Consider the following 57,671-nt stretch of genomic DNA (forward strand, 5'->3'; position numbering starts at 1 on the left):
CAGCTCCTCGGCGTGCTTCTCGTCGTCCGTCCAGCGCGAGTTGCCGCCGTCGACGACGATGTCGCCCGCGGAGAGCAGCTCGCCGAGCTCGTCGATCGTGGACTGGGTCGCGGCGCCGGCCGGGACCATCACCCACACCACACGCGGGCCCTTGAGCTTGCCCACAAGCTCTTCGAGGCTGTGGACATCCGCGAGGTCCGGATTGCGGTCGTAGCCGAAGACGGTGTGGCCTGCGCGGCGGATGCGCTCGCGCATGTTGCCGCCCATCTTGCCGAGGCCGACGAGACCGAGCTCCATCAGTGGTTCCTTACGTTGCGACGAGCGTGAGGTGGTGCGGGGGCGGTACGAGAGCACGCGCGCGTGGCCTCCCGTACCTGCATCCGAGCCTAAACCCGGACGCTCCCGCACACCTGTGGGCATAGCCGCTCAGGCGAACCCGAGCGACCTGCCCTCAGAGACCTCAGCCGGAGAGCCGCACCGGCATGATCAGGTACTTGTACGCGTCGTCCGCCTCGGCGTCCACGGCCGGCTTGCCGGAGAGCAGCGCGGGCTTGGTGGACGTCGTGAACGACAGCTGGGCGACCGGGGAGTCGATCGCGCTCAGGCCGTCGAGCAGGAAGGTCGGGTTGAAGGCGATCGAGATGTCGTCGCCGTCCAGCTGGGCGTCGACCCTCTCCACAGCCTGTGCGTCGTCGCTGGAGCCGGCCTCCAGGATGAGCACGCCCTGCTCGAAGCTGAGCCGCACCGGGGTGTTGCGCTCGGCGACGAGGGCCACGCGCTTGACGGCCTCCACGAAGGGGGCGGTCTCGATCACGGCCACGGAGTTGAACTCCGTCGGGAACAGCGTGCGGTACTTCGGCAGGTCGCCCTCGAGGAGGCGGGTGGTGGTGCGGCGGCCCGCGCCCTCGAAGCCGATGAGGCCCTCGCCCGCACCGGAGCCGGCGAGCGCCAGCGTGACCGTGTCACCGCTCGTGAGCGCCTTGGCGGTGTCCAGGAGCGTCTTGGCGGGCACCAGGGCGACCGCGGAGGCCTCCGGGTCCTCCGGCTTCCAGAGGAACTCGCGGACGGCGAAGCGGTAGCGGTCGGTCGACGCCAGCGTCACCGTGTCGCCCTCGATCTCGATACGCACACCGGTGAGGACGGGCAGCGTGTCGTCACGGCCGGCGGCGATGGCCACCTGGGAGGCGGCGGCCGCGAAGACCTCACCGGGGACGGTGCCCGTGGCGGTCGGCATCTGCGGCAGCGCCGGGTACTCCTCCACAGGAAGCGTGTGGAGTGTGAATCGCGAGGAGCCGCAGACAACGGTCGCTCGTACACCGTCTGTGGAGATCTCCACCGGCCGGTTGGGCAGAGCGCGGCAGATGTCGGCGAGCAGGCGACCGGAGACAAGCACCGTGCCTTCCTCGTCGACCTCCGCGTCCACCGATACGCGTGCCGAGACCTCGTAGTCGAAGCTCGACAGGCTGAGTGCGCCTTCCTCGGCCTTCAGCAGAAGGCCCGCGAGGACGGGCGCAGGCGGTCGTGCCGGAAGGCTGCGCGCCGCCCAGGCCACCGCCTCCGCGAGTACGTCGCGTTCCACCCGGATCTTCACTTAAGCCGCCTCCTGCAGTTGCTGGCTGCTCTCGCCCTGCTTGGTCTTCGGTCTGCCGTCTGCATCGGCAGACGTGGTGTCGCTCGGCCCACAGATGGGGAGAACACCGGGGAACAGTCTGACGCACGGCACTGACAGTCGTTGCCTGCCTCGGTCAAGTCGCGCCGAACCGAGGTCGAGGTGCCGGGAGCGAGTTGTGCACAGACCCCACTTCGAAACGAATTCCCAGCTCTTACTAGTTGGAGGTAGTAGTAGGGGCTGTGGAAAGCGTGGATAACCGCTAAATCGCAGGTCAGAGGCGGTTTTTTGTCCACTGCGGCTGTGGGCCGAGACGGTGGACAACCGGCGTTCGCTGTGGACGGCCGAAAGTTCTGCACACCCGATGCACAGGCTTGGGTGACTTCTCCCCAGCGCCGTCCCCAGCTTTACCCCGGTTCTCCCCAGCCCAACCGACCACCTTGGTGTGACGCCTTTCACTCTCGGAGGTGAGGAGGCGCGTCGCGTTGCCGAACAGTGGACAGCCGTGTGGAGAAGCTCTTGATCGCTGTGCACAACGGCCCCGAGCCTGTGGGTTGCCGGTGGACAACGTCATGCACAGCCTGTGGAGGAAGATTCTTTCCACAGTCTGTGGAGATCACTTTTCCACGAATCCACAGCCTTCTGACCTGCTCTGATGCCCTGTCACCGGGGACCGCTGTGGATGCTGTCTGGACAACTCTGCAGTCCCCGGGGTGTGGACCGCAGAAACCCGGTGGATCTGTGGAGAACACCCGTAACTCGCCTTGGAATCGAACACCGGCGGGTGGACAGGCCCGCGGCAGACACGCGGCAGACGTGCGGCGGACACGTGACAGACCCGCGGCAGACCCGCGGCAGACTCGCATCGGGCCCCCATCAGGGGCCGCCTCAGGCAGCAAGAAGGGCGCTCCGGGAGTCGTTCCCGAAGCGCCCTGAAGGCCGTAACCGGGCTGCTGTCAGCCGTTCTTGATGCGGTTGGTGAGCTCGGTGACCTGGTTGTAGATGGAGCGCCGCTCGGCCATCAGCGCGCGAATCTTGCGGTCCGCGTGCATCACGGTCGTGTGGTCGCGCCCGCCGAACTGGGCGCCGATCTTCGGCAGCGAGAGGTCGGTCAGCTCACGGCACAGGTACATCGCGATCTGCCGGGCCGTCACGAGGACGCGGCTGCGCGAGGATCCGCAGAGATCCTCCACGGTGAGCCCGAAGTAGTCCGCGGTCGCCGCCATGATCGCCGACGCCGTGATCTCGGGGGCCGCGTCCTCGCCACCCGGAATCAGGTCCTTGAGGACGATCTCCGTCAGACCCAGGTCCACAGGCTGTCGATTGAGCGACGCGAACGCCGTGACGCGAATCAACGCCCCTTCCAGCTCCCGGATGTTGCGAGAGATGCGGGACGCGATGAACTCGAGCACTTCCGGAGGCGCGTTGAGCTGCTCCTGCACCGCCTTCTTACGAAGGATCGCGATACGGGTCTCCAGCTCCGGCGGCTGGACGTCCGTGATCAAGCCCCACTCGAACCGGTTGCGCAGCCGGTCCTCCAGGGTCACCAGCTGCTTGGGCGGCCGGTCGCTGGAGAGCACGATCTGCTTGTTGGCGTTGTGGAGCGTGTTGAAGGTGTGGAAGAACTCCTCCTGCGTCGACTCCTTGTCCGCGAGGAACTGGATGTCGTCGACAAGAAGGATGTCCATCTCGCGGTACCGCTTGCGGAAGGAGTCGCCCTTGCCGTCGCGGATCGAGTTGATGAACTCGTTGGTGAACTCCTCGGAGCTCACGTACCGCACGCGCGTACCGGGGTACAAGCTGCGCGCGTAGTGCCCGATCGCATGCAGGAGGTGCGTCTTGCCGAGGCCCGATTCCCCATAGATGAACAGGGGGTTGTACGCCTTGGCGGGCGCCTCGGCGACGGCGACCGCGGCCGCGTGCGCGAAGCGGTTCGACGCGCCGATGACGAACGTGTCGAAGAGGTACTTGGGGTTCAGGCGCGCCGTCGGCTCACCGGGACCGGTCGCCGGCGCGGGCTGTGCCGCCAGCGGGCCGGGCGCGCCACTGGGCACGCCACGGTTTCCGTGCCCCGAGGGGCCGCCGGGACCTGAAGGAGGGATGTGCCCGCCGTCCTGGTTCGGCCGACCGCCCATCGGGGGCTTGCCGGGCTCACGCCGCTGCGGCCGCTCGCGCGAGGGCTCGTAGGAACCGCGCTCCTCGTAGGACGACCGCTCTTCATAAGAAGAGCGGTCCTCGTATGAGCGGTCCTCAAAAGGTCGGTCTTCATAAGAAGAGCGGTCTTCGTACGAGGAACGGTCCTCATAAGAGGAGCGGTCTTCATAGGAGGGGCGGGTGTCCGCCTTCTGCTCGTACGAACTCTGCTCGTACGGAGGGCGCTCCTGCTGCTGGTCGTAGCGGCCGCGCTCCTGCTCGTACGGCTGCTGCTGGTCGTAGGGCGACCGTTCCTGCTGCCGGTAGTCGTGCTGCGGCTGCTGCGCGGGCGTCCCGTACGGGTCGCGCTCCGGGAAGCCGAGGCGGGGCTGTTGCCAGTTGTAGTCGTCCTGCTGCGGACGCGGCCAGGCGCCCGGCTCGGGGCGCTGGTAGTCCGGGTAGGCGGGACGGGCGGTCGGGAGCTGGTCGGGTCGGGGTGCGGGCGGCTGTTCGGACCGCGGGCCCTGGCCCTGGCCGTGCTCGTCCGCGCCGCGGCGCTCGTACCCCTCGTAGCTCTCCCGCTTCTCGTACGTCTCCCGGTTGTCGAACGCGTCACGCTTCGGGCCGGGGGACTGCTGCGGCTCGGGGGGCTCGTAGCGGTGCTGCTGGGCCGACGGGGGCGGGGGCGTGGGGGCGGGCGGCTCGCCCACGGAGTCGTCGACGGTGATCGCGATCCGGATGGGGCGGCCGCACTCGCGGCTGAGGGTCTCGCTGACGACCGGGGCCAGGCGCCCCTCGAGTACGCCCTTCGCGAATTCGTTCGGCACGGCGAGCAGAGCGGTGTCGGCGACGAGCGCCAACGGCTGGCAGCGCCGGATCCAGTGTTCGTCCTTCGTCTCGACGCCCTGCCCGCGGTTTTCCCCGAGGAGTTGCTCCAGTACTCGTGGCCACACTGCGGCAAGATCGGCAGGTACGTCAGCCACAGGGCACGCTCTCTCGCTGGTCCCACGAACGTGTGATTCCTGGGACGGATCGGGAAGAAAATCGGGTGGGGCGGTGGGAAGGGAACGAATCGGAGTTCAGCCACGGTAGTCAGCGCGACCGCTGCGGTTCAAGTTGTTGTCCCCAGCCTGTGGACAGTGTCCCCCGCATGACGCCGGTTTGACCGGATGGCGTAGCCGCGCGTACCGTAACCAGGTCGAGTTGTCGATGGCTGCTGCCGCCTGCCTCCGATGGGCAAGGTCACGATCCACAGTTCTTGCGGGCCGTGTAGCGGTGCACTCGGGCGTATTCGCGAGCTACTCGTGGGCGCACGGTGACAGCCAGGCGATGTCCCGCCACCACACGTTTTTCAGGAGCCCCCGAGTGAGCAAGCGCACCTTCCAGCCGAACAACCGCCGCCGCGCCAAGACCCACGGCTTCCGCCTGCGCATGCGTACCCGTGCCGGCCGCGCGATTCTCGCGTCCCGCCGTGGCAAGGGTCGCGCGCGCCTGTCCGCCTGATCGCGGAACAGGTCATGACGTGCTGCCTACCGAGTATCGGCTGAGGCGGCGCGAAGACTTCGCGACCGCGGTACGCCGAGGACGTCGGGCCGGACGCCCGCTTCTCGTCGTCCATCTACGCAGCGGTTCAACGGACCCGCACGTGCCCGGGGAGGCCACCTCCCCGCCGCGTGCGGGTTTCGTTGTGAGCAAGGCCGTGGGTGGAGCCGTCGTACGGAACGCGGTGAAGCGCAGGCTTCGCCACCTCATGCGCGACCGGGTGGCTTTGTTGCCCCCAGGTAGCCTGGTAGTCGTACGCGCGTTGCCCGGAGCGGGCGACGCGACCCACGCACAGCTGGCCCGAGACCTGGATGCCGCCCTGAAGCGGCTGCTGGGAGGGGGCGCGCGATGAAGTACCCACTGCTCGCCTTGATCAAGATCTACCAGTGGACGATCAGTCCACTGCTCGGTCCGGTGTGCAAGTACTACCCGTCGTGCTCCCACTATGGCTTCACCGCCATCGACCGGCACGGGGCAATCAAGGGAACAGCACTCACCGCCTGGCGGATCCTTCGGTGCAATCCGTGGTCGCTGGGCGGTGTCGACTACGTTCCGCCACGCAAGCGTCCGCGCTGGCACGAGATGCTGCGCGAGGCATGGCGCGGGGACAAAGAAACGGCCCCCGCCGTTGAGGGCGACAGCCCCTCTGCACAGGACAATAAGTCCGGAGCGACTTCGCCCAACGCCCAAGGAGCCTGATCAGGGACATGATTTCCGATATCGTCAACGCGATTTCCGGCGTTTTCGCGTTCCTCACGACCCCTGTGTCGTGGGTCATCGTCCAGTTCCATACGGTCTACGGGGCGATCTTCGGCCCTGATACCGGCTGGGCCTGGGGCCTGTCGATCGTGTCCCTGGTGGTCCTGATCCGGATCTGCCTGATCCCGCTCTTCGTGAAGCAGATCAAGTCGACCCGGAACATGCAGCTGCTCCAGCCTCAGATGAAGGCGATCCAGGAGCGCTACAAGAACGACAAGCAGCGTCAGTCCGAAGAGATGATGAAGCTGTACAAGGAGACGGGTACCAACCCGCTCTCCTCGTGCCTTCCGATTCTCGTGCAGTCGCCGTTCTTCTTCGCCCTGTACCACGTGCTCGCGGCCATCGCCGAGGGCAAGCCCAAGGGCGTCATCGACCAGGCGCTGCTGGACAGCGCCCAGAAGGCGCACATCTTCGGCGCCCCGCTGGCCGCGAAGTTCACCGACAGCGCCAATGAGGTCGCCGCCATGGGCGCCTCGCTGACCGACGTCCGTGTCGTCACCGCGGTCATGATCATCATGATGTCGGCGTCGCAGTTCTACACGCAGCGCCAGCTGATGACGAAGAACGTCGACCTGACGGTGAAGACGCCGTTCATGCAGCAGCAGAAGATGCTGATGTACGTCTTCCCGCTGATCTTCCTCTTCATGGGTATCAACTTCCCCGTCGGTGTCCTCGTCTACTGGCTGACCACCAACGTGTGGACCATGGGCCAGCAGATGTACGTGATCAGCCGGAACCCCACTCCGGGCTCCAAGGCCCAGTCCAAGATGCTCGAGGGCCTGCAGAAGCACGTCGTCCAGCACAGCGCCACGAGGAACAAGCGCGAGCGGAACATCGTCAAGGCGATCGTCGCCAAGGGCCGCGACCGCAACGAGTACGAGCGCAAGTTCATCAACGGCCTGAACAAGGCCGGTCTCGCCGCACAGACCGACGGCACCGTGGCCAAGGGTGCCGCGGAGGAGCTGGACGAGGACGGCATGCCGAAGGGCACGCCGAAGCGCCAGCAGCCCAAGCGCCAGTCCAAGTCGCAGCGCCAGTCCGGAGCCTCGGGAGCCCAGGGCTCGACCAGGGCCGACGCCGACTCCGCCGAGTCGGAGAAGACGTCGCTGGACAAGGAGGACGGGCCGCAGGACGCCAAGCCGCAGGCCAAGGCCAAGCAGTCCGGTGGTGCCAAGCCCGCCGGCGGCTCGCAGCAGCAGCGCAGCAAGGCCAAGTCCCAGCAGCGCAAGGGCGGCCCCCAGCGGCCGAAGTCCCCGTCCAAGAAGTAAGACCTCGACGTAAGACGTTGGCGCAAGCCTTGACGCAAGAAGGAGCCCATCCCGTGACGGAAGGCACCACCTCCGCCGCTGCTGAGGGTGGCGACACCCTGACTCGCCTCGAGCAGGAGGGCGAGATCGCCGCGGACTACCTCGAGGGTCTGCTGGACATCGCCGACCTCGACGGTGACATCGACATGGACGTTGAGGCCGACCGGGCCGCCGTGTCCATCGTCAGCGACGTGAGCAGCCGCGATCTCCAGAAGCTGGTCGGCCGCGACGGAGAGGTCCTGGAGGCCCTCCAGGAGCTGACCCGCCTCGCGGTGCACCGGGAGACCGGGGACCGCAGCCGCCTGATGCTGGACATCGCCGGTTACCGCGCCAAGAAGCGCGCCGAGCTCACCGAGCAGGGCGCCAAGGCCGCGGCCGAGGTGAAGAACACCGGGGAACCGGTCAAGATGAACCCGATGACGCCCTTCGAGCGCAAGGTCGTGCACGACGCCATCAAGGCGGCCGGCCTGCGCAGTGAGTCCGAGGGCGAGGAGCCGCAGCGCTTCGTCGTCGTGCTTCCTGCCTGATCGGCAGCACGTCGCCTTCCGGCCCCGTCTGTTTCGCAGGCGGGGCCGATCTTTGTCAGCCTGTTAGTCAGTCACTCACTGCGGTAGCGCGGTACGGAAGGACGGTCCCCGTGACGGAGGCAGCAGAACTCCCCCCGGCCCCGGAGCAGGCCCGGGCGGTATTCGGCGAGCGCTTCCCGGACGCGGTCCGGTACGCGGAGCTCCTCGCTGACGCGGGAGTACAGCGCGGCCTCATCGGTCCTCGCGAGGTTCCGCGTCTGTGGGAGCGGCACATCCTGAACTGCGCCGTGCTTTCCGAGGTGGTTCCCGAGGGCGTCACCGTGTGCGACGTCGGTTCGGGCGCGGGCCTGCCGGGCATTCCGCTGGCCCTGGTCCGCCCGGACCTCAAGATCACCCTGCTGGAGCCGTTGCTCCGTCGTACGACCTTCCTGACCGAGGTCGTCGAGCTGCTCGGGCTCGACCATGTGACCGTGGTGCGCGGACGGGCCGAGGAGGTCCTCGGGAAGCTGACCCCCGTCCATGTCGTCACCGCCCGCGCCGTGGCCCCGCTGGACCGGCTGGCCGCCTGGGGCGTCCCGCTGCTCCGGCCGTACGGTGAGATGCTGGCACTCAAGGGCGACACGGCCGAGGAAGAGCTCAAGAACGCGGCCACCGCCCTGAGCAAGCTCGGCGCTGTGGAGACATCGGTCCTGCATGTCGGCGAAGGCGTCGTGGATCCCCTCTCCACCGTCGTACGCGTCGAGGTCGGGGAGAGCCCCGGCGGCGTGCGGTTCGCGGCGAAGCGCGCCAAGGCAGCCCGCACGGGGCGCGCCCGACGCCGACGCTGAGCACAGCGGCGCTGTGATGATGGCGACTGATCCGTTCTGACGGTCGGCAGTACTCCACAAAAGCTGCCAAACGTACGCATCTCGGGGTGTCGCGCAGGAGCGCATCGGGCTGCGGTGCATCGTGTTTCACGTGAAACGTCGCTCACTGTTGCAGGGCATCATCAGTCGCGGCCGCGCGGCGGCCGCTCCCCGCGACCGAAAACCCCTCGGATCCCTCGATACGGACACGGAGTTGTCCACAGAGGGGGATTCATCCACAGAAGCACGGGCCTCGCTGGTTCTTGACCCCGAAGGCATGGGAGGCTCTGTTCATTGCGAGCCTGAAGTCGAGGAGAGTGAATCCTTGCGGTCCGACGCCAACATCGCGGGACCGATGACCGATCCGGTCCCCGGTCCCCGTACCGAGTCGGTGGGGGAGGATGTTTCACGTGAAACGCCGCCCCCGATGGACGACACCCCCATCGGTCGTTCTGCCCAACTGGCAGTAGAAGCTCTCGGTCGCGCGGGCGAGGGCCTGCCACGTCCGGAGCAGACCCGCGTCATGGTGGTGGCCAATCAGAAGGGTGGGGTCGGCAAAACCACGACAACGGTCAACCTTGCTGCCTCACTCGCGGTGCACGGCGCCCGCGTTCTGGTGGTGGACCTGGACCCACAGGGCAACGCCTCCACGGCTCTGGGCATTGACCATCACGCCGAAGTGCCCTCCGTGTACGACGTATTGGTCGACAGCAGGCCGCTGTCCGAAGTCGTCCAGCCCGTCCCCGATGTCGAAGGCCTCTTCTGTGCCCCGGCCACCATCGATCTCGCCGGTGCGGAGATCGAGCTGGTCTCTCTGGTCGCGCGGGAGAGCCGACTGCAGCGCGCCATCCAGGCGTACGAGCAGCCGCTGGACTACATCCTCATCGACTGTCCGCCGTCGCTCGGCCTCCTGACGATCAATGCTCTGGTCGCCGGCGCGGAAGTACTGATTCCGATCCAGTGCGAGTACTACGCGCTGGAGGGCCTCGGGCAGCTCCTGCGGAACGTGGATCTGGTGCGGGGGCATCTCAACCCCAACCTGCACGTCTCCACGATCCTCCTCACGATGTACGACGGACGGACCCGGCTGGCTTCCCAGGTCGCCGACGAAGTTCGCAACCACTTCGGGGGCGAGGTTCTGCGCACGAGCATTCCGCGCTCGGTGCGTATCTCGGAGGCCCCGAGCTACGGGCAGACCGTGTTGACCTACGATCCAGGGTCGAGTGGGGCACTCTCCTACCTCGAAGCTGCGCGAGAGATGGCGCTGCGCGGGGTCGGGATTCACTACGAAGCCCAGAACGCCCACACGGGCACTCAACTTGACCAGCAAAGTACGGCGGAGGGGATGCAGTGAGCGATCGACGGAGAGGACTGGGCCGAGGACTCGGCGCGCTGATCCCGGCTGCCCCCACGCCCGAGCAGTCGGCCCCGGCCACGCAGACGGGAGGAGCGTCGACGTCTCCTGCCTCTGTTCCGACGCTGACGACCGAGCGCGGAGTGGCGGCCGCGAAGGTGGCAGCGTTGTCGCAGCCGCCTGTTTCACGGGAAACCGAGGAGTCGGCGACCCCGGCGGCCGAGGAGTTCGCGGCTCCCGCGGGAGCGCACTTCGCCGAGCTGCCGCTCGACGCCATCACGCCCAACCCGCGTCAGCCGCGTGAGGTGTTCGACGAGGACGCCCTCGCCGAACTCATCACGTCCATCAAGGAAGTCGGGCTGCTGCAGCCCGTCGTCGTGCGCCAGGTGGGCTCGGGCTACGAGCTCATCATGGGCGAGCGGCGCTGGAGGGCCTGCCGAGAGGCGGGACTTGAGCGCATCCCGGCCATCGTGCGCGCCACGGACGACGAGAAGCTCCTTCTCGACGCCCTCCTCGAGAACCTGCACCGCGCGCAGCTGAACCCGCTGGAAGAGGCCGCGGCCTACGACCAGTTGCTCAAGGACTTCAACTGCACGCACGACCAGCTGGCGGACCGGATCGGTCGCTCCCGCCCGCAGGTGTCCAACACGCTGCGACTGCTGAAGCTCTCGCCGGCTGTCCAGCGCCGGGTGGCAGCGGGCGTGCTGTCGGCGGGACATGCGCGTGCTCTGCTCTCCGTCGAGGACTCGGAGGAGCAGGACCGGCTGGCCCACCGCATCGTCGCCGAGGGGCTGTCGGTGCGGGCCGTCGAGGAGATCGTGACCCTCATGGGCACGGGCCCCAAGAGCAACGCACGGGCCAAGGGACCGCGGGCCGGCGCTCGTGTCTCCCCGGCGCTGAGTGATCTGGCCACGCGGCTCTCCGACCGCTTCGAGACGCGGGTGAAGGTCGACCTCGGGCAGAAGAAGGGCAAGATTGTCGTCGAATTCGCCTCGATGGACGACCTGTCGCGCATCCTCGGCTCGCTCGCTCCCGGTGAGGGACCGGTTCTGCAGAACGGTCTCCCCGAGGAGACTGAGGGAGACGAACAGGACTGACCACCGCCCTGTTGCGATCAGAGAGCGGGCCGTGTCCGGCATGTACCGGAACACGGCCCGCTCTTTGCTTTTCTACGGTATCGAGTGAATCCCATCGTGGTTACGATGCGACGGGAAGAGCGCATCTACCCGGCGGCACCTCATACAGGAGGCGGGTCATGCGATCGGTGAGTCGCACCGGACTGATGACCGCAGGCCTCGGCCTTGGCGCGGTCGGCGGATTCGTCGGCAGCCTGCTCAGGGAACGGAGCGCTCTGACGGCCGCCCGCGCATCGGCGGGCGAAGGAAGCGAGGAACTGCCTTCATGGGGCGTCGGCTCGTACCGCTCACGCTGGACAACCTCCCGGACCTCCCCAAGCGTTGCCGTTCATGTGTCTTCTGGGAGCTGGACCCGGTCAGCGGCCAGGCCGCGGTAAAGGCGGGCACGCCCGAACTGGAGAAGGAAGCGTGGATCTCCGCTGTCCTTCTGGAGTGGGGCTCCTGCGGACGCGTCGTCTACGTGGATGACGTCCCGGTCGGCTTCGTGGTCTACGCGCCACCCGCGTACGTCCCCCGATCCACTGCCTTCCCGACGAGTCCGGTGTCCCCCGACGCCGTTCAGCTCATGACGGCCTGGATCTCTCCCGACTATCAGGGGCAGGGACTGGGCCGGGTCATCGTGCAGACCGTCGCGAAGGATCTGCTGCGTCGAGGCTTCAAGGCGATCGAGGCTTTCGGCGACGCCCAGTGGAAGGGGCCCGCCTGTCTGCTTCCCGCGGACCATCTGCTGGCGGTCGGATTCAAGACCGTGCGACCCCATCCCTCGTATCCGCGGCTGCGCCTTGAACTACGGACGACGCTGTCCTGGAAGGAAGACGTCGAGATGGCGCTGGACCGGCTTCTGGGGGCCGTACAGAAGGAACCGGCCCTCCGGCCCCTGTGACGGCCCGCCGGGCTCTCAAACGGAAACAGGCCCACCCCGCAGGGGTGGGCCCGTTCGTGTTTCACGTGAAACAACGACCGCCGTCCGTGGAACGGCGTCGCCTGATTACTCGGCGATGAAGTCCTCGAGGTCGCGCACGATGGCGGCCTTCGGCTTGGCACCGACGATGGTCTTCGCGACCTCGCCACCCTGGTACACGTTCAGGGTCGGGATCGACATGACGCCGTACTTGGCGGCCGTGCCCGGGTTCTCGTCGATGTTGAGCTTGACGACCTCGATCTTGTCGCCGTGCTCGGCGGCAATGGCCTCGAGCGACGGGGCGATCTGACGGCACGGACCGCACCAGGCGGCCCAGAAGTCGACCAGGACGGGCTTGTCGCTCTTCAGGACGTCCTCGTCGAAGGTGGCGTCCGTGACGTTCTTCAGGTTGCCGGCCACAGCAGGCTCCTCATTTCTTGGGGGATTACGGGACTGGGGAGTTCGGGTCAGACGCTGGCGGTCTGGGTCTTCTCGGGCTCGGCGGCCTCGCCGTCGGAGAGCGAGGCCAGGAAGCGCTCGGCGTCGAGAGCGGCGGAGCAGCCGGTGCCGGCCGCCGTGATCGCCTGACGGTAGGTGTGGTCCACGACGTCGCCGGCGCCGAAGACTCCGGTGAGGTTCGTGCGCGTCGAGGGCGCCTCGACCTTCAGGTAGCCCTCGTCGTCGAGCTCGAGCTGGCCCTTGAAGAGCTCCGTGCGCGGGTCGTGGCCGATCGCGATGAACAGGCCGGTGACCGGCAGCTCGGAGGTCTCGCCCGTCTTCAGGTTGCGCAGGGTCAGACCCGCGAGCTTCGGGTCGCCCTTGATCTCGGCGACCTCGCTGTCCCAGACGAACTTGATCTTCGGGTCGGCGAAGGCCCGCTCCTGCATCGCCTTCGAGGCGCGCAGGGTGTCACGGCGGTGCACGATCGTCACGGACTTGGCGAAGCGCGAAAGGAAGGTGGCCTCCTCCATCGCGGTGTCGCCGCCGCCGATCACGGCGATGTCCTGGTCCTTGAAGAAGAAGCCGTCACAGGTCGCGCACCAGGAGACGCCGCGACCGGAGAGCGCGTCCTCGTTCGGGAGGCCGAGCTTGCGGTGCTGAGAGCCGGTGGTGACGATGACGGCCTTCGCACGGTGCACGGTGCCCGCGGTGTCCGTCACGGTCTTGATCTCGCCGCTCAGGTCGACGGCCACGACGTCGTCGGGCACGAGCTCGGCACCGAAGCGCTCGGCCTGGCCGCGCATGTTGTCCATGAGCTCGGGGCCCATGATGCCGTCCTGGAAGCCGGGGAAGTTCTCCACGTCGGTCGTATTCATCAGCGCGCCACCAGCGGTGACGGCACCCTCGAACACGAGCGGCTTCAGCGACGCGCGCGCGGTGTAGAGCGCCGCCGTGTAGCCGGCGGGCCCGGAGCCGATGATGATCACGTTACGGACGTCGCTCACGGCTTGATTCCTCGTCTCTGCGGGACTGCTGCGTACTGCCAGGGGGAGCCATTCGGAGGACTCTCACCCCACCCAACGGATCCTACGGGGCATGCATTCCCGACGTGCCCGGCCACACCTAGCGAGTGTTCTTGAGCGTCCCTGAGCCGTGGTCGTAATCGTGCTTGTACAGCAGCGTGCCCGCGGAGTCGGATGTGCCGACACAGGAGGAGTCCACGACGAAGGCCGTGACCCGGTGGGCAGGGTCGGTCTTGTGGGGCAGCACGACGAGGTAGGCCTGCTTTCCTTCGTACGTGCCTGTCTCCGCGGCGAGTGGGTCCTCGTTCCGGTGGGTGCCGAGCTGGACGCACTGGGGGACCGAGACGGCGCGCTTCTGCATCGGCGCCTTCGTCCCCTGAGCGCTGGGCCCCGCTTCTTCCGTGCCGAGTGTCGAGGGGCCGAGCAGCGTCGTGACCTTCGTCTCCAACGTGTCCTTGGCGAAGGTCGACGAGGTGTGGTTCTTGCGCGCGGCCGGGGATCCGTCATCGCTCTGGATGACCAGGGTCCCCACGCCGATCGCGGTGACCGTCAGGACGGCCCCGAGCACGGCACCGGTGCGCCTCCTGCGTCCGCGTGCCTTGCGGCCCGGTCCGGTGGTGGCTGGCGGGTGCCCGGCGGGGCGGTCGGCCGCGGTCGATGTTTCACGTGAAACGGGCCGCGTTTCACGACCGACTTCGGCGGCCAAGGCCGCATCGATCCGGCTCGCGATCTCCTCGGGCATCGACGGAGGGCTCGACACGGCACCAAGCGTGCCCCGGATCTCCTCCAGGGACGAAAGGACGTCGGCGCACAGTGCGCAGCCGTCGAGGTGCTGCTGGACGTCGGTCGTCCGGGCGGGAGGCAGCAGACCCTCGGCGAGCTCGGAGAGCTCGGTGACCTCCGGGTGTTCTGCCGTGTCGGTCGTGGATGTCACGCTCGCCCACCTCCGCCCTTCACCGCAGCCGAATTTCCTGGTCCTGCCTCATCACGAGGCCCCGCTGCGGGTGGGACGGATGTCCCCTGCGCCCGGTTCCTTCCGGGGGGCGGGTTCTCGCCACCTTCCTCGCTCCCGTTCTCCGTACGCAGATGCGTCAGCATCGGAAGCAGCTTGGCTCTGCCCCGCGCGCAGCGGCTCTTGACCGTGCCGGTGGGTACATCGAGGATCCGGGCGGCCTCGGCCACCGGATATCCCTGCATGTCGACGAGGACGAGGGCGGCCCGCTGGTCGCCGGGCAGGACCGAGAGCGCCTCAAGGAGCTCACGGTGCAGATCGTCCCGCTCGACCGGGGCCTCCGCGGACTCGTGCGGCTCCAGGAGCTGGTCCAGGCGGTCGGCGTCGTCCACGGGCGCGGTCTTGCGCGAGGCCATCTTTCGGGCCCGGTCCAGGCACGCGTTCACGGTGATGCGGTGCAGCCAGGTGGTCACCGCGGACTGGCCGCGGAAGGTATGGGCGGCGCGATAGGCCGAGACCAGTGCGTCCTGCACCGCGTCCGCGGCCTCCTCGCGGTCCCCCAGCGTCCGCAGAGCCACCGCCCAGAGGCGGTCCCGATGGCGGCGGACGATCTCACCGAAGGCGTCCTTGTCGCCCGCGACATGTCGGCTGAGGAGGTCCTGATCGCTCGCCTCGCCGTAGGCGTCGTCCACGGTCGAACCCCCTCCCCCTGGTGAGCCGCACCCGTCAGCCGGTGAACTCCACGTCGGTGATGCCCTGCTTGTAGCCCGCGCTGCTGTACCCATCCTGGCCTGCGTGGGGCAGGGCGGTCAGCCAGACGAGCACATAGCGTGTCTTCACCGGGTCATCGGCTGTGATCTTGGCGGAGGTGGTCTTCGAGTCGGTCTTGGTCCCGATCTGCTTCAGACCGGACACCGGGCCCGGGTTGAGGGACTCGGCGGCGTACAGGGAGACCGTCGTGTGGTCGCCGCCGTACCGGAGCCCTATCGAGGCGGCCGACACGTTCTTGGCGGAGCCGAGGTCGTAGACGATGCCGACGCCGGGCTTGATGACCATCTTCGGGCCATCGACGAAGGACTTGGTCCGCCAGTACGTCGACTCGCTGTCGTCGTACGTCTTGGCGACGTCGGCCGGCGCCTGGGCGTCGCCCTCGGCGACGAATTCCTTGGCGCTCGAGATGGAGATCGGCTTGGCGTCCTGCTTGCCGCCCTTACCGCTGTCGTCCGAGGTGTCCGTGGAGCCGGCGCTGCCCGTGTTGCCGCGGTCCATGAGGGCGTCCGCGAGCTGCCAGCTGCCCAGGCCGAGCGCCGCGATGAGCAGCGCGGAGACGGCCCACTTGAGGGCCTTGCCGGTACGGCTCTGCAGCGGGGGCGGCGGCGTGGGAACGGGCTGGGTGGCGTGCGGGGCCGTGCGGCCGTAGCTCCCCTGCTGGTACGTGGTCCGCTGGTACTCCGGGGGCGCCGTGAAGGCGGGCTCCGGCGGGCGGATCTTGGGCATCTCGCCGATGGCCTTCACCAGGTCCTCCGGCGTGGTGCACGGCGGCTCTTGGCGCGACGCGGTCGCCCCGTCGTTGGCCAGTGCGCGCATGGAGAGCTCCGCAAGACCGCGGTGGACGCCGGCGCGCACCTGGTCGGGCGCGATGAGACCGACACCCTTGGGCAGTCCGGAGAGGCCGTACGCGTCGTCCTCGTACGGCCAGCGCTGGGTCAGGCAGGCGTACAGGAGCGCGCCGATCGCCTCGGTGTCGGCACGCTGCGGGGTGTCGCAGGTGATGCCGCGCAGCGCCGCGTTCACGGCGAGGCCGCGGATGCGCCACTGCCCGGTGGAGGTGCGCAGCACGGCGCTCGGCGTGAGGCGCAGATGGGCGAGGCCCTCACGGTGGGCGGCGGCCATGGCGTGGGAGACCTGGCTGACCATTTGGTACGCGTCGTGCACCTCGAGGGGGCCGAGGGCGAGCAGAGCGGTCAGCTCCGTCGCGTCGGGCAGCCACTCGTGGACGACGTAGACGAGATCGTTCTCCTCGACCGCGTCCAGTACCTGGACGAAGCGGGGGTCGCCCAGGAGAGCCGACGAGCGGGCCGCGGCGAGTACCGAACGGCCCCGCGGGTGATCGGCGGGGAGGATGTGCACACCGACGGCGCGGCGGAGCTTTTCGTCCACCGCACGCCAGCTGCTGAAACCGTCCAGACGGGTGACGCACTCCTCGAGGCGGTAGCGCCTGGCGAGCTTGTGGCCGCTGTGCAAATCGGGCGGCGAAGCCGTGCCAGGGCTCAGATGAGTCCCCGTCTCCGCGGTGTCCGCGGCCTCCTCGCGCGCCGAGGCGCCCTGATCCCCGGTCTTGGCCACCCCGTCGGCCGTGGCCTGCTCCGCCTTGTCCGCCTTGGCGGTCAGCGGTTCGTCACCGCTGTTGTCGGCCACGTCGACGGCAGCCGTGCTCCGTTCCGCCACCGTCGTTCCTGCCTCCCCATCCGTTGTGCTCACTCCGACGCCAAAGCCAATTGTGCCCACAGTCCGGCGCTATGCACGACACGCGGTGACCGTCGATGGTTGCACGCGCTGCCGGACGGATTCAGCGGCCGAGTCGACCGCGGACCATGCCGACCAGCGAATTCAGTTCTTCGATCCTCATCTTGCGGGCTGCCACGTAGAAGACCGCGAGCAGGGCCGCACTGCCCACGACCAGCGACGCGATCGAGCCGAACACGCCGTAGCCGAGTGCCTGCGTGACCGCGTACCCGATTCCGCCGCCGATGATCGTCGCCGGCAGCGACGCGAGGCAGAGCCGGGCGTACGTACGGACGACGTGCGAGCCGTCCAGGTCACCGCCGAGCCTATTGCGCAGCCGCCGCCAGGCGACACCGACGCCGATCGCGTACGCGATGCCGTAGGAGAGCGCCATGCCGACGACGGCCCACTGGGCGGGCAGGATCAGATAGCAGATGCCCGAGGCGGCGGCGTTGACCGCGGCGACGATGACCGTGTTGTAGAACGGCGTGCGCGTGTCCTCGTAGGCGTAGAAGCCACGGAGCACGACGTACTGCACGGAGTACGGGATGAGGCCGAGGCCGAACGCCATGAGGATGTAGCCCATGGACTTGGCGGCCTCGGTGCCGCTGGAGCCGAAGAGCAGGGTGCACATCGGGACGCCGAGCGCCACGAACATGAACGAGATCGGGACGATGGCCACGGCCGAGGTGCGCAGGCCAGAGGAGATGTCGTCGCGGACCGCGCCGGGGTCGCCGTCGTGCGCGGAGCGCGAGAGGCGCGGCAGCAGTGCGGCCATGACGGAGACGGTGATGATCGCCTGCGGCATGCCCCAGATCAGCTGGGAGTTCGAGTAGCCCATGATGCCCGCGCCGGCCTTGCCGGACGCCTCACCGGCCGCCGTGGCGAGCTGGGTGACGACCACGACGCCCGCCTGGTTGGCGAGGACGAACAGGACCGTCCACTTGGCGAGCTTGACGGCCTTGCCGAGCCCGTGGCCCTTCCAGTCGAAGCGCAGCCGGAAGCGGAAGCCGGTCTCGCGCAGGTACGGGATCATCGCCAGCGCCTGCACGAACAGGCCGAGCAGGGTGCCGATGCCGAGAAGGCGGACGCCCTCGTCCGGGATGGTGGTCACGCCCATGTGCGATTCGGCAGCGGTCCCGTAGACCCAGATGAACATGCCGAAGGTGAAGATCATGACGATGTTGTTCAGGACCGGGGTCCACATCATCGCGCCGAACTTGCCGCGGGCGTTCAGGACCTGCCCCATCACCACGTGCACACCCATGAAGAAGATCGTGGGCAGGCAGTAGCGGGCGAACGTGACGCCGACGCTGTTGGCGGCTTCGTTGCCGGCGATCGTCGGTGACATCGCGTGGATCAGCAGCGGCGCCGCGAAAACGACGAGCGCGACGATCGCTGCGAGCGCCACCATGACGAGGGTGAGCAGGCGGTTGGCGAAGGCCTCGCCGCCGTCGTCGTCCTCCTTCATGGCGCGCACCAGCTGGGGTACGAACACCGAGTTCAGGCCGCCACCGACGGTCAGGATGTAGATCATCGTCGGCAGCGTGTACGCCACGGTCCAGGTGTCACCGAGCAGCCCGGCACCGAGCGCCGCGGTGATCATCATGGTGCGGACGAAGCCGGTGAGGCGGGAGACGAGCGTGCCCGCCGCCATCACCGCGCTCGACTTCAGGAGGCTGGAGGCTCGGCCGCCCTTCTTCGGCGCGGGCGCCGGTGCGGGGGTGGCAGCCGGTGGCGGCGGGGGCTGCGGGGGGCCGAGCTGAGTGGTCGGGTTGTCGACCGGCTCGGTCGGCACGCGGCCCGCGCTGTTGCCGGGCTGCTGGTCGCGGTACAGGTGCGCGAAGGCGTCCGGTTCGTGCCGCTCCTCCGCGGAGTGCGTCACGAGGTCGTCGACTCCCACGAACTGCGTCGTACGGGCGTCGTCGCCGTACGGCAGGTGCTGGGTGGCGCTCGCCGGTTCCGGTGCGGGCGGCTGCGCCCACACGCGGGGGTCGGGCTGGTACTGCTGCGCGGGCGGCGGCGCGTACAGGGGCTGCTGCGCCTGCTGCGAGCCCGGCGGCGGTGGTGGGTGCGCGGCGCGGTCGTACAGCGCCTCGGTCACCGGGTCCTGGGCGGTCAGGTCGTGCGCCCGGTACGGATCCTGCTCGTACGCGTCCTGAAGGTACGCGTCCTGCGGATACGCGTCGGGAGCAGGCTGCGGCGGCGGCACCTGCCCCTCGGGCTGTTCTGAACCGGCGTACGGCCGGCCGTCGCCCGAGGCGGAGCCGCCCGAGCCGTGGCCACGCTCACCGTCGTACGGCGCGTTCATGGTTACCCCACCTCATCGTCCCCGGCCCAGCGGCCCCGACATCGCTCAACGGTCCACTCTCTCACCCGTGCCCGACGGGGCCGCGCTTTCCGGAGCGGTGTCAGCCGTCGGGTCACTCGGCTGCTGCGGAACGTCTGCCTGTGTGGTGGCCGTCGTGTCGCTGTCCGCCTCGTCGGCCTCTCCGCCCTCCGCGGCCGCGGAGTCACCCTCAGGGGCGTCCTCGTCGGGCTGTGCGGCGACGGCACGCTTGCGCTGCTGGTACATCCGGTACCCCGCCAGGACGAGCAACAGGACACCGCCGGCGATGACGAGCATCACGGTCGGAGTGACCTCGGTGACGTCGACCTTGAAGCGCAGCGGATCGCCGTAGGGCTCACCGTCCTGGGTGTACAGCTGGGCACGCACCCAGATAGGGCCGGTCGCCTTGGCCGTGGTCGTGAACTTCACGGACTGGCTGTGCCCGCTGGCGATCTTCACTTCCTGGTCCTGGAAGTTGTCGCCGCCGATCTTGAGGCGGGTGCCGTTGCCCGAGGTGAGGCGCAGCGTCAGGTGGTCGACGTCCTGCCACAGGTTGTTCTGCACCGACACGGGGATCGTCGCGCTGCGCCCGGAGAGCTTCACCTCGGACTTGTCGATCAGCGCCACCTGTTCGGTGAGGCCCGAGAGATACGAGGAGACCCCGTCGCGGAAGCTCCCCGACGCGCCGGAGCCGCCACGCCACGACGTGGACATCTCCCGGTCCATCGCACGGCCGAACGGCGTCACCACGCGGGACTGGTCGGTGAGGACGACCCTGAAGTTCTCGAGGTCGCGCTGGGTCGCCTGGATCTGCTCGAAGGCCGACTGCGGCAGCTCCTGCTTGCGCAGCGACGAGGGGTACGCGTTCGGGACCCGCGTGGTGGCGCCGGCGTCGGGCTTCGCCGTCGCGGCGGCCGACAAGGTCTGGGACTGAGACCAGTTGCCGTCCTGCAGCGCGTGCAGCGCCGTGGCCATGGACTGTGCCTGGCTCGCGGTGGGCGTGCGCTGCGGGGCCACGACGACGCTGCGCTGCTTGTCCGTCTGCATGTTCAGCATCAGGGACTGCGCGAGGAACTGCTGCACGGCGAGCGTGGAGTTCTCGGCGCCCGTCATGTCGCCCTGGAAAGCGGTCGACATACGGCCGTCGGCGACCACGGCCGTGGCGCCGCCGCCGATCGGCCGCGCGGCGGACGGCGTGTACGACAGGCCGCCGGTCTCCGGGAAGTGGTCGCTGCGCGCGATGATCTTGTCCGCGCCCGCGGACGTGGCGACCTTCACGATGTCCCGGTCGACGGCGCCCTCGGCGGGCCAGGCGTACGACGTGTCCGGCTTCGTGTGCAGGATCGTCTGCACCGTCAGGGAGGCGACGTCGGTGGCGTCCTTGAGGTGACCGAGGGACCCGGTGACCTTCGTGCCCGTGTGCGCGAGCGACGCCAGGTCCGGGTCGGCGAACGGGAGCGTGACCACCTTCTGGCCCTGTACGGCCGTCTCCAGGTCGCTCAGCCACTGCTTGGCGGCCGCCTGCCCCCTGCCCGACCTGAGCTTTCCGTCGCGGCCCTTGACCTTGTACGACTCCGTCATGGCGTCGACGGAGGCCAGCAGGTCGGGGTCGACCACCCAGGTCACGTCGAGCTCGCTGCCGAGCTCCAGCATCCGCTGCAGACGGCCGCCCGGGCCGATCTGCTTCGCCAGGTCGTTGTTGTCGAAGACCGGCGTCTGCTGTTCGTTCGCGCCCGTCTCGGCGGTGAGGTGGGAGTCGGAGATCAACGGCCACAGGGCCGTCGTCTTCGTGCTCCTGTCGGCGCTGTTCGGCTGCCAGGGCAGGAAGGTCCGCTGGATGCCGAGCGTCTGCTGGTACGGCTGGGCCGCGGTCTGTCCCGTCAGGGTGACGCTGAGCTGATAGACGCCGTCGGAGCCCAGATGCAGCGCCTTGACCGGGACGGACAGCGCGAAGTCCTGCGCGACGCCCGGCACCAACTTGGGCAGCTTCTCGCCGTACTTGCCGGATACCTCGTTGCCCTCCGCGGCGCCGCCCGTGCCGTTCTTCGCGGCGTTGTCGACGGCAGAGCGGCCGCTGTAGGACGTGCCGACCCGCAGACCCGCACGCGCGCCACTGACCGTCTGCTTGCCCTTGTTCGTCACCGTGCCGGTGACCTTTACTGTGTCGCCGTCCGTCGGCGCGCTGGGCGAGAGGGAGTTCACAGCCACATCGACCGTGCGGCTCCCTGTCGCGCTCGCGGCGGCCGTGGCCGGGGTGGCGGCACTCGCCGGGGCGGCGGGAGGCAGCAGCGGCAGCGACGCCAGGAGCGGCGCAGCCGCGAGCAGGGCTCCGGTGCGCCGCAGCAGTCGCCGTGCAGGTGAGGGACTCACCGTTGGAAGGTCTGCCGCCTCGGCCACGTGGTCGTCCGTCCCTCGTCGTCGTCGGTGGTCGCAGATGTGTCCACGCATGGTAACGAGGAGCACTGTGGCTGAGTGCCACGGTCTGCCCGGCATGATCGTGGGGCAAGAGTAGGGGGCCTTCGAAACGCTTCGGTCGCGGGCCCGTGGAACGGTTCGGTCCGGGCCGCCCGGGCCACGTACCCTGTCCTGTTGTGCCGAACGCCAATGAAGACACCCCCAGCGCCCTGAGCCAAGTGCAGCACCGCGCGGTCAGCGAGCTGCTGCGGGTCTCCCCTGTTGCCGACGATCTCGCCCGCCGATTCCAGGAGGCCGGGTTCTCCCTCGCCCTGGTCGGCGGTTCGGTACGGGACGCACTGCTCGGCCGGCTCGGCAACGACCTGGACTTCACCACCGACGCCCGACCCGAGGACGTACTGAAGATCGTCCGGCCCTGGGCCGACGCGGTCTGGGAGGTCGGGATCGCGTTCGGCACCGTCGGCTGCCAGAAGGACGGCTACCAGGTCGAGGTCACCACGTACCGGTCGGAGGCGTACGACCGCACCTCGCGCAAGCCCGAGGTCTCGTACGGCGACTCCATCGAAGAGGACCTGGTCCGCCGGGACTTCACCGTCAACGCGATGGCTGTGGCGCTCCCCGAGAAGGCGTTCATCGACCCGCACGGCGGCATCAAGGACCTCTCCGAGCGGGTGCTGCGCACGCCCGGCACCCCCGAGGACTCCTTCTCCGACGACCCGCTGCGGATGATGCGGGCCGCCCGCTTCGCCGCCCAGCTCGACTTCGAGGTCGCTCCCGAGGTCGTCGCCGCCATGAAGGCCATGGCGGGCCGTATCGAGATTGTCTCCGCCGAGCGGGTGCGTGACGAGCTCAACAAGCTGATCGTCTCCGCGCACCCGCGCAAGGGCCTGACGTTGCTCGTCGAGACCGGTCTGGCCGATTCCGTACTGCCCGAGCTGCCCGCGCTGCGCCTGGAGCGTGATGAGCACCACAGGCACAAGGACGTCTACGAACACACGCTGATCGTGCTCGAGCAGGCGATGGCCTTGGAGACCGATGGTCCCGACCTGACGCTGCGGCTCGCCGCGCTGCTCCACGACATCGGGAAGCCGCGCACCCGCCGCTTCGAGAAGGACGGCCGCGTCTCGTTCCACCATCACGAGGTGGTCGGAGCGAAGATGACGAAGAAGCGCATGACTGCGCTCAAGTACTCCAATGAACTGGTGAAGGACGTCTCGCGCCTCGTGGAGCTGCACCTGCGCTTCCACGGCTACGGCACCGGCGAGTGGACGGACTCCGCCGTGCGTCGTTATGTACGGGACGCAGGACCGCTCCTCGGCCGACTGCACAAGCTGACCCGCTCCGACTGCACGACGCGAAACAAGCGGAAGGCCAACGCGCTGTCGCGTGCGTACGACGGTCTCGAGGAGCGCATCGAGCGGCTCCAGGAGCAGGAGGAGCTGGACTCGATCAGGCCCGACCTCGACGGGAACCAGATCATGGAGATCCTCGGCGTCGGTCCGGGCCCGGTGATCGGGCAGGCGTACAAGTTCCTTCTGGAGCTGCGCCTTGAGAACGGGCCGATGGAGCACGACGCGGCCGTGTCGGCGCTCAAGGAGTGGTGGGCCGAAAGCTCTCAGGACTGAGACATACGCAACGCGTCGGGGCTCTGTTTCACGTGAAACAGAGCCCCGACGCGTATCCGGTGAGGCGATGTTTCACGTGAAACGTCGCCGCCCGTGCAGCGTGAGGGCGGTCACCCCGTAGAGGACCGACACCAGGACGACGAGAGGGACGGAGCGGCCGTCCGGCGGCAGCATCAGCGCCGCGACTCCGGCCGCGCCGACGAAGGAGACGTTGAACAGCACGTCGTAGACCGAGAAGATCCGGCCACGGAAGCCGTCGTCGACGGAGGACTGGACGACCGTGTCGGTGGCGATCTTCGAGGCCTGTGTGGTCAGTCCCAGAACGAACGCGGCCACCACGATCGGCGCGGGTTCGAAGGTGAGCCCCAGAGCGAGTTCCAGTATGGCCGCGGCACCGGCGCACAGGACGATCCACCCTGCGGCGCCCAACCGCCCGACGGCCGCCGGGGTGACTGTGGCCGCCACGAAGAAGCCCGCTCCCGAGACGCCCATGGCGAGACCGAGCAGGGCCAGGCCTTCGGACTCGGTGGACGACCATGCGTACCGGCACAGCATGAGCACCATGACGAGCAGGGCGCCGTAGCAGAACCGCATCACCGTCATCGCGGCGAGCGTGCGTGCGGCAGCCGGGCGTGAGGCGAGGTGCCGGACGCCGGAGGCGAGGTCTCGGGCGGTGCCGGCCAATGCCGCCCCCAGGCGTGGCTGGATCAACTCCGGGTCGGGGCCGAGAAGTTGTGCGTCCATGCGCAAGGAAGCGAGCGCGGCACACAGGTACAGCAACGCCCCGATGAGTACGACCGCGGCGTCCGAGTCCGAGGAGATCAGGCGCACGCCGAAGGCGAGGCCACCGCCCAGCGTCGCCGCGAGAGTCCCCGCGGTCGGCGAGAGGGAGTTGGCCATGACGAGGCGCTCCGCGTCGACGACACGGGGCAGCGCGGCCGAAAGCCCGGACAGGACGAAACGATTGACCGCGGTGACGCACAGCGCGGATGCGTAGAAGAGCCAGTCCGGGGCGTGGCTCAGCATGAGTGCGGCCGTCACGGAGGCGAGCAGCACCCGCAGCAGATTGCCGTACAGGAAGACCTGGCGGCGGCGCCAACGGTCGAGGAGAACGCCCGCGAACGGGCCCACAAGGGAGTACGGGAGCAGCAGCACCGCCATCGCGGACGCGATCGCGGCGGGGGACGTCTGCTTCTCCGGAGAGAACACCACGTACGTGGCGAGCGCCACCTGATACACGCCGTCCGCGCCCTGGGAGAGCAGCCGCAGCGTCAGCAGACGCCGAAAGTCGTGCAGGCGCAGGAGTACACGCAGGTCACGGACGACAGCCATGCGGCACAGCCTCACATATGAGAGGGGCCCCTGGCGCGCACACAACGTGCGAGCCAGGGGCCTCAACAACCTCCGGGCGGTGGGTGTTTCACGTGAAACACCCGAACCGGCCGTCAGGGGAAAGTCAGCGCTCGACCTCGCCCTTGATGAACTTCTCGACGTTCTCGAAGGCCTCGTCGTCGAAGTACTGCACCGGCGGGGACTTCATGAAGTACGAGGACGCGGAGAGGATCGGGCCGCCGATGCCGCGGTCCTTGGCGATCTTCGCGGCGCGCAGGGCGTCGATGATGACACCCGCGGAGTTCGGGGAGTCCCAGACCTCGAGCTTGTACTCCAGGTTCAGCGGGACCTCACCGAAGGCGCGGCCCTCGAGGCGGACGTACGCCCACTTGCGGTCGTCGAGCCACGCGACGTAGTCGGACGGGCCGATGTGGACGTTGTTCTCGCCCAGCTCGCGGTCGCGGATCTGCGAGGTGACGGCCTGCGTCTTCGAGATCTTCTTCGACTCGAGGCGGTCGCGCTCCAGCATGTTCTTGAAGTCCATGTTGCCGCCGACGTTGAGCTGCATCGTGCGCTCGAGGCGGACACCGCGGTCTTCGAAGAGCTTCGCCATCACGCGGTGCGTGATGGTCGCGCCGACCTGCGACTTGATGTCGTCACCGACGATCGGGACGCCGGCCTCGGTGAACTTGTCCGCCCACTCCTTGGTGCCGGCGATGAAGACCGGGAGGGCGTTGACGAACGCGACCTTGGCGTCGATGGCGCACTGGGCGTAGTACTTCGCCGCGTCGTCGGAGCCGACGGGCAGGTAGCAGACGAGAACGTCGACCTGCTTGTCCTTGAGGACCTGGACGACGTCGACCGGGGCCTCGGAGGACTCCTCGATCGTCTCGCGGTAGTAGCGGCCCAGACCGTCGAGAGTGTGACCACGCTGGACCTGGACGCCCTTGTTGGGCACGTCGGCGATCTTGATGGTGTTGTTCTCGGAGGCGCCGATGGCGTCCGCGAGGTCCAGGCCGACCTTCTTCGCGTCGACGTCGAACGCGGCGACGAACTCGACGTCACCGACGTGGTAGTCGCCGAACTGTACGTGCATCAGGCCCGGGACCTTGGTCTCCGGGTCGGCGTCCTTGTAGAACTCGACGCCCTGCACCAGCGAGGCGGCGCAGTTGCCCACGCCGACGATGGCTACGCGAACCGAACCCATTCCGGTTGCTCCCTGTGTGTACTCGGTGAAGTCCTGACCGGACTTCACGTGGCGGTGTCGTCGGACGGATCCGGCCGGGTGCTGTCCCGGTGCCGGGGCAGGCCGCCCGTCTCTCCAGATGTGTCCTGCTGCGTCGCGTCCCCCGGGCCGGAGCGTCGTTGGTCGCGGCCCGCGCGCTCGCTCTCGATGAGCTCGTTCAGCCAGCGCACCTCGCGCTCCACGGACTCCATGCCGTGCCGCTGCAGCTCGAGCGTGTAGTCGTCCAGGCGCTCGCGGGTGCGGGCGAAGGAGATGCGCATCTTCTCGAGGCGCTCCTCCAGCCGACTGCGGCGACCTTCGAGGACGCGCATGCGCACGTCCCGCGAGGTCTGCCCGAAGAAGGCGAAGCGCGCGGCGAAGTGCTCGTCCTCGTATGCGTCCGGGCCGGTCTGCGAGAGCAGGTCCTCGAAGTGCTCCTTACCTTCCGCCGTCAATCGGTAGACGATTTTGGCGCGACGCCCTGCGAGTGGAGTCGCGGAGGTGTCGTCGGGTCCTGAACCCGATTCCTCGATCAACCAGCCGTTGGCGACCAGCGTCTTGAGGCAGGGGTACAGCGTCCCGTAGCTGAAGGCGCGGAAGATTCCGAGTGAAGTGTTGAGTCGCTTGCGCAGCTCGTAGCCGTGCATCGGGGACTCGCGGAGCAGACCGAGTACGGCGAACTCGAGGATGCCGGAGCGTCGGCTCATCGTCGTCTCCTCTCTGCCGCGGTCCCTTGTATCGACTCTTTATGTCGAGCTGATGTATCGACTCGATACATCACGACGATAGAACTGCTCTTCGGCCGCGGCAAGTGCGATCACGGTGAACGGCGTCACATCACCGATTCGTAGGAATCGAGTTGCCTGATTTGGGGTGAAGTTCGGCCCTAGGAGGGTTTTGACGGTGCGTAGTCTGTCCGCCATGCAGACCACCGGGAACCAAGTGACGCCAGTGGGCGTCGTCGTCCCTGGTGTAGTGCGGGTGAGTGCCGAGAGGGGCGCATCCGTACTCCGGGGGGACCGGAAACCCGACGCCGTTTCCAGGCGCGCGACCTCGCGCCTGCCCGAGGAGTAGTCGTTCGATGAGCGAGCACCGTCGCAAACCGCCGCAGCCGCAAGGCGGTGGGCGCGCCGCGGCCCGTCGCGGAGCATTCGGAGCACCATCGGGCCGCCGCGCGGCACCGCGTGGAGGTTCCGCCTCTCCCTCCGCTTCCTATGACGCCCCGAGTTCAACGGGTTCGCACGGGAGCCCGGAGGGTGACCGCCCGTGGGCCGGTCGAGCAGAAGCCCGGAAGGCCGCCCAGCGGGGCGGCCGACGCAGGTCCTCCGATGGCGGTGGAGCCGGCGGCGGCGGAGGTCGCCGCGGTGGCGGCGGCCACGGCGGCGGACCCGGTGGCCCGTACGGTGCCGGATCCGGCGGCCCGGAGAAGAAGAAGTTCGTCGACTACCCGCGTGCGCACAAGTACGGCTGGCGTCGCTGGGTGCCGTCCTGGCGGCTGGTGACCGGCATGTTCGTCGGTCTGTTCGGCAGCATGATGCTCGCCGCCGGCATCGCGTATGCGCTGGTGGGCGTGCCCGACCCGGCCAAGACGGCGACGGCGCAGAACAACGTCTACTACTGGTCCAACGGCAAGCAGATGGTCGCCACCGGTGGTGAGACGAACCGCCAGATCATCAAGTACGAGGACATCCCGAAGTCCATGCGCTACGCCGTCATGTCGGCGGAGAACAAGACGTTCGAGACGGACAAGGGTGTCGACCCGATGGGCATCGCCCGTGCCGTGTTCAACATGGCCAAGGGCGGCGAGACCCAGGGTGGCTCGACGATCACCCAGCAGTACGTGAAGAACGCGATGCTGGACGACCAGTCCCAGACGGTGACCCGAAAGCTCAAGGAGCTGTTCGTCTCCATAAAGGTCGGCCGGACCGTCGACAAGGACGACGTCATGGCCGGCTATCTGAACTCGGCGTACTACGGACGCGGTGCCTACGGCATCCAGGCCGCGGCCCGCGCCTACTTCAACGAGGACGCCACGAAGCTCAACGAGAGCCAGACCGCGTTCCTCGCGTCCGTGCTCAAGGGCTCCACGTACTACGACCCGGCGGGCTCGCCCGGCATCGACCCGATCAACGCGACGCCGCAGAAGAACCGTGCGCGCGCCACGAAGCGCTGGTCGTGGATCCTCGACGAGGAGACGAAGGACGGGCGGCTGAGCCAGAGCCGCCGGGCCCAGTTCAAGACCTTCCCCAAGCTGCAGAACCCGCGCTCCAACGCGCAGCTCGGCGGCCAGACCGGCTATCTCGTCGACCTCGCCAAGGCGAACGCCGTCAAGAACAGCAACGGCAAGATCACCGAGGACGACCTGCAAAAGGGCGGCTACGAGATCCACACCACGTTCAACGAGAACAAGGTGAAGAAGCTCGAGAACGCCGTGAAGAAGGTCCGCAAGGCGAACCTCGAGAAGAACCGCAAGGTCAACGGAAAGTACGTGGACCGGCACGTCCAGTTCGGTGGCGCCTCCGTCAGCCCCAAGACCGGTGCGATCGAGGCCATCTACGGCGGTGAGGACGCCACCAAGCACTTCACCAACAACGCCGATGTCACCGGCGCCCAGGTCGGCTCCACCTTCAAGCCCTTCGTCCTCGCGGCCGCCTTCAAGTACGGCGTCAGGAACCCGGAAGGACCCGAGGTCCAGGACGAGACCCAGCGCACGATCGCGTCCCCCAAGAGCCTGTACAGCGGCAAGAACGGGCTCAAGATCAAGGACTGGAAGGGGGACATCTGGACGAACGAGAAGGGCAAGCAGTGGAACCAGACCAACGACGGTAAGCAGTCGTACAACAAGCCCAGCTACCAGATCGATCTGCGCGAGGCCATGCGCGAGTCCGTGAACTCGGCCTATGTGCAGTTGGGCATGGACGTGGGTCTGGACAAGGTGCGTGCGTCCGCCAAGAGCGCGGGCATCCTGGACGACAGCTTCGCCGACTCCAACTACCCCTCGTTCTCCCTCGGTACCTCCGACCCGAGCGCGATCCGCATGGCGGGCGCCTACGGGACCTTCGCGACCAGTGGCCAGCAGAACGACCCGTACTCGGTGACGTCCGTCGACCACGAGGGCGAGAACGTCTTCCGGCACGAGGCCAAGGTGAGGCGCGCCTTCGAGCCGAAGGTCGCCGACAACGTGACGGACGTCCTCAAGACCGTCGTCGACAAGGGCACGGGTACGGCGGCGCGGCTGCCGGGCCGCGACGTGGCCGGCAAGACCGGTACCACCGACGGCAACAAGTCGGCCTGGTTCGTGGGCTACACCAAGCAGCTGTCCACCGCGATCACGATGTACCGGATGGACGACAACGAGAAGTCCCAGAACCGCAAGTTCCTCGAGATGTATGGAACCGGTGGTCAGGAGAAGATCCACGGTGCGTCGTTCCCGTCCGAGATCTGGCACGACTACATGGAGCAGGCTCTGAAGGGCCAGCCGAACGAGCCGTTCCCGGTGCCGGAACCGATCGGAAAGGTCGTGGGCGCGACCCCGAGTCCCACCCCGACCCCGTCGGTCACGCAGACCCCGTCGGAGACCGCCTCGCCGTCCCCGTCGACCAGCGAGAGCACCTCCCCGTCGCCGTCGCCGTCGGAGACGTGCAGCGACTGGGACTGGGCCTGCAAGAACGAGAACGATGGGGACAACGGCGGCACGGACACCGGAGGCGCTACCGACGGCGGAGTGTCGCCCACCCCGAGCGACGGAAGCTCCGACGACACCGGGAACCCGGCAGGCAATGGAAACGGAGGCGGCCTCTTCGGAGGCCCGGACCATTAGCCGACCCGTCCGCAACGCATCGTGTTTCACGTGAAACGCAGCGTGTTCCACGGCAGGCGAGGGCCGCCACACCCGATGGGTGTGGCGGCCCTCGCCCCGTTCTCAGCCTCGTACGGCAGGATGTGCCGCATGCCCAGTGCAGAGACGACGCGTGCGAATCCGCAGGAGCCCGAGCCGGAACAGGTACGGCCGACCAGAGAGGACGAGGTCGCGGCCGTCGGCAGTGAGCTCATCGGTGGACCGGCCGGGCGGCGGGTGCGGTTCGGCGCCTCGTGGTGGTCCCCGGCACGGGTGATCGTGCTCGTCATGCTGGGCATGTTCGCGCTCGGCATGGTCCAGAAGTTCCCCTGCTACGACGGCTCCTGGTTCTACGGCGCCAGCTCCCAGTACACGCACGCGTGCTACTCGGACATCCCGCACCTCTACCAGGGACGCGGCTTCGCCGACGGCCTCGTGCCGTACTTCGACAAACTCTCCGGCGACATGGACTACCTCGAATACCCGGTCCTCACCGGTGTGTTCATGGAGGTCGCCGCGTGGCTGACGCCCGGCAGCGGCTCCATCCAGCACCAGGAGCAGGTGTACTGGATGGTCAACGCCGGGATGCTGATGATCTGCGCGGCCGTGATCGCCGTGTGCGTCACCCGCACCCACCGCAGGCGCCCATGGGACGCTCTGCTGGTCGCTCTGGCGCCCGCCTTCGCGTTGACCGCCACCATCAACTGGGACCTCTTCGCGGTGGCTCTCACGGCCGCGGCGATGCTGATGTGGTCGCGGGGCAGGGCCTTCACCTTCGGCGTGCTGCTCGGGCTCGCGACCGCCGCCAAGCTGTACCCGGTGCTGCTGCTCGGTCCGCTCTTCGTACTGTGCTGGCGGGCCGGCCGGTGGCGGGAGTTCGGCAGAGCGGCCCTCGGCGCCGCCGTCGCATGGCTGGCCGTGAATCTGCCGGTGATGCTCCTCGCCCCTGCGGGCTGGTCGAAGTTCTACACGTTCAGCCAGGAGCGCGGCGTCGACTTCGGCTCCTTCTGGCTGATCATCTCCCAGCACCGGGACACGCCCCTCGACACCGGCGTCGTCAATACGCTGGCCACGACGCTGATGGTGCTCGCCTGCCTGGGCGTCGCGGCGCTCACCCTCACCGCACCGCGCAGGCCGCGCTTCTCACAGCTCGCGTTCCTGGTGGTCGCGGCCTTCATCCTCACCAACAAGGTCTACTCGCCGCAGTACGTCCTGTGGCTGATCCCGCTCGCCGCGCTCGCGCGCCCCAAGTGGCGGGACTTCCTCATCTGGCAGGCGTGCGAGGTCGCGTACTTCCTCGGGATCTGGCTGTACCTCGCGTACACGACCAGCGGGGACAAGCATCAGGGCCTGCCCGAGGACGGATATCAACTGGCCGTCGCGGTGCATCTCTTGGGCACGCTCTACGTCTGCGCGGTCATCGTGCGGGACATCTGGCTGCCCGACCGGGACGTGGTGCGCCGCTCCGGGGAGGACGACCCCTCGGGCGGTGTTCTGGACGGTGCCAAGGACGTCTTCGTGCTCGGTCAGGCGACTCGCCCGCGGCGGCACCGGCATGCCGCGCAGGCCGCCGAAGGGCCGGTCGCGGTCGACTGGGGCCGGACGCCGGAGAGTTCACTCTGAGCGAACGAGCTCGTTGAAGGCAACGAAAAGCGGGTCGGGCGCCTCATGGGCGTCCGACCCGCTTTTCGTATGTCTACGCAGAGGCGTGCTCAGCGATCCACGATCCGGTCGAACTGCGTGGTGGTGTGCCGGAGATGGGCCACCAGCTCCTCGCCGACCTGCGGCTCGGGGGCGTCGGAGGGCACGAACAGGATCGACACCTGCATGTGCGGCGGCTCGGCGAACCAGCGCTGCTTGCCCGCCCAGACGAACGGCGCCAGGTTCCGGTTCACCGTCGCCAGACCGGCCCGTGCGACGCCCTTGGCGCGCGGCATGACGCCGTGCACGGCCTTCGGGGCCTCCAGGCCCACACCGTGCGACGTACCGCCCGCCACGACCACCAGCCAGCCGTCGGAGGGGGCCTTCTGCTGGCGGTAGCCGAACCGGTCGCCCTTCGCCACGCGTGTGACGTCCAGGACGGCGCCGCGGTACTCGGTCGCCTCGTGGTCACCCAGCCACAGCCGCGTACCGATGCGCGCGCGGAAGCGGGTCTGCGGGAACTGCTGCTGGAGGCGGGCCAGCTCGTCGGCCTTCAGGTGGCTGACGAACATGGTGTGCAGCGGAAGGCGGGCCGCGCGCAGCCGGTCCATCCAGCCGATGACCTCCTCGACGGCGTCCGTGCCGTCGGTGCGGTCGAGCGGCAGGTGGATCGCGAAGCCCTCGAGACGCACGTCCTGTATGGCGTGCGCGAGCTGCGGCAGGTCCTGCTCGGTGACGCCGTGCCGCTTCATCGAGGACATGACCTCGACGACGACGCGGGCGCCGACGAGGCCGTGCACACCGTCGACGGAGGAGACGGAGCGGATGACGCGGTCGGGCAGCGGAACCGGTTCCTCGCCGCGCCGGAAGGGCGTCAGGACCAGCAGGTCACCGCTGAACCAGTCCTTGATCCGGGCGGCCTCGTACGTGGTCCCGACGGCGAGGACGTCGGTGCCGAAGCGCGTTGCCTCCTCCGCCAGCCGTTCGTGGCCGAAGCCGTAGCCGTTGCCCTTGCAGACGGGGACGAGCCCCGGAAACTGCTCGAGCACCTGCTTGTGGTGTGCCCGCCAGCGCGCGGTGTCGACGTAGAGCGTGAGCGCCATGGCCGGTCCCGGAACCTTTCGTGGAGAGTACGGAGCTAGGTCAGATTGTGCCGGGCGCTCAGCGCCGCGACATGTAGATGTCGAGCGCCTTGTGGAGCAGCTTGTTGAGCGGGAAGTCCCACTCGCCCAGGTACTCGGCCGCCTGGCCGCCCGTACCGACCTTGAACTGGATCAGGCCGAAGAGGTGATCGGTCTCGTCCAGCGAGTCGGAGATGCCGCGCAGGTCGTAGACGGTGGCGCCGAGCGCGTAGGCGTCGCGCAGCATCCGCCACTGCATGGCGTTGGACGGGCGCACCTCGCGGCCGATGTTGTCGGAGGCGCCGTAGGAGTACCAGACGTGCCCGCCGACGACGAGCATCGTGGCCGCCGCCAGGTTCACGCCGTTGTGCCGCGCGAAGTAGAGCCGCATCCGGTTCGGGTCCTCGGAGTTGAGGGCCGTCCACATGCGCTCGAAGTACGACAGCGGGCGCGGCCGGAAGTGGTCGCGCACGGCCGTGATCTCGTACAGGCGCTGCCACTCGGCGAGGTCCTGGTAGCCGCCCTGGACGACCTCGACGCCGGCCTTCTCGGCCTTCTTGATGTTGCGGCGCCACAGCTGGTTGAAGTTCTTGTGGACCTCTTCCAGGGAGCGGTTCGCGAGCGGCACCTGGAAGACGTAGCGCGGCTGTACGTCGCCGAAGCCCGCGCCGCCGTCCTCGCCCTGCTGCCAGCCCATGCGGCGGAGCTTGTCGGCGACCTCGAAGGCGCGCGGCTCGATGAGGTCCGGCTCGATGTCGCGCAGCCGCTTCACATCCGCGTCCTGGATGCCCTTCTTGATGGAGGGCGCGTCCCAGCGGCGGATGACGACCGGCGGGCCCATCTTCACGGAGAAGGCGCCCTGCTGCTTCAGATGCGCGAGCATCGGGCGCAGCCACTCTTCGAGGTTCGGTGCGTACCAGTTGATGACCGGGCCCTCGGGCAGGTACGCGAGATAGCGCTTGATCTTGGGGAGCTGGCGGTACAGCACCAGACCCGCGCCGACCATCTCGCCGGTGCGCTCGTCGAACCAACCCAGGTGCTCGGAGCGCCACTCCGCCTTCACATCTGCCCATGCGGGAACCTGCATGTGGCTCGCCGACGGCAGGCTCTGGATGTACGCCAGATGCTGCTCTCGGCTGATGGTCCTCAGGGTCAGGCTCATTCGGGGCGCTCCTCGGGCTGGTGTGTCCCCATGGGTACAGGGGCTCCGGCTCTCGCGCCGAAGCCTACTGCGCCCTGCGAGCGCCCCGACCGGCCGTATGGGGGTCGGTGGTGAAGGCCGCCCTCTCCTCGCTGCCGAGATGGGCCGATTCAGCCGATGAGCCCGCCGAAGAGGCCACCGTGGGCCATACCGATGAAGAAGCCGATGGCCGACGCCCCCAGGCCCAGGATCAGGCCGAAGCGTTCCCTGGTCGTCTCGGAGACGAACTGGCCGTAGGCCCCGGTCAGCATGCCGATGAGGCCGGCCCAGGAGCTGAGGAGATGGAGGCCGGTCCAGAGTGAGGAAATGATCGCGATCGCTCCGAGCACCGCGGTCACCCCGAGCAGGGTGTCCGGCAGCGGGTGGGGCTTGCCGTCCGTGGCGAAAAGGGAAGAGGAAGCGGTGCTGTTCGGACGCATTACTTGTGCCATGGGGCACCTCCTGCGGAAGCGGCGCATCGTAGCGCCGTACACACCCGATGTGTACAGATTGCGGTCACGGGCCGCCGGATTTCAACCGGAAGCAGAGGTGCGGGTAGTCTGTACCGTCTGCACCGGTGTCTGTTCACGCCCCCGACCAGGGGCTGAGCCGCTGATCAGCACGGATCCGCTCGGCGGGACCCGATTGTCAGTGGCGGCCGATACCGTTGCTTACGCATAACAACCCTCCTGCCACGGAACGACCGTGGCCGCTGAGTCCAAAGGAGGTGGGTTCCACATGCGTCACTACGAAGTGATGGTCATCCTCGACCCCGATCTGGAGGAGCGCGCTGTCGCCCCCCTGATCGAGAACTTCATGTCTGTCGTCCGTGAGGGCAACGGCAAGGTGGAGAAGGTCGACACCTGGGGCCGTCGTCGTCTCTCGTACGAGATCAAGAAGAAGCCCGAGGGCATCTACTCGGTCATCGACCTGCAGGCCGAGCCTGCGGTCGTCAAGGAGCTCGACCGCCAGATGAACCTGAACGAGTCGGTCCTCCGGACCAAGGTCCTCCGTCCCGAGACCCACTGAACTTCCTAGTTCAGCGGCACTCGGGATTCGAGTAGCACAAGCAGCCAAGCAGCAAACCCGCCGAGAGGTTCCCCCATGGCAGGCGAGACCGTTATCACCGTCGTCGGAAACCTGACCGACGACCCCGAGCTGCGCTTCACCCCGTCCGGCGCGGCCGTCGCGAACTTCACGATCGCGTCGACGCCCCGGACGTTCGACCGCCAGACCAACGAGTGGAAGGACGGCGACGCGCTGTTCCTCCGTGCGTCGATCTGGCGTCAGGCCGCGGAGAACGTTGCCGAGTCGCTGACGCGTGGCATGCGCGTCGTCGCTCAGGGACGTCTGCGGCAGCGTTCGTACGAGACCCAGCAGGGCGAGAAGCGGACGGTCGTGGAGCTCGAGGTCGACGAGATCGGCCCCTCGCTGCGCTACGCAACCGCCAAGGTCACCAAGACCACCGGCGGCCGTGGCGGCCAGGGTGGTGGCGGCGGCTTCGGCGGCGGTCAGCAGCAGGGTGGCGGCGGCTGGGGCGGCGGCCCCGGCGGTCAGCAGGGTGGTCAGGGCGGAGCCCCGGCCAACGACCCCTGGGCGACCGGTGCGCCGGCCGGCGGCGGCCAGCAGGGCGGCGGCGGTGGCGGCTGGGGCGGAAGCTCCGGCGGCTCCGGCGGCGGCTACTCGGACGAGCCCCCCTTCTAGGGATCACTCCCTCGGGGACCGGGCTCGCACCCCACACTTCTTGATCACACAGGAGAAACACCATGGCGAAGCCGCCTGTGCGCAAGCCGAAGAAGAAGGTCTGCGCTTTCTGCAAGGACAAGGTCACGTACGTGGACTACAAGGACACGAACATGCTGCGGAAGTTCATTTCCGACCGCGGCAAGATCCGTGCCCGCCGCGTGACCGGCAACTGCACGCAGCACCAGCGTGACGTCGCCACGGCCGTGAAGAACAGCCGTGAGATGGCGCTGCTGCCCTACACGTCCACCGCGCGATAAGGAAAGGGTGACCGAAACATGAAGATCATCCTGACCCACGAGGTCTCTGGCCTCGGCACCGCCGGCGAGGTCGTCGACGTCAAGGACGGGTACGCCCGTAACTACCTGATCCCGCGGAAGTTCGCGATCCGCTGGACCAAGGGTGGCGAGCAGGACGTGGCGCAGATCCGCCGCGCCCGCAAGATCCACGAGATCGCCACCATCGAGCAGGCCAACGAGATCAAGGCCAAGCTCGAGGGCACCGCGGTCCGTCTGGCCGTCCGCTCCGGCGACGCCGGTCGTCTCTTCGGTTCCGTCACCCCGGCCGACATCGCTTCGGCGATCGAGGCTGCCGGTGGCCCGAAGGTCGACAAGCGTCGTGTCGAGCTGGGCTCGCCGATCAAGTCGCTCGGTGGCCACGAGGCCTCCGTGCGTCTGCACCCCGAGGTTGCCGCCAAGGTCAACATCGAGGTCGTCTCTGCCTGAGCCCTGCTCTGAGCAGTGCTGAAGCGAATGTGGGGCCGCACCCTTCGGGGTGCGGCCCCACATGCTTTCCGGCTGCGTTTCACGTGAAACGGTCGCCTTCACTGATGCGCGGTGTCGCGGTGTCGCGGTGTCGCGGTGTCGCGGTGTCGCGGTGTCGCGGTGTCGCGGTTTCCCGGTTTCACGTGAAACGAGGCGCTACGAGTCAGCGCGTCGCGCCGGTCACGGCCCAGCGTCCCGAGCGGTAGCGGACCCACAGCGTAATCATCCGTACCGTCATCATCAGGGCCATCGCTCCCCACACCGCGGTGAGACCGCCGCCGAATACGGGGACCAGGAGCGCCACCGGCGTGAAGACGGCGAACGTGACGAGCATGGCCCAGGCCAGATAGGGGCCGTCGCCCGCGCCCATGAGGACGCCGTCCAGCACGTAGACGATCCCGCAGATGGGCTGGGACAGGGCCACGACGATCAGAGCGGGCAGGGCGGCGTCCTGCACAAGCTGATCGCTCGTGAACAGCGGGACGAACAGCGGTCTGGCGGCGACGATCAGCACGCCGAGGACGACGCCGGCGGCGATCCCCCACTCCACCATCCGGCGGCAGACCGCGCGTGCGCCCGGAGCGTCGTCCGCCCCGAGGTAGCGGCCGATGATCGCCTGACCGGCGATGGCGATGGCATCGAGGGCGAAGGCGGTCAGGCTCCACAGGGACAGGATGATCTGGTGCGCGGCCACATCGGCATCGCCGAGCCGGGCCGCGACGGCCGTCGCGATCATCAGGATCGCCCGGAGCGAGATCGTACGGACGAGAAGCGGCGCGCCCGCCTGGGCGCAGGCTCTGATGCCCGCCGCGTCCGGACGCAGCGAAGCTCCATGGCGCCGGGCGCCGCGGATCACGACGACGAGGTAGACGACCGCCATGCCGACCTGGGCGATGACGGTGCCCCAGGCCGAACCCGCGATGCCGAGACCGGCACCGTAGACGAGCCCGACGTTGAGTCCCGCGTTGGCGATGAAACCGGCGACCGCCACATAGAGCGGCGTCTTGGTGTTCTGCAGTCCGCGGAGCACGCCGGTGGCGGCAAGGACGATGAGCATCGGCGGAATGCCGAGCGAGGAGATGCGCAGATACGTGATCGCGTAGGGCGTCGCGGTGTCGGAGGCGCCGAAAAGCTCGATCAGTGCCGGGGCCGTGGGCAGAGCAACCGCGACAACCAGGGCACCGAGGATCAGGGCGAGCCAGATTCCGTCCATGCCCTGCTGGATGGCGGACTTCAGATCGCCGGCTCCGACGCGGCGCGCTACCGCCGCGGTGGTGGCGTAGGCGAGGAAGACGAAAATGCTGACCGCGGTCTGCAGCAGGGCCGAGGCGACGGCGAGTCCGGCGAGTTGTGAGGTGCCGAGATGGCCGACGATGGCGCTGTCGGCCATGAGGAAAAGGGGCTCAGCGACGAGTGCGCCGAAGGCGGGAACGGCGAGGGCGACGATCTCGCGGTCGTGCCGGCGTCGGGCGGCCTTGGGTGTCGCGGGAGCCTGTGTCATGAGCACCAATCTAATCTTCCACAGGTAAGAGATGCAATGCGAGACTGACCCTTACTTACGGAGCTCTTCCGCGTGTCGCGCGGCGGGTCTTTCACAGATCTTGGGCCGACTGGGAAAGTTTTTCTTCTGCACAGCCGGTGGATGGGAAAACTGCAGGTCAGAGTATGTGTATGGAATCGCCTGAGGGCTTGTTCACAGCCCTGTCCACCGTGTCGTGCACAGGTTTTGCCCGGTTCTCCACAGCGAGGGGGCCGTCGTCCACACCGCCTGTGGATAACCAGATTGGCTGACGGTGCCCACACGCCTACCGTGGTGCGGCGCCCACCATGTCTCGTGGCCTCGGAAACCTCACAAATCCGACGCGTCGCAAGCGGAGTTGGGCCTCTTATTTGTCAGTGTCGTGCCGTAGGAATGAGGGGTACGGCGAGGTCCGCTCGGCGGACGGGAGGAGGTGGCCCGGTGAGTATCTCCGAGCCTTTGGACGACCCCTGGGCCGATGACGGTCCCAGTGATCGACTCCCCGCTTCCCGGCCGTTCCGGGGCGGTGGCCGAGGCCAGGGCGACCAGCACGAGCGAGGTCGTGAGGGAGGCGGCGGCTGGGACGAGGGTCCCGCCACCTTCGAGCGTGTACCGCCGCAGGATCTCGACGCCGAGCAGTCGGTGCTCGGTGGCATGCTCCTGTCGAAGGACGCGATCGCCGACGTCGTGGAGGTCATCAAGGGGGCCGACTTCTACAAGCCGGCCCACGAGACGATCTTCCAGGCGATCCTCGACGTCTACGCCAAGGGCGAGCCCGCCGACCCGATCACCATCGCCGCCGAGCTGACCAAGCGCGGCGAGATCAACAAGGTGGGTGGCGCATCGTATCTGCACACCCTCGTGCAGACGGTCCCCACCGCGGCCAACGCCGAGTACTACGCGGAGATCGTCCATGAGCGCGCCGTACTGCGCCGTCTCGTCGAGGCGGGCACGCGGATCACGCAGATGGGATACGCGGGCGACGACGACGTCGACGAGATCGTCAACAAGGCGCAGGCCGAGGTCTATGCGGTCACCGAGCAGCGCACCAGCGAGGACTACCTCCCGCTCGGCGACATCATGGAGGGCGCGCTCGACGAGATCGAGGCGATCGGTTCGCGCAGCGGTGAGATGACCGGTGTGCCGACCGGCTTCACCGACTTCGACTCGCTCACCAACGGTCTGCACCCGGGCCAGATGATCGTCATCGCGGCCCGCCCCGCCATGGGTAAGTCCACGCTGGCGCTGGACTTCGCGCGCGCCGCCTCGATCAAGAACAACCTGCCCAGCGTCATCTTCTCCCTCGAAATGGGGCGCAACGAGATCGCGATGCGTCTCCTGTCGGCCGAGGCACGCGTGGCCCTCCACCACATGCGCTCCGGCACGATGACCGACGAGGACTGGACGCGGCTCGCACGCCGGATGCCCGAGGTCTCGGCCGCGCCGCTGTACATCGACGACTCGCCGAACCTGTCGATGATGGAGATCCGCGCGAAGTGCCGCCGGCTCAAGCAGCGCAACGACATCAAGCTCGTGATCATCGACTATCTGCAGCTGATGCAGGCCGGTGGCTCGAAGCGCTCCGAGAGCCGACAGCAGGAGGTCTCGGACATGTCCCGAAACCTGAAGCTGCTGGCCAAGGAGCTGGAGCTCCCGGTGATCGCGCTCTCCCAGCTGAACCGTGGCCCCGAGCAGCGCACAGACAAGAAGCCGCAGGTCTCCGACCTGCGTGAGTCCGGCTCCATCGAGCAGGACGCCGACATGGTCATCCTGCTGCACCGCGAGGACGCCTACGAGAAGGAGTCGCCGCGCGCGGGCGAGGCGGACATCATCGTCGGCAAGCACCGTAACGGTCCGACGGCCACGATCACCGTCGCCTTCCAGGGCCACTACTCGCGCTTCGTGGACATGGCGCAGACCTGATCGGGCGGCGTCGGGGCCGCCGCGCGAAGATCAGCCTGCGGTGAAAATCCCTCGACTGGGGTCGGCGGTCGGGATGGACTGGGGCCATGACGACATCCCCGGAAGAGTTGCTGCCCACCACGCGCCGCGCCCTCCTGCACCGCGTCGCCGTGGCCCAGAGCGAAGGGCGGGCGCCCTCACTCGTGACCGCGGTCGCGCGGGACGGCGAGCTGGTGTGGACCGGTTCGCGAACCTCGGTGGACGGGCACGGGCCGGACGAGCACGTGCAGTACCGCATCGGCTCGATCACCAAGACCTTCACCGCCGTGCTCGTGCTGCGGCTGCGGGACGAAGGCCTCCTCGACCTGGCGGACCCGCTGGACAAGCATCTGCCCGGTACCGGTGTCGGCACGGTGACCATCGCCGAACTTCTCTCCCACACCGCCGGGTTGGCCGCTGAGACTCCGGGGGAATGGTGGGAGCGCAGCTCCGCCGAACTGCGCCCGACCCTCACCGACGTCCTCGGCGAGCGGCCCTTCCGGCACCCCGTGGGCCGTGTCCACCACTACTCCAACCCCGGCTACACGCTCCTGGGCGCACTGGTCGAAGCGGTGCGCGGAGCATCCTGGGAAGAGGTCCTGCGCGAGGAGATCCTCGAACCACTGGGTCTGACCCGCACAAGCGTCCAAGCCCAGCACCCGCACGCCGGAGGCTGGGCCGTGCACCCGTACGCGGATGTGCTGCTTCCCGAGCCGAGCGTGGACCTGGGCCTGATGGCCCCCGCCGGTCAACTCTGGTCCACTACCCGCGACCTGGCCGTCTTCGCCTCCTTCCTCATGGCCGGCGACGACCGGGTGCTGAGCGCGGCGTCCGTTCGGGAACTGCGGACGCCCGCCGCGCCGGTCCTGCCGGGTTCTTGGCAGGAGTCGTACGGGCTCGGGATGCAGGTGGTCCGAGGTGACAGCCTCACGCTGGCCGGACACACCGGATCGCTGCCGGGTTTCGTGGCGGGACTGTGGCTGTGCGAGGAGGAGGGGATCGTGGCGGTCGCCCTCGCCAACTGCACGTCGGGCGTGCCCGTGGCGACGCTCGCCGCCGAGCTGCTGGCGATCGTGGCCGAAGCCGAGCCGCGGCTCCCCGAGCCGTGGCGTCCGCTCCCCGACGTGGATGCGTCCGAACTGGCGCTGACGGGGCCCTGGTACTGGGGGACACAGGCCGTGGTGCTGCGCCTGGCGGCGGACGGCGCTGTCGAGCTGGGGCCGGCGGCCGACGGTGGACGACGCTCCCGATTCCGGTCGAACGGCGACGGCACCTGGACCGGGCTCGACGGCTACTACGCGGGGGAGTCACTCCGGGCCGTCCGGCGGGCCGACGGGACGGTGAGCCACCTCGACCTCGGATCGTTCGTCTTCACGCGGGAGCCGTACCCGGCGGACGGGCCGGTGCCCGGTGGGGTGGACCCGGAGGGATGGCGGGGTATTCCGCGGTGATGCGCGGCACTGTCGGTCGGCTGTTTCACGTGAAACAGCCGACCGACCATGAATCAGCCGATCGACAGTGCCAGATAGTCGGCGTGTGGTTTCACGTGAAACGACGCTTCCTGACCGCCCCTCTGGTCACAGCGTCACAGTTGCAGCTTGAAGCCCAGATGTGAGCCCACGAAGCCCAGCCGCTCGTAGAAGCGGTGGGCGTCGGTGCGCGTCGCATCGGAGGTCAGCTGTACCAACTGGCAGTCCTGGCGCCGGGACTCTTCGACGGCCCACTCGATGAGCTGCGTGCCGAGGCCACTGCCGCGCTCGTCCGCGTGGATGCGCACGGCCTCGATGACCGAGCGGGTGGCGCCCTTCCGGGAGAGCCCGGGGATGATGCTGAGTTGCAGCGTGCCGACGACACGGCCCTCGCGCATGGCGACGACGAGGTGCTGATTCGCGTCGGCCGTCAGGCGGGCGTGCGCGGCGAGGTACGGCGCGAGGTCCTCCGGCGACTCCCGCTGGGCGCCCAGCGGGTCGTCCGCCAGCATGGCGACGATCTCCGGAATGTCCTCGGCCGCGGCCGGCCTGATCTCAAGATCTCCCATGGGGTGAGCCTATGCGGGGAGTCCCGCCGGGCTGCTCTCGGCCGGGGAGACCGCGTGCAGCCCCTCGACGGCCTTCACCAGAGGGGCCAGTTCCGGGTTCTCGGCCGCGGTGTCGAGGGCCTCTCGCAGCGCCGCCGAGTTCGTGGGGCGGGCCTCTTCGAGGAGCTTGAACCCGGCGTCGGAGACGTTCGTGTAGATGCCCCGCCGGTCTGTCGGGCACAGGTAGCGCAGCAGCAGGCCGCGCTCCTCGAGCCGGGTGACCAGACGGGTGGTCGCGCTCTGGCTGAGGACGACGGCGTCGGCCACCTGCTTCATCTGCAGGTGACCGCCTTCCCCGTCGTGCTGACGGCTGAGGACGTCGAGAAGCGAGTACTCGCGCACGCTCAGCCCGTGGCCGGCCTGCAGCGCGCGCTCGATGTGGGACTCGATCCTCCCGTGCAGCAGGGAGAGTGCGCACCAGCTCTGGGAGAGGGCGGTCAGTGCGGGATCTGTGGCGGTCATGGCTACGTGGTTCCTCCGTCTCGGAGCGGGCTCCCTCCAGGGTAGTCGATGCGTGGAGGTTGCCCGCGTTTGCAATTAACCAGCGTCTGCAATTATTGTGAGGTCTCGTAAAGCGCACCCGCAACAGTCTGGAAGGGACCCCTTCAATGCCTCTCGCGCTTCTCGCCCTCGCGATCGGGGCCTTCGGGATCGGGACCACGGAATTCGTGATCATGGGGTTGCTCCCAGAGGTCGCGGGTGACTTCGGCGTCTCCATCCCGACGGCCGGATACCTGGTCACCGGTTATGCACTCGGCGTCATGTTCGGTGCCCCGCTGATGACCGCCCTCGGTCAGCGCATCCCGCGCAAGCGGATGCTGATGCTGCTCCTGGGCTTCTTCATCGTCGGCAACCTGCTCTCCGCCGTCGCGCCCGTCTTCGCCGTCATGCTGATCGGCCGGGTGGTCGCCTCGCTCGCCCACGGCGCGTTCTTCGGCATCGGTTCGGTCGTCGCGGCCGAGCTGGTGGCACCGGCGAAGAAGGCCGGAGCGATCGCCATGATGTTCACGGGCCTGACCGTCGCCAACGTCGTCGGTGTCCCGCTCGGCACCTTCATCGGCCAGTCGGTCGGCTGGCGCGTCACCTTCACGGTCGTCGCCGCGCTCGGTGTCATCGGCCTCGCCGGTATCGCCAAGCTCGTGCCCGACCTGCCCAAGCCGGAAGGCGTGCGGCTGCGTCACGAGCTGGCCGCGTTCAAGAACGTGCAGGTCGTGCTCGCCATGGCGATGACCGTGCTCGGCTTCGGCGGCGTCTTCGCGGCCGTCACCTACATCGCGCCGATGATGACGCACGTCGCCGGCTACGCGGACGGATCCGTCACCTGGCTCATGGTCCTCTTCGGCCTCGGCATGGTCGCGGGCAACCTCATCGGCGGAAAGTTCGCCGACCGCGCCCTGATGCCCATGCTGTACGTGTCGCTGGGCGCGCTCGCCCTCGTGCTCGCCCTGTTCACGGTCACCGCGCACAACAAGGTCCTGGCCGCGATCTCCATCATGCTGATCGGCGCGCTCGGCTTCGCGACGGTGCCGCCGCTGCAGAAGCGCGTCCTCGACCAGGCCTCCGGCGCCCCGACGCTCGCCTCCGCCGTCAACATCGGCGCCTTCAACCTCGGCAACGCCCTCTCCGCCTGGCTCGGCGGCATGGTGATCGCTGCGGGCTTCGGCTACACCTCCCCGAACTGGGTGGGCGCCGTGCTCGCCGCGGCCGCCCTCGTCCTGGCCGTACTGTCCGCGGCCCTCGAGCGCCGCTCGCCCGCTCCTGGCCGGATCGTCGCGGCCGCCGAGCAGCCGCACGCCGAGCCGGTCCACCACTGACAAACCCCCGGTCGGCGGGGTCGACGACGCCCCCGCCCCCAGCACCTCTCAGCACCACCGCAAGGAGCACCACCTCATGAGCACCACCGCCGTCACACCGCTCAGCACACAGGACGCCGAGACCCTGGTCTCCGCCGCTCGCCTCGCCGCCGAAGCGGCCGGAGTCACGGTCAGCGTCACCGTCCTCGACGCGGGCGGGCACCTCCTGGCCTTCCGCCGCGACGACCGCGCCGTCCTCATCTCCGGCGAGACCAGCACCCGCAAGGCGTACACCGCGCTCCAGCTGAACGCCCCCACCGCCGACCTCGTCGACCTGGTCAAGCCCGAAGGCCCGTTCCACACCCTGCCCACCGCGCTGGACCGGCCGCTGCTGTTCATCGCCGGCGGTCTGCCGGTCCACCGCGACGGTCGGCTCATCGGCGCCATCGGCGTCGGCGGCGGCGCCCCCGATCAGGACCACGGCTTCGCCACCGCCGCCGTGGAGGCCCTCGCGTAACAACACACGCGTAACAACATCAAGCGCAACAACACTCACGTGACAACACGAGCGCGCCTCGCCCGCCCCAAGCCACCGCACCGCAGCGGTACTTGGGGCGGACGTGTATTCAGCCCGCTGCCACGGTCAGCGGTGCGAAGCGGCGCGTCCAGTCGCCGGGCAGATCCGAAGCCCCGTAGTTCATGACCGCGTTGAGGCCGACGGCCGCGAGCCCGCGCTCCTTGAGCCACGCCAGCAGTTCCTCGTGGCGTACGTCGATGTCGGTGCGCAGCGGCCGGTCCGTACCCGCCGCGAGCGAGGCCACAAGGGCCTGTGCGGTCGCGGTGTCGCGGGCGACGAGCGGGCCGACGACGTGGGTGTTCTCGTTGGGCCAGGCGGCCGCGAAACCGATGAGCCCGCCACCGGCCCCACCGTCCACGGCCACCCGCAACTGATCGGCGAAAGCCGGGAGTCGGGTGATGACATGCGTGCGATCCGGGCCGAAGACCTCCGCGTCCAGGCGGAGGATCGCCGTGAGATCCTCCGCCGTTGCCGCGCGGGTGGTGACGTCGGGCAGGGCCCCGCCCGCGACGAAGCGGCCGCGCACCATCTCGGCCCGCCCCGTGACCTTGAAGCCCAACTCCTCGTAGAGCGGGCGTCCGTACGGTGTCGCGTGGAGCGTGAGCGGGGTCGTGCCCGCCCGCTCGACGACGTAGCGCATCAGGCGCCTGCCGACGCCCTTGCGGGCGTGCCGTTCGGCGACCAGGACCATGCCGATCGCGCCGAGTTCGGGCCGCTCCCGAGGGCCGTACTCGGTCACCACACAGGCGCTGACGAGGCCGCCGTCGGGGTCGTCGATGCCGTAGCCGGTACCGGCGGACAGCAGGAGCCGCCACTTGTGTTCCTCACGGGGCCAGCCCCGATTCTCGGACAGGTCGGCGCAGGCGAGGACGTCGCGCGGGGTGAGACGGCGGATGGGCAGGCCGGAGAGCAAAGGTGTCGACACGCAGGTCAGGCTGTCGGACTTTGCCCCGTGACGTCCACCGCTTTGTCGGCAGTAACCCGGTGCTTTCGGCCACGGCGCTAGTTTCACGTGAAACATGGCGCCGGGGGGCGGCTCTCGTCTGCGCCTGACGGCATGAGCCGTGCGAATTGGCGCGCCGCGAACGGTAATTGAGGAATTTACGGAGTGGCCGAGGTTCGCTTAATCCGCAGTTATGCCGGGAGGGGGTTGTCGACTTCGCGGTGGCCGGTATCGTCGGCATCGGATCGCGACGGGTGGCCGGAGAAGGCCCAGGGGAAGCCCGTGATGCGCGCAGGCACACGCAGCGTAACGGGACGGAGAGATCGAAGACCTGCACTTTCCGCTTTGCGTTCTGTGCAATCACACCGCGTGGCAAGCTGCGGTGCGGCGACTGCGGACAATGTCACACTCTGCCTTACTTGTCGGTAGCCGCCGGGAATGCAGTGTTCAATGTGGACTGCATTGTTGTCGAGGCATCCGGGGGGATAGCCCACAGTTTCCGAGCGCGGAACAGCTCGGGAGTACGTTGACCGACCGAAGAATGTTCGAGGCGAGGCACAGCATGGACGCTCCGACCACCACGCCGTCGGCCGATTCCGGTTCGGACGGTGGGGGCGGCTGGTTCACACCGCGCAAGGCCCCGGCCCCGCAACCGCCCTCCGACGGCCCTGACCAGGAGGCGACGCAGGAGGAGCACCGAATACCGGAGCCTCGTCAGGAACCGGTCGTGCCCCCGACGCAGCAGCCCGCGCCGCCGCGTGCCGCCGAGACGCCCGGCCCCGTGGCCGCCCCGGCGAACTCCGCCCCCACGCACGCCTCCCCGGACGCGGTCCTCGTCCGCCGCACCATGGAGGAGATCGGCCCCGTCGCCGACAGGGTCACGTCGTACTTCTACGCACTGCTCTTCGTGCGCCACCCCGAACTGCGCCCGCTCTTCCCCCCGGCGATGGACACACAGCGCGACCGGCTCCTCAAGGCGCTGCTGACCGCCGCGGAGAACATCGACAACAAGGACGTCCTCGTGGCGTACCTGAAGAACCTGGGGCGCGGCCACCGCAAGTACGGCACGCAGGCCGACCACTACCCGGCCGTCGGCGAGTGCCTGATCGCCGCGCTCACCCAGTACGCCACGACCACGTGGAGCGCGGAGACCGAGGCCGCCTGGGTGCGCACGTACACGACGATCTCCCAGGTCATGATCGACTCGGCGGCCGAGGACGAGCTGAAGGCCCCCGCCTGGTGGATGGCCGAGGTCGTCTCGCACGATCTGCGCACCTCTGACGTCGCCGTGGTGACGGTCCGGCCCGATCAGCCATACCCGTTCCTGGCCGGGCAGTACACGACGCTGGAGACGCCGTGGTGGCCGCGGATCTGGCGGCACTACTCGTTCGCGTCCGCGCCCCGCTCGGACGGGCTGCTCTCGTTCCACGTGAAGGCAGTCCCGGCGGGCTGGGTGTCCAACGCCCTGGTGCACCGGGCCCGCCCCGGCGACGTGGTGCGCCTCGGCCCGCCCGCCGGCTCCATGACCGTCGACCACACCACCGACACCGGACTGCTCTGTCTGGGCGGCGGCACCGGCATCGCGCCCATCAAGGCGCTCGTCGAGGACGTGGCCGAGCACGGGCAGCAGCGCTCGGTCGAGGTGTTCTACGGCGCCCGCACCAATCACGACCTGTACGACATCGACACGATGCTGCGCCTCTCGCAGAGCCACCCGTGGCTCTCGGTGCGCCCCATCGTCGACCAGCAGGCCCATCTCCAGCTCCCGGACGCGGTGCGCGAGTACGGCCCGTGGAACGAGTACGACGCGTACCTCTCCGGTCCGCCCGGCATGATCCGCAGCAGCATCGATGCGTTGCAGCGCATCGGCATCCCCGGCAGCCGCATCCGGCACGACTCGGTGGAGGACCTGGTCGCGGCAGCGGGCTGAGCCGAGGCGAGGACCGCGGAGCGGGGCCTCAGCCCAGGTCGGGCGCGTGCATCGCCCGTACGCCCTCGATGTTGCCGTCCAGGTAGTGGCGCAGCGAGAGCGGCACCAGGTGGACGGACGCGATGCCGACGCGGGTGAACGGCACCCGCACGATCTCGTAGATGCCGCACGGGTCCTCGACCTCGGGCCCGTGCCGCTGGGCGGTGTCCATCGACTCCAGGCGGCAGACGAAGAAGTGCTGGACCTTCACGCCGGTCGCGCCGCCGTCCTCGCCGATGTGCTCGACGGTGTCCACGAAGCAGGGCACCACGTCGACGATCTTGGCGCCGAGTTCCTCGTGCACCTCGCGATGGAGGGCGTCCACGACGGTCGTGTCCTCCGGCTCGACCCCGCCACCGGGAGTCACCCAGTACGGATCGACGCCGGGCTTGGTCCGCTTGATCAGAATCAGGTTGTCGCCATCCAGCAGGACGGCGCGTGCGGTGCGCTTGACCACGGGTCGGACGGTCATGGGAGAAATGTGGCCCGGCTGGTTCCACGTGAAACATCCCGCTCCGCTTGGCGCCCGCTCATGACCAGTCGACCGCGGCGCGCAGCAGCCACTCGTGCGCCCGCGCGATGTGCGGCATGGCGAGTGTGCCGGTGCGCACCACCAGGAAGTACGTACGCAGCGGCGGCACGGGCGGGTCGAGCAGGGCGACGATCTCGCCGCGCTCCAGGCTCTCCTCGCACAGATAGCGCGGCAGGACGGCGAGACCGGCGCCCGCGACCACACAGGCGAGCACCGCGCGCAGATCGGGCACCACGACCGTGCCGGAGACGGCGGGCCGGGAGTCGAAGACCGCGGCCCAGTAGCGGCTGACCAGCGGCAACGACTCGTGCACCTCGACCACGGGGAATTTCTCCAGGGACGGCGCCGCGTCGCGGTGCAGCATGCCGGGGCCGATCCGGGCGGCGAACCGCGGGGCGGCGGTCAGCACGTGCTCCTCGTCGCAGAGCGGAGTCGCCGTGAGCAGGGCGCCCCGCGGGCGGACCGTCGCGATGCCCAGATCGTGGTGCCCAGCCGACAGCCCCTCCAGGGTTTCCTCGGCCGTGCCGAAGGACGCCCGTAACGCGATGCTCTGCCCGTCGTCGCGGGTCAGGGCCGTGAGCGCGGGCAGCGCGCGCTCCGCGGTGAACTCCGGCGGCCCTGCCAGATGCAGCGTGCGCGGGGCGGACTCCTCGTCGAGTCCGGCCTCGGCTATCTCCATGAGGGCGTCGAGATGCGGGGCCGCCTTGTGGGCCAGTTCGTCGCCGATCGTCGTGGCCGTCACACCGCGTGCCTGGCGCAGGAAGAGCGGGCGTCCCAACTGCCGCTCCAGCGTGCGGATCTGAGAGGTGACCGCCGGCTGGGACAGGCCGAGCAGAGCGGCCGCGCGGGTGAACGACCCGGCACGATGCACCGTCACAAAGGTGCGCAGCAACGCGAGATCCACCGCGGCACGCCTCCCTTCCAGGCCCCCGAGCCGCGCCCAACTATAAATAAGTCGATAGGTCTCTGTCGCTACCGTGATTGGACACTGACACAGAGTCAACTAGCCTTGTTCGCGCGGTTCTTCGCGCGCAGAACCGGGACGGTCCGAGCCACGAGGGGGGAGGCTCGGACCGTCCGTTGTGCGTAGCGCGGCACCAGCTGCCAGGGGAAATCGCTAAGCGGAGGGCTGCTGCACCGTCCCGTCCAGCGCCCGCAGCACGTCCGTCACCAGGTCCTCGGTGTTCTCGGAGCCCGCGGAGAAGCGGATGAAGCCCTCGGCGACCGCGTCCCCGCCCCAGCGCCCGCGCCGCTCGGCGGTGGAGCGTACGCCGCCGAAACTCGTCGCGTCGTCCACCAGCGTCAGGGCATCGAGGAACCGCTCGGCCCGCTCGCGCGACGGCAGCTCGAAGGACACCACAGAGCCGAACCGCCGCATCTGACGCGCGGCGACGGCATGGGAGGGATCGGCGGGCAGGCCGGGATGGCGCACCCCGGAGACCTCCGCGTGCTCCAGCAGGGCGCGCGCCACGGCCAGCGCGTTGGCGCTCTGCCGCTCGGCGCGCAGTTCGAGCGTGGCGAGGGACCGGTGCGCGAGCCAGGCCTCCATCGGCCCCGGAATAGCCCCGACGATCTTGCGCCAGCGCTTCACCGAGGCGATCAGCTCGGCGTCGGCGCACGCCACGTAGCCGAGCAGGAGGTCGCCGTGGCCCGTGAGCTGCTTGGTGCCGCTGGCCACCGCGAAGTCCGCGCCCAGTTCCAGCGGGCGCTGCCCGAGCGGCGTCGCGAGTGTGTTGTCCACGGCCACGAGCGCCCCGCGCGCGTGGGCGGCGTCGGAGAGGCGCCGGATGTCGCAGACGTCGAGGCCGGGGTTGGAGGGCGTCTCGAGCCATAGCAGGCGCGCCCCGTCGAGCACGTCGAGCTGCGCGTCGCCACCGGTGGGCGCGGTGCGCACCTCGATCCCGTACGCGCTGAGCTGCTCGCGGACGAGCGGGAAGACCTGGTACCCATCGGCAGGCAGGACCACCGCGTCGCCCGCGCGCAGCTGCGAGAAGAGGACCGCGGAGATCGCGGCCATGCCGGAGGCGAAGGCGAGCGACTGCACTTCGGAGTGGTCCGGAGCCTCCAACTCGCTGATGGCACGTTCGAGATGCGTCCACGTCGGGTTCTCGTCACGGCCGTAGGCATAGGGCCCCGACACATCGCCGGGCAGATGGAAGTGTGCGGCGAACACTGGCCCCGGCAGGGTCGGTTCGTTCTTGACCGGCTCGGGCAGACCCGCCCGAACCGCCCGCGTGCCGTCTCCCGGCCACTGTGCCGAAGGCCCCGTCATGCGTCCTGTCCCTCCACCGCCGCTCGTACGGATGCGAGAAGCCCCTCGGACGCCGCCTCGACCAGCTTCAGGCACTCCTCGAAGCCACTCAGGTCACCGTAGTACGGATCGGGCACATCGAGATCGCCGTCGGCCCCGGCGTCGTAGGAACGCAACAGGCGCACCTTCTCGGCGTCCTCGGGCGTCGGGGCCAGGCGGCGCAGGGTGCGCAGATGGCCGGAGTCGAGGGCGACGACCAGGTCGCGGCCGGCGAACCAGTCGCTGTGGAACCGGCGGGCCGTGTGCTCGGAGGAGTAGCCGTTCTCGGTGAGGACGTGGACGGTGCGCGGGTCGGCGCCGTCGCCCTCGTGCCAGCCGTCCGTGCCCGCGCTGTCGACCTCGACGAGGCCGTCGAGCCCCGCCTCCTCGACGCGGGCGCGGAAGACGTGCTCGGCCATGGGCGAGCGGCAGATGTTGCCGGTGCAGACGAAACAGACGCAGTAGGTCATCCTCGGCCGCTCTCAGTCCTTGCCCTCGGGCAGCACGACGTTCAGCGCCCAGGAGACGACGGAAATGATCAGACCGCCGAGGATCGCGGTCCAGAAGCCGTCGACGTGGAAGCTCAGGTCCACCTGGTCGGCGAGCCACGAGGTCAGCAGCAGCATCAGGGCGTTCACGACCAGCGTGATCAGACCGAGCGTGAGGATGAACAGCGGGAAGGTCAGGAGCTTCACGATCGGCTTCACGATCACGTTGACGAGGCCGAAGATGAGGGCGACGAGGACCAGCGTGCCGACCTTCTTGCCGGTGCTGTCGCCGGTCAGGGTGATCTTGTCGAGCACCCAGACCGCGACGGCCAGGGCCCCCGCGTTGGCGATCGTCTTGACGAGGAAATTCTTCATGTGTCTGATCGTTGCAGACATGATTGCCGACAGGGGTGGACGAGGTCGATGAAGGCGTTCCGGCTGGATGAACTGGAGGCGGAAAGAGCCGCCAACGACGGGGCTTACCTGCAGTTTTTGCGGGAGCGAAATATGTCGGTCGGCCTGTACGCCCTTGACGCGGGCACGCAGGACCCGCAGCAGCCGCACGGCCAGGACGAGGTCTATCTCGTGGTCAGCGGTCGCGGTTCGATCACGGTCGGCATGGAGACCACCCAGGTCGGCCGGGGCAGCGTCGTGTACGTGCCGGCGGGCGTCGCGCACAAGTTCCATCACATCAGCGAAGACCTGCGCGTCCTCGTCGTCTTCTCGCCCCCTGAGGGTTGAGGGCTCGGCCCCGGGAACGGTCCCCACCTCGGGGTTCCCTCAGGGTCGGGTCAGGGGAGGACAAGGGATCGGAAGGGCCCGCACGCGCCTTCGACGTGCCAGCATCTAAGCAGAAGCCTCGAAGAGCCAACGGAAGAGACAACGAAGGAGCGATGGCAGTGCGAGAGATATTCGCGGACATGCCGTGGTGGGTGAAGTGGGTCGCGGTGCCGGTCATCGCCATCGTCGTGTTCGGCGGTCTGATCGCGAGCGTCGTCGGCTTCGTGATCGGCCTGCTGTTCAAGGTTCTGGTGTTCGCCGCACTGGTGGGTGGACTCATCTACGTCGTGCGGAAGTTCACGGCCGGTTCGTCGTCGCGGAGCCGCGACTGGTGAAGCCGGGCGCGCACGTGTGTGCGGATCCCGGTCGTTGCGTCGCGCGACCGTTCGCACGACCGGGGGAAGTTTCCTTGCGCGGCGGGCGCCAATCGGTGGCCAAGGGTTAGAGTCCGGAATTCGATGGCTTTAGCCCCCTGCGAGCCCCGAGCACGCGAGGGCCCCCCACGCGCATCGGGAGTGAACCTTGGCCACGGTCGATACCGCACCCGCCGCCCCGCAGACACTCATCGGCTCCGTACAGCGGGCCATGCGACTGCTTGAGGCGGTCGCTTCCCATGAGGACGGGGCGCCGGCCAAGCAACTCGCGCGGGAAGCCGGCCTCGCCCTTCCCACCGCGTACCACCTGCTGCGCACGCTGGCGCACGAGGGATACCTCCGCCGGGAGAACGGCGTCTTCGTCTTCGGCGCCGCCGCCGAGCGTTTGAGCAGCAGCGGAGCGCAGCAGAATCGTCGCGGCATGATCACCGATGCGCTGCGGCACTGGCGCGACACCATAGGCGTCCCGGTCTACTTCGCCGTCTACCGCGACGGCGAGATCGAGCTCGTCGCCGTCGCCGACACCCCGTCGAACCCGGCCGTCGAGCAGTGGGCCGACTTCCGGGAGACCGGCCACGCCCACGCCATCGGCCAGTGCCTGCTCTCCCAGCTCGACGAGGACGCCCGCAGGGACCATCTGGAGCGGTATCCCGCGCAGTCCATCACCCCGTACTCGGTCCGGGACGACCGTGCGCTCCTGCGGAAGCTGAGCCGGGTGGGGCGCATGGAACCGGTCGTCGAGCGCCAGGAGTACGCACTCGGCACCGCCTGTGCCGCGTTCCCCCTGACGATCGGATCGACCGCGGCAACTTTGGCCATTTCTCTCCCTTCCCATCAGGCGGAGAAACTGCTGCCCACAGCCCGTCAGTTGCAGCACGAGATCGGCAGGCTCGTAGGAACACTCGCCTTCTCTATCACCATTTGAAAACTCACTCCTTGTAATCCTGTGTGTACGTTGAGCAAGATGCCAGCAGAGTCAGGGAGGTAATTCCTGGCCAATCGACGGCAAGTTGACGGGGTAGGCGATGCGCGAGTCGGTAGAAGCAGTTCAGGCAGAGGTCATGATGAGCTTCCTCGTTTCAGAGGAGCTCTCGTTCCGCATTCCGGTGGAGCTCCGGTACGAGTCCACCGATCCGTACGCCGTGCGGCTGACCTTCCATCTCCCCGGAGACGCGCCCGTGACCTGGGCGTTCGGCCGGGAGCTCCTCGTCGACGGGGTCAACGGGGCAAGTGGCGAAGGAGACGTACAGGTCTCACCGGTGGAGCGGGTGGGTGGTGCGGTCGGTGAGATGCCGGGCGAAGTGCACATCCGGCTCCAGGTCGGCGCGGACCAGGCCCTGTTCCGGGCCGGGGTCGCACCGCTCGTGGCGTTCCTCGACCGGACGGACAAGCTCGTCCCGCTGGGCCAGGAGGAGACGGGCGTGGACTTCGAGTCCGACCTCGACGAGGCACTGGACCGGATCCTCGCCGAGGAACAGAGCGCGGGCTGACTCCCCATCGGCTCGTACGACCCACGACAACAGACGTGACGTAACGCTTCAGCAGCGCGGTGCGCCCGAGCAGTTCCGCGTTTTTCAGCGCTTACGTCGCCGCCCTCCGCCACCGCGTCCAGGAGCGGGAGCCGCCTTCGCGGTGCCCCGCGCCTCCGGGCGGTCGGCGGAGACCACGAGCGCGGCCAGCGCCGTGGTCACCGGCACCGAGGCCACCAGGCCGATCGAGCCGACCAGCGTACGCACGATCTCCTCGGCCACCAGCTCGCTGTTGGCCACGTCGGCGACGCTGCTCTGCGCGATCGAGAAGAGCAGCAGCAGCGGCAGCGCCGCGCCCGCGTACGCCAGGACGAGCGTGTTGACGACCGACGCGATGTGATCCCGGCCGATACGGATGGCCGCCCGGTACAGCGCGCGTCGGCCCAGCGTCGGGTTCGCCTCGTGCAGCTCCCACACGGCCGAGGTCTGGGTGACCGTCACATCGTCGAGCACACCCAGCGAGCCGATGATGACGCCGGCGAGCAGCAGACCGCTCATGTCGATGTCCGGGTACAGGCCGTGGATCAGCCCCGTGTTGTCGTCGGTGTTGCCCGTCAGGGCCGCCCAGCCGATGAACAGCGAGCCCAACAGGCCGATCAGCAGCAGCGAGACGAGCGTGCCGAGCACGGCGACCGAGGTTCTGGCCGTCAGCCCGTGGCACATGTAGAGCGCGACCAGCATGATCGTGCTGGCGCCGACCACGGCGACGATCAGGGGATTCGACCCCTGCAGAATCGCGGGCAGGATGAAGAACGTCAGCACCAGGAAACTGATCGCGAGCGCGACCAGCGCCATGACGCCGCGCATCCGGCCCACCACGACCACGGCCAGCGCGAAGATACCGGCCAGCAGCACCATCGGGACCTTGCGGTTCACATCGGTGACCGAGTACTGCAACTCCTTGGGGGCGTCCGGCGCATAGGCCGCGATCACCTCCTGGCCCTCCTTCAACTGCCGAGGCGAATCCGGCTGCACGACCTCGGTGAACGTACGGCCCTTGTCCTTGCCGCTGTCGATCCGGATCGTCGCGTTCTCGCAGGTACCACCGGACTTCTGCTCGCCCGTGGTGCCCTGCTGCGCCGTGGGATCCCCGGTCGAGGCCTGGCCCTGGGCGTGCACGGACGAACAGTCGACCTTCTCGACCTTGGTCACCGTGGCCTGCTGCGTCTGCCGGTCGAAGCCGACGCCGCTGCGCTCGTGCGGTGGTGCGCCGCCCGGCCAGAGCACGACGAGACCCACGACGACCGCGGCCGAGAACGGGATGAGGACGGCCGCGATCACCTTGCGCAGGTGCCGCGAGACGGGCGCCGCGGGACCGTGGCTGTGCGAGTGTCCGTGCGGCGGATGGGACGGCGGAGCTGGGGGCTGCTGGCTGGTGGTCACCGCCAGATCATCGCAAGAACGGAGGGGGCCCTCTGTTCAACGCGGCGTACGTCACGTTAGCGTGGAGGCGCTTTTGCCATCGCGGGAGCTCGGAGCACCGGGCTGAGAGGGCGCTGACCTTCGTCCCGGCGTGTTTCACGTGAAACGGCGTGGAACGCGCGACCAAGGGACGAATACCGCTGCGTCGACCGCTGAACCTGTTACCGGGTAATGCCGGCGTAGGGAGTAGGTCTCATGACCACAACGGACGCACACACGCCTGCCTCCAGCTCGACCGAGGAGACCGGCCAGTCCATCGGCTGGCACAAGGGGTACATCCGGGGCTCGCGCCCCGACCTCCAGGTGCCGGTCCGTCAAGTGCACCTCACCAATGGGCAGTCGGTGACGCTGTACGACACCTCAGGTCCGTACACCGACCCGACCGTCGACACCGATGTCCGCCGCGGCCTCGCGCCGCTGCGGGAGAACTGGATCATCACCCGCGGCGACACCGAGGAGTACGCGGGCCGCCCCGTCCGACCCGAGGACGACGGAATCAAGCACACGTCGCCGCGCGGCGGCCTGCGCAACCTCGACGCGGTCTTCCCCGGCCGTCCCCGCCAGCCGCGCCGCGGCCGCGACGGCCAGGCCGTGACCCAACTCGCATACGCGCGCCGCGGCGAGATCACCCCGGAGATGGAGTACGTGGCCATCCGGGAGAACGTCGCGCCGGAGGTCGTGCGGGACGAGATCGCGGCGGGCCGGGCCGTGCTGCCCGCCAACGTCAACCACCCGGAGATCGAGCCGATGATCATCGGCAAGCGATTCCTGGTGAAGGTCAACGCCAACATCGGCAACTCGGCCGTGACGAGCTCCATCGAGGAGGAGGTGGACAAGATGACCTGGGCGACCCAGTGGGGCGCCGACACGGTCATGGACCTCTCCACCGGCCGCAACATCCACACCACGCGCGAGTGGGTGCTGCGCAACTCCCCCGTCCCGATCGGCACCGTGCCGCTCTACCAGGCGCTCGAAAAGGTCGACGGCAAGGCCGAGGAGCTGACCTGGGAGATCTACAAGGACACGGTCATCGAGCAGGCCGAGCAGGGCGTGGACTACATGACGGTCCACGCCGGCGTCCGCCTCCCGTACGTGCCGCTGACCGCCGACCGCAAGACCGGCATCGTCTCGCGCGGCGGCTCGATCATGGCCGCGTGGTGCCTCGCGCACCACAAGGAGAGCTTCCTCTACGAGAACTTCGAGGAGCTCTGCGAGATCCTCGCGGCCTACGACGTCACCTACTCGCTCGGCGACGGCCTGCGTCCCGGCTCCATCGCGGACGCCAACGACGAGGCGCAGTTCGCCGAGCTCAGGACGCTCGGCGAATTGAACTCCATCGCCAAGCGCCACAACGTGCAGACGATGATCGAGGGCCCGGGCCACGTCCCGATGCACAAGATCAAGGAGAACATCGACCTCCAGCAGGAGATCTGCGAGGAGGCGCCGTTCTACACGCTCGGCCCGCTGACCACCGACGTCGCCCCGGCGTACGACCACATCACGTCCGGGATCGGCGCCGCGATGATCGCCTGGTGGGGCACGGCGATGCTCTGCTACGTCACGCCGAAGGAGCACCTGGGCCTGCCCAACCGCGACGACGTGAAGACCGGCGTCATCACGTACAAGATCGCGGCGCATGCGGCGGACCTCGCCAAGGGCCACCCGGACGCACAGGCCTGGGACGACGCGCTCTCCGACGCCCGCTTCGAGTTCCGCTGGGAGGACCAGTTCAACCTGGCCCTCGACCCGGACACGGCGCGGGAGTTCCACGACGAGACGCTGCCGGCCGAGCCCGCGAAGACGGCGCACTTCTGCTCGATGTGCGGGCCGAAGTTCTGCTCGATGAAGATTAGTCGATCCATCACAGAGCAGTTCGGTGGAACGGCGGCTGCGGGAGCGACGGCCGAGGAGGTCGCTGCGGGGATGCTCCAGAAGTCGAAGGAGTTCGCTGCCAGCGGGAACAGGGTCTACTTGCCCATGGCTGACTGATTCAGATTGTGCCCCAGTGCTCGATCCCACCAGCAGGACGCACTGGGGCACCAGATCCCCACCGCCGATGGTTCTCTGCGCATGGCGGCTGCGAGGAACGGAGTCGGCACTAGCTGGGCTGTACTCTCCGTGCCGATTACTACTTCGAACAGATGGTCGATACTCTGTCGGGTCAAGGTAGGGAGAGGCACTGGCGGGAGTAACCGGTGACATCTCCCGCGTTGGTTGCCTGATTACCTCTACTCTTGCTTGAGATCCTGCCAAGTCAGCACAACGAGGGAAGGCGCGCAAGAGCATGTCAGCACCCACTGCACCACCGGTAACGATTCGCACGGGAACGGTTCCGGAGGGTAAGGTTGCCGACTTCCTGACGCAGCGGCATGTACGCGACACCCCCGAAGAGTATGTTCGGCAGAACCTGGAAAAGGCTCTCATTCGCCAGTACAAATACATCGCTAGCGATTGTGAGCCTGAATATCCGGTTCGCGTCGGATCGTCCCGACGTCGTGTTGATGTCGCAGTGTTCCTTCCTGAGGCTGAGCACAAGCAGGAAAATATCTACCTAATCGTAGAGACCAAGAAGCCGGGCACCAACCCGTCAAACCGAAAAGAAGGCGTCGAGCAACTGCGTAGCTACTTGGCGGCCTGCCTGAACGCCAAGTACGGCTTGTGGACAAATGGGGACGAACAGTACTGCATTGCCAAGCGAACTGACGATGCGGGCGGATTCTCATTTGAAGAAATCATCGATATTCCTGCCTTCGGACAGACGGAAGAAGATGCGCAGAGGCCTCGTCGAAAAGACCTGAAGCCCGCTACTGCCGACAACCTTCTCTTTGCGTTCAGGCGATGCCACAACTATATTGCTGGAACCGAAGGTAAGCAGAAGGCTGAGGCTTTCTGGGAGCTTTTGAAAATTATCTTCTCGAAGATTGAAGATGAACGCTCTAGGCGACTTGACTTCTACGTAACAGCATCCGAGCGGGCCAACGCGACGACTGCTGCTTCTGTCAAGACTAGGATCCAAAAGGTCTTCAATGAGAAGGTTCTGAGCAAGTACGGTGCCATCTTCGCGCCGGCGGACGCAACGATCGATCTAAAGCCCACCGTTGTTGCCTTTGTCGTTAGTCAGCTCCAAGGCTATTCGCTTCTTGCCTCACCGGTGGACGTCAAGGGCGTTGCCTATGAAGAAATTGTCGGAT

Annotated in this window: 53 protein-coding genes (1 of these 53 running past the window's edge); 27 read left to right on the forward strand and 26 right to left on the reverse strand. The window is 68.2% G+C overall.

What is annotated here, in order from left to right; translation table 11 throughout:
• The 3 genes from ACY34M_RS36510 to dnaA all read right to left on the reverse strand — a co-directional run.
• Positions 1-297: NAD(P)-binding domain-containing protein (locus ACY34M_RS36510; RefSeq protein ID WP_462720857.1), on the reverse strand; the 297-nt coding region annotated here is incomplete at its 3' end.
• Positions 298-460: 163 nt separating this feature from the next.
• Positions 461-1,591, reverse strand: a complete 1,131-nt coding sequence (gene dnaN / locus ACY34M_RS36515; protein WP_462720856.1) for a DNA polymerase III subunit beta — start codon at positions 1,589-1,591, stop codon at positions 461-463.
• A 974-nt stretch (positions 1,592-2,565) separates the two neighbouring features.
• Positions 2,566-4,725 carry a chromosomal replication initiator protein DnaA gene (gene dnaA / locus ACY34M_RS36520; protein ID WP_462720855.1) on the reverse strand — a complete coding sequence of 720 codons (2,160 nt, stop codon included), beginning with the start codon at positions 4,723-4,725 and terminating at the stop codon, positions 2,566-2,568.
• 382 nt (positions 4,726-5,107) lie between these two features.
• Here dnaA and rpmH point away from each other — a divergent pair, with 382 nt between their 5' ends.
• The 9 genes from rpmH to ACY34M_RS36565 all read left to right on the forward strand — a co-directional run bounded on the left by rpmH (position 5,108) and on the right by ACY34M_RS36565 (position 12,095).
• A complete protein-coding gene (gene rpmH / locus ACY34M_RS36525; protein ID WP_003949374.1) occupies positions 5,108-5,245 on the forward strand; it encodes a 50S ribosomal protein L34 in 138 nt (45 codons plus the stop codon).
• Positions 5,246-5,264: 19 nt separating this feature from the next.
• Positions 5,265-5,636 (forward strand): ribonuclease P protein component, encoded by a 372-nt coding sequence (rnpA, locus tag ACY34M_RS36530; RefSeq protein ID WP_462720854.1) that lies wholly within the window; start codon positions 5,265-5,267, stop codon positions 5,634-5,636.
• A complete protein-coding gene (gene yidD, locus ACY34M_RS36535) occupies positions 5,633-5,983 on the forward strand; it encodes a membrane protein insertion efficiency factor YidD (RefSeq protein WP_462720853.1) in 351 nt (116 codons plus the stop codon). Before rnpA ends, yidD begins: the two co-directional genes overlap by 4 nt.
• Positions 5,984-5,991: 8 nt before the next feature.
• Positions 5,992-7,311 carry a membrane protein insertase YidC gene (gene yidC, locus ACY34M_RS36540; protein ID WP_462720852.1) on the forward strand — a complete coding sequence of 440 codons (1,320 nt, stop codon included), beginning with the start codon at positions 5,992-5,994 and terminating at the stop codon, positions 7,309-7,311.
• A 53-nt stretch (positions 7,312-7,364) separates the two neighbouring features.
• A complete protein-coding gene (locus ACY34M_RS36545; RefSeq protein ID WP_462720851.1) occupies positions 7,365-7,877 on the forward strand; it encodes a Jag family protein in 513 nt (170 codons plus the stop codon).
• 110 nt (positions 7,878-7,987) lie between these two features.
• Positions 7,988-8,704 carry a 16S rRNA (guanine(527)-N(7))-methyltransferase RsmG gene (rsmG, locus tag ACY34M_RS36550; protein WP_356386560.1) on the forward strand — a complete coding sequence of 239 codons (717 nt, stop codon included), beginning with the start codon at positions 7,988-7,990 and terminating at the stop codon, positions 8,702-8,704.
• Between the two features lie 295 nt (positions 8,705-8,999).
• Entirely contained in the window at positions 9,000-10,076 is a 1,077-nt protein-coding gene (locus ACY34M_RS36555; protein WP_462720869.1) for a ParA family protein, read from the forward strand.
• Positions 10,073-11,173 carry a ParB/RepB/Spo0J family partition protein gene (locus ACY34M_RS36560; protein WP_462720850.1) on the forward strand — a complete coding sequence of 367 codons (1,101 nt, stop codon included), beginning with the start codon at positions 10,073-10,075 and terminating at the stop codon, positions 11,171-11,173. Before ACY34M_RS36555 ends, ACY34M_RS36560 begins: the two co-directional genes overlap by 4 nt.
• A 304-nt stretch (positions 11,174-11,477) precedes the next feature.
• Entirely contained in the window at positions 11,478-12,095 is a 618-nt protein-coding gene (locus tag ACY34M_RS36565; protein WP_462720849.1) for a GNAT family N-acetyltransferase, read from the forward strand.
• A 105-nt stretch (positions 12,096-12,200) separates the two neighbouring features.
• Here ACY34M_RS36565 and trxA read toward each other — a convergent pair whose 3' ends face one another.
• The 7 genes from trxA to ACY34M_RS36600 form a co-directional block, all read right to left on the reverse strand.
• Positions 12,201-12,533 carry a thioredoxin gene (gene trxA / locus ACY34M_RS36570; RefSeq protein WP_389282929.1) on the reverse strand — a complete coding sequence of 111 codons (333 nt, stop codon included), beginning with the start codon at positions 12,531-12,533 and terminating at the stop codon, positions 12,201-12,203.
• A 47-nt stretch (positions 12,534-12,580) separates the two neighbouring features.
• Positions 12,581-13,558, reverse strand: a complete 978-nt coding sequence (trxB, locus tag ACY34M_RS36575; protein WP_462720848.1) for a thioredoxin-disulfide reductase — start codon at positions 13,556-13,558, stop codon at positions 12,581-12,583.
• A gap of 118 nt (positions 13,559-13,676) precedes the next feature.
• A complete protein-coding gene (locus ACY34M_RS36580; RefSeq protein ID WP_462720847.1) occupies positions 13,677-14,510 on the reverse strand; it encodes an anti-sigma factor family protein in 834 nt (277 codons plus the stop codon).
• The gene (gene sigM / locus ACY34M_RS36585) at positions 14,507-15,220 is read right to left on the reverse strand and encodes an RNA polymerase sigma factor SigM (RefSeq protein WP_462720846.1); all 714 of its coding nucleotides are present in this window, start codon (positions 15,218-15,220) and stop codon (positions 14,507-14,509) included. The genes ACY34M_RS36580 and sigM overlap by 4 nt, the downstream gene beginning before the upstream one ends.
• Positions 15,221-15,254: 34 nt before the next feature.
• The gene (locus ACY34M_RS36590) at positions 15,255-16,976 is read right to left on the reverse strand and encodes a protein kinase family protein (RefSeq protein WP_462720845.1); all 1,722 of its coding nucleotides are present in this window, start codon (positions 16,974-16,976) and stop codon (positions 15,255-15,257) included.
• Between the two features lie 121 nt (positions 16,977-17,097).
• Complete coding sequence (murJ, locus tag ACY34M_RS36595; protein WP_462720844.1) at positions 17,098-19,344, reverse strand: murein biosynthesis integral membrane protein MurJ; 2,247 nt, start codon at positions 19,342-19,344, stop codon at positions 17,098-17,100.
• A 45-nt stretch (positions 19,345-19,389) separates the two neighbouring features.
• Entirely contained in the window at positions 19,390-21,759 is a 2,370-nt protein-coding gene (locus ACY34M_RS36600) for a DUF6049 family protein (RefSeq protein ID WP_462720843.1), read from the reverse strand.
• 194 nt (positions 21,760-21,953) lie between these two features.
• Between ACY34M_RS36600 and ACY34M_RS36605 the strand changes: the two genes are divergently transcribed.
• The gene (locus ACY34M_RS36605; RefSeq protein WP_462720842.1) at positions 21,954-23,402 is read left to right on the forward strand and encodes a CCA tRNA nucleotidyltransferase; all 1,449 of its coding nucleotides are present in this window, start codon (positions 21,954-21,956) and stop codon (positions 23,400-23,402) included.
• A 72-nt stretch (positions 23,403-23,474) separates the two neighbouring features.
• Here the strand turns inward: ACY34M_RS36605 and ACY34M_RS36610 are convergent, their stop codons facing one another.
• From ACY34M_RS36610 to ACY34M_RS36620, 3 genes are all read right to left on the reverse strand, one after another.
• The gene (locus tag ACY34M_RS36610; RefSeq protein WP_462720841.1) at positions 23,475-24,734 is read right to left on the reverse strand and encodes an MFS transporter; all 1,260 of its coding nucleotides are present in this window, start codon (positions 24,732-24,734) and stop codon (positions 23,475-23,477) included.
• Positions 24,735-24,858: 124 nt separating this feature from the next.
• Positions 24,859-25,941, reverse strand: coding sequence for an inositol-3-phosphate synthase (locus tag ACY34M_RS36615; RefSeq protein WP_462720840.1), 1,083 nt, complete (start codon positions 25,939-25,941; stop codon positions 24,859-24,861).
• Between the two features lie 44 nt (positions 25,942-25,985).
• Complete coding sequence (locus tag ACY34M_RS36620; protein ID WP_462720839.1) at positions 25,986-26,666, reverse strand: PadR family transcriptional regulator; 681 nt, start codon at positions 26,664-26,666, stop codon at positions 25,986-25,988.
• 374 nt (positions 26,667-27,040) lie between these two features.
• On the opposite strand from ACY34M_RS36620, the gene ACY34M_RS36625 reads away from it, so the two are divergent.
• Entirely contained in the window at positions 27,041-29,779 is a 2,739-nt protein-coding gene (locus tag ACY34M_RS36625; RefSeq protein WP_462720838.1) for a transglycosylase domain-containing protein, read from the forward strand.
• Positions 29,780-29,908: 129 nt separating this feature from the next.
• The gene (locus ACY34M_RS36630) at positions 29,909-31,420 is read left to right on the forward strand and encodes a glycosyltransferase family 87 protein (protein WP_462720837.1); all 1,512 of its coding nucleotides are present in this window, start codon (positions 29,909-29,911) and stop codon (positions 31,418-31,420) included.
• Between the two features lie 89 nt (positions 31,421-31,509).
• Here ACY34M_RS36630 and ACY34M_RS36635 read toward each other — a convergent pair whose 3' ends face one another.
• The 3 genes from ACY34M_RS36635 to ACY34M_RS36645 form a co-directional block, all read right to left on the reverse strand.
• A complete protein-coding gene (locus tag ACY34M_RS36635; RefSeq protein WP_462720836.1) occupies positions 31,510-32,541 on the reverse strand; it encodes an alanine racemase in 1,032 nt (343 codons plus the stop codon).
• A gap of 58 nt (positions 32,542-32,599) precedes the next feature.
• A complete protein-coding gene (locus tag ACY34M_RS36640) occupies positions 32,600-33,721 on the reverse strand; it encodes a lipid II:glycine glycyltransferase FemX (RefSeq protein ID WP_462720835.1) in 1,122 nt (373 codons plus the stop codon).
• A 149-nt stretch (positions 33,722-33,870) separates the two neighbouring features.
• Positions 33,871-34,191 (reverse strand): hypothetical protein, encoded by a 321-nt coding sequence (locus ACY34M_RS36645; protein ID WP_462720834.1) that lies wholly within the window; start codon positions 34,189-34,191, stop codon positions 33,871-33,873.
• Positions 34,192-34,477: 286 nt separating this feature from the next.
• On the opposite strand from ACY34M_RS36645, the gene rpsF reads away from it, so the two are divergent.
• From rpsF to rplI, 4 genes are all read left to right on the forward strand, one after another.
• Positions 34,478-34,768, forward strand: a complete 291-nt coding sequence (gene rpsF / locus ACY34M_RS36650; RefSeq protein ID WP_164559357.1) for a 30S ribosomal protein S6 — start codon at positions 34,478-34,480, stop codon at positions 34,766-34,768.
• A gap of 75 nt (positions 34,769-34,843) precedes the next feature.
• Complete coding sequence (locus ACY34M_RS36655) at positions 34,844-35,443, forward strand: single-stranded DNA-binding protein (protein WP_462720833.1); 600 nt, start codon at positions 34,844-34,846, stop codon at positions 35,441-35,443.
• A 62-nt stretch (positions 35,444-35,505) separates the two neighbouring features.
• Entirely contained in the window at positions 35,506-35,742 is a 237-nt protein-coding gene (gene rpsR / locus ACY34M_RS36660; RefSeq protein WP_003949403.1) for a 30S ribosomal protein S18, read from the forward strand.
• Between the two features lie 18 nt (positions 35,743-35,760).
• Complete coding sequence (gene rplI / locus ACY34M_RS36665; RefSeq protein WP_385758999.1) at positions 35,761-36,207, forward strand: 50S ribosomal protein L9; 447 nt, start codon at positions 35,761-35,763, stop codon at positions 36,205-36,207.
• Between the two features lie 202 nt (positions 36,208-36,409).
• On the opposite strand, the gene ACY34M_RS36670 is transcribed toward rplI, so the two are convergent.
• Positions 36,410-37,747: an MATE family efflux transporter gene (locus ACY34M_RS36670; protein ID WP_462720832.1), complete on the reverse strand. Its 1,338-nt coding sequence runs from the start codon at positions 37,745-37,747 to the stop codon at positions 36,410-36,412.
• 459 nt (positions 37,748-38,206) lie between these two features.
• Between ACY34M_RS36670 and dnaB the strand changes: the two genes are divergently transcribed.
• Positions 38,207-39,688 carry a replicative DNA helicase gene (dnaB, locus tag ACY34M_RS36675; protein WP_462720831.1) on the forward strand — a complete coding sequence of 494 codons (1,482 nt, stop codon included), beginning with the start codon at positions 38,207-38,209 and terminating at the stop codon, positions 39,686-39,688.
• A gap of 86 nt (positions 39,689-39,774) precedes the next feature.
• Positions 39,775-41,157: a serine hydrolase domain-containing protein gene (locus ACY34M_RS36680; RefSeq protein WP_462720830.1), complete on the forward strand. Its 1,383-nt coding sequence runs from the start codon at positions 39,775-39,777 to the stop codon at positions 41,155-41,157.
• 134 nt (positions 41,158-41,291) lie between these two features.
• On the opposite strand, the gene ACY34M_RS36685 is transcribed toward ACY34M_RS36680, so the two are convergent.
• Positions 41,292-41,744: an N-acetyltransferase family protein gene (locus ACY34M_RS36685; RefSeq protein ID WP_462720829.1), complete on the reverse strand. Its 453-nt coding sequence runs from the start codon at positions 41,742-41,744 to the stop codon at positions 41,292-41,294.
• 9 nt (positions 41,745-41,753) lie between these two features.
• Positions 41,754-42,245, reverse strand: coding sequence for a MarR family winged helix-turn-helix transcriptional regulator (locus tag ACY34M_RS36690; protein WP_462720828.1), 492 nt, complete (start codon positions 42,243-42,245; stop codon positions 41,754-41,756).
• Between the two features lie 146 nt (positions 42,246-42,391).
• Here ACY34M_RS36690 and ACY34M_RS36695 point away from each other — a divergent pair, with 146 nt between their 5' ends.
• Entirely contained in the window at positions 42,392-43,597 is a 1,206-nt protein-coding gene (locus ACY34M_RS36695; protein WP_462720827.1) for an MFS transporter, read from the forward strand.
• Between the two features lie 76 nt (positions 43,598-43,673).
• The gene (locus ACY34M_RS36700; RefSeq protein ID WP_462720826.1) at positions 43,674-44,093 is read left to right on the forward strand and encodes a GlcG/HbpS family heme-binding protein; all 420 of its coding nucleotides are present in this window, start codon (positions 43,674-43,676) and stop codon (positions 44,091-44,093) included.
• A gap of 109 nt (positions 44,094-44,202) precedes the next feature.
• Here ACY34M_RS36700 and ACY34M_RS36705 read toward each other — a convergent pair whose 3' ends face one another.
• A complete protein-coding gene (locus ACY34M_RS36705) occupies positions 44,203-45,078 on the reverse strand; it encodes a GNAT family N-acetyltransferase (RefSeq protein ID WP_462720825.1) in 876 nt (291 codons plus the stop codon).
• 580 nt (positions 45,079-45,658) lie between these two features.
• Between ACY34M_RS36705 and ACY34M_RS36710 the strand changes: the two genes are divergently transcribed.
• Positions 45,659-47,026 (forward strand): globin domain-containing protein, encoded by a 1,368-nt coding sequence (locus ACY34M_RS36710; RefSeq protein ID WP_462720824.1) that lies wholly within the window; start codon positions 45,659-45,661, stop codon positions 47,024-47,026.
• A 28-nt stretch (positions 47,027-47,054) separates the two neighbouring features.
• On the opposite strand, the gene ACY34M_RS36715 is transcribed toward ACY34M_RS36710, so the two are convergent.
• From ACY34M_RS36715 to ACY34M_RS36735, 5 genes are all read right to left on the reverse strand, one after another.
• Entirely contained in the window at positions 47,055-47,537 is a 483-nt protein-coding gene (locus tag ACY34M_RS36715) for an NUDIX domain-containing protein (protein ID WP_462720823.1), read from the reverse strand.
• A gap of 58 nt (positions 47,538-47,595) precedes the next feature.
• Positions 47,596-48,501, reverse strand: coding sequence for a LysR family transcriptional regulator (locus ACY34M_RS36720; protein ID WP_462720822.1), 906 nt, complete (start codon positions 48,499-48,501; stop codon positions 47,596-47,598).
• Between the two features lie 213 nt (positions 48,502-48,714).
• Complete coding sequence (locus tag ACY34M_RS36725; protein WP_462720821.1) at positions 48,715-49,869, reverse strand: cystathionine gamma-lyase; 1,155 nt, start codon at positions 49,867-49,869, stop codon at positions 48,715-48,717.
• Positions 49,866-50,357 (reverse strand): low molecular weight protein-tyrosine-phosphatase, encoded by a 492-nt coding sequence (locus tag ACY34M_RS36730; RefSeq protein WP_462720820.1) that lies wholly within the window; start codon positions 50,355-50,357, stop codon positions 49,866-49,868. Before ACY34M_RS36730 ends, ACY34M_RS36725 begins: the two co-directional genes overlap by 4 nt.
• A gap of 12 nt (positions 50,358-50,369) precedes the next feature.
• Entirely contained in the window at positions 50,370-50,750 is a 381-nt protein-coding gene (locus ACY34M_RS36735; protein WP_462720819.1) for a phage holin family protein, read from the reverse strand.
• A gap of 48 nt (positions 50,751-50,798) precedes the next feature.
• On the opposite strand from ACY34M_RS36735, the gene ACY34M_RS36740 reads away from it, so the two are divergent.
• The 4 genes from ACY34M_RS36740 (at position 50,799) to ACY34M_RS36755 (ending at position 53,019) form a co-directional block, all read left to right on the forward strand.
• Positions 50,799-51,116, forward strand: a complete 318-nt coding sequence (locus ACY34M_RS36740) for a cupin domain-containing protein (RefSeq protein WP_306322730.1) — start codon at positions 50,799-50,801, stop codon at positions 51,114-51,116.
• 158 nt (positions 51,117-51,274) lie between these two features.
• Entirely contained in the window at positions 51,275-51,490 is a 216-nt protein-coding gene (locus tag ACY34M_RS36745) for a DUF5326 family protein (protein ID WP_462720818.1), read from the forward strand.
• A 250-nt stretch (positions 51,491-51,740) separates the two neighbouring features.
• On the forward strand, positions 51,741-52,454 hold the full coding sequence (locus ACY34M_RS36750; protein WP_462720868.1) for an IclR family transcriptional regulator: 714 nt from the start codon (positions 51,741-51,743) through the stop codon (positions 52,452-52,454).
• Between the two features lie 100 nt (positions 52,455-52,554).
• A complete protein-coding gene (locus ACY34M_RS36755) occupies positions 52,555-53,019 on the forward strand; it encodes an SsgA family sporulation/cell division regulator (protein WP_462720817.1) in 465 nt (154 codons plus the stop codon).
• Positions 53,020-53,103: 84 nt separating this feature from the next.
• Here ACY34M_RS36755 and ACY34M_RS36760 read toward each other — a convergent pair whose 3' ends face one another.
• Complete coding sequence (locus ACY34M_RS36760; protein ID WP_462720816.1) at positions 53,104-54,441, reverse strand: YibE/F family protein; 1,338 nt, start codon at positions 54,439-54,441, stop codon at positions 53,104-53,106.
• Between the two features lie 234 nt (positions 54,442-54,675).
• On the opposite strand from ACY34M_RS36760, the gene thiC reads away from it, so the two are divergent.
• The gene (gene thiC, locus ACY34M_RS36765; RefSeq protein ID WP_462720815.1) at positions 54,676-56,469 is read left to right on the forward strand and encodes a phosphomethylpyrimidine synthase ThiC; all 1,794 of its coding nucleotides are present in this window, start codon (positions 54,676-54,678) and stop codon (positions 56,467-56,469) included.
• A 295-nt stretch (positions 56,470-56,764) separates the two neighbouring features.
• Positions 56,765-57,671 carry the beginning of an N-6 DNA methylase gene (locus ACY34M_RS36770; RefSeq protein ID WP_462720814.1) on the forward strand. The gene runs 1,088 nt beyond the window's last position, so 907 of the gene's 1,995 nt are visible here — the first part of the coding sequence; the start codon lies at positions 56,765-56,767; its stop codon lies beyond the right edge, outside the window.

The organism is Streptomyces sp. EDA2-14, from assembly GCF_054963755.1.

Coding starts and splice junctions, on each gene's coding strand:
- yidD (WP_462720853.1), top strand. CDS start 5,633: ATGAAGTACCCACTGCTCGCCTTGATCAAGATCTACCAGTGGACGATC.
- yidC (WP_462720852.1), top strand. CDS start 5,992: ATGATTTCCGATATCGTCAACGCGATTTCCGGCGTTTTCGCGTTCCTC.
- ACY34M_RS36555 (WP_462720869.1), top strand. CDS start 9,000: ATGGGAGGCTCTGTTCATTGCGAGCCTGAAGTCGAGGAGAGTGAATCC.
- ACY34M_RS36565 (WP_462720849.1), top strand. CDS start 11,478: ATGGGGCGTCGGCTCGTACCGCTCACGCTGGACAACCTCCCGGACCTC.
- murJ (WP_462720844.1), bottom strand. CDS start 19,344: ATGAACGCGCCGTACGACGGTGAGCGTGGCCACGGCTCGGGCGGCTCC.
- ACY34M_RS36610 (WP_462720841.1), bottom strand. CDS start 24,734: ATGGCTGTCGTCCGTGACCTGCGTGTACTCCTGCGCCTGCACGACTTT.
- ACY34M_RS36615 (WP_462720840.1), bottom strand. CDS start 25,941: ATGGGTTCGGTTCGCGTAGCCATCGTCGGCGTGGGCAACTGCGCCGCC.
- ACY34M_RS36620 (WP_462720839.1), bottom strand. CDS start 26,666: ATGAGCCGACGCTCCGGCATCCTCGAGTTCGCCGTACTCGGTCTGCTC.
- ACY34M_RS36625 (WP_462720838.1), top strand. CDS start 27,041: ATGAGCGAGCACCGTCGCAAACCGCCGCAGCCGCAAGGCGGTGGGCGC.
- ACY34M_RS36630 (WP_462720837.1), top strand. CDS start 29,909: ATGCCCAGTGCAGAGACGACGCGTGCGAATCCGCAGGAGCCCGAGCCG.
- ACY34M_RS36635 (WP_462720836.1), bottom strand. CDS start 32,541: ATGGCGCTCACGCTCTACGTCGACACCGCGCGCTGGCGGGCACACCAC.
- ACY34M_RS36640 (WP_462720835.1), bottom strand. CDS start 33,721: ATGAGCCTGACCCTGAGGACCATCAGCCGAGAGCAGCATCTGGCGTAC.
- ACY34M_RS36645 (WP_462720834.1), bottom strand. CDS start 34,191: ATGGCACAAGTAATGCGTCCGAACAGCACCGCTTCCTCTTCCCTTTTC.
- rpsF (WP_164559357.1), top strand. CDS start 34,478: ATGCGTCACTACGAAGTGATGGTCATCCTCGACCCCGATCTGGAGGAG.
- ACY34M_RS36655 (WP_462720833.1), top strand. CDS start 34,844: ATGGCAGGCGAGACCGTTATCACCGTCGTCGGAAACCTGACCGACGAC.
- rpsR (WP_003949403.1), top strand. CDS start 35,506: ATGGCGAAGCCGCCTGTGCGCAAGCCGAAGAAGAAGGTCTGCGCTTTC.
- rplI (WP_385758999.1), top strand. CDS start 35,761: ATGAAGATCATCCTGACCCACGAGGTCTCTGGCCTCGGCACCGCCGGC.
- ACY34M_RS36670 (WP_462720832.1), bottom strand. CDS start 37,747: ATGACACAGGCTCCCGCGACACCCAAGGCCGCCCGACGCCGGCACGAC.
- ACY34M_RS36680 (WP_462720830.1), top strand. CDS start 39,775: ATGACGACATCCCCGGAAGAGTTGCTGCCCACCACGCGCCGCGCCCTC.
- ACY34M_RS36685 (WP_462720829.1), bottom strand. CDS start 41,744: ATGGGAGATCTTGAGATCAGGCCGGCCGCGGCCGAGGACATTCCGGAG.
- ACY34M_RS36690 (WP_462720828.1), bottom strand. CDS start 42,245: ATGACCGCCACAGATCCCGCACTGACCGCCCTCTCCCAGAGCTGGTGC.
- ACY34M_RS36695 (WP_462720827.1), top strand. CDS start 42,392: ATGCCTCTCGCGCTTCTCGCCCTCGCGATCGGGGCCTTCGGGATCGGG.
- ACY34M_RS36700 (WP_462720826.1), top strand. CDS start 43,674: ATGAGCACCACCGCCGTCACACCGCTCAGCACACAGGACGCCGAGACC.
- ACY34M_RS36710 (WP_462720824.1), top strand. CDS start 45,659: ATGGACGCTCCGACCACCACGCCGTCGGCCGATTCCGGTTCGGACGGT.
- ACY34M_RS36715 (WP_462720823.1), bottom strand. CDS start 47,537: ATGACCGTCCGACCCGTGGTCAAGCGCACCGCACGCGCCGTCCTGCTG.
- ACY34M_RS36725 (WP_462720821.1), bottom strand. CDS start 49,869: ATGACGGGGCCTTCGGCACAGTGGCCGGGAGACGGCACGCGGGCGGTT.
- ACY34M_RS36730 (WP_462720820.1), bottom strand. CDS start 50,357: ATGACCTACTGCGTCTGTTTCGTCTGCACCGGCAACATCTGCCGCTCG.
- ACY34M_RS36735 (WP_462720819.1), bottom strand. CDS start 50,750: ATGAAGAATTTCCTCGTCAAGACGATCGCCAACGCGGGGGCCCTGGCC.
- ACY34M_RS36740 (WP_306322730.1), top strand. CDS start 50,799: ATGAAGGCGTTCCGGCTGGATGAACTGGAGGCGGAAAGAGCCGCCAAC.
- ACY34M_RS36750 (WP_462720868.1), top strand. CDS start 51,741: ATGCGACTGCTTGAGGCGGTCGCTTCCCATGAGGACGGGGCGCCGGCC.
- ACY34M_RS36755 (WP_462720817.1), top strand. CDS start 52,555: ATGCGCGAGTCGGTAGAAGCAGTTCAGGCAGAGGTCATGATGAGCTTC.
- thiC (WP_462720815.1), top strand. CDS start 54,676: ATGACCACAACGGACGCACACACGCCTGCCTCCAGCTCGACCGAGGAG.